Origin of the sequence: Micromonospora sp. SL4-19 (assembly GCF_047921475.1) — a bacterium.
In the GTDB taxonomy this organism is placed as follows: Bacteria; Actinomycetota; Actinomycetes; order Mycobacteriales; family Micromonosporaceae; genus Micromonospora.
The window spans coordinates 221,660-275,486 of record NZ_JBLROB010000003.1 but is presented as its reverse complement, the minus strand read 5'-3'; the positions used below and the strand labels follow the sequence as shown (position 1 = coordinate 275,486).

General features: G+C 72.8%; 63 protein-coding genes and 1 riboswitch (2 of these 64 cut by a window edge). Of the genes, 30 read left to right on the top strand and 33 right to left on the bottom strand.

Annotated features, from left to right (window positions below; genetic code table 11):
- On the bottom strand, window positions 1-165 hold the 5' end (the start) of the coding sequence (locus tag ACNAVT_RS07360) for a SigB/SigF/SigG family RNA polymerase sigma factor (RefSeq protein WP_416294046.1). 645 nt of this gene lie to the left of the window's left edge; the window shows 165 of its 810 coding nt (coding positions 1-165); it begins with the start codon at window positions 163-165; its stop codon lies off the left edge, out of view.
- A 124-nt stretch (window positions 166-289) separates the two neighbouring features.
- Window positions 290-925 (bottom strand): DedA family protein, encoded by a 636-nt coding sequence (locus ACNAVT_RS07355; RefSeq protein ID WP_416294044.1) that lies wholly within the window; start codon window positions 923-925, stop codon window positions 290-292.
- A gap of 209 nt (window positions 926-1,134) precedes the next feature.
- Between ACNAVT_RS07355 and ACNAVT_RS07350 the strand changes: the two genes are divergently transcribed.
- The gene (locus ACNAVT_RS07350; RefSeq protein WP_416294043.1) at window positions 1,135-1,611 is read left to right on the top strand and encodes an ATP-binding protein; all 477 of its coding nucleotides are present in this window, start codon (window positions 1,135-1,137) and stop codon (window positions 1,609-1,611) included.
- Between the two features lie 7 nt (window positions 1,612-1,618).
- Window positions 1,619-2,392, top strand: a complete 774-nt coding sequence (locus ACNAVT_RS07345) for an HD domain-containing protein (protein ID WP_416294041.1) — start codon at window positions 1,619-1,621, stop codon at window positions 2,390-2,392.
- Between the two features lie 35 nt (window positions 2,393-2,427).
- Here ACNAVT_RS07345 and ACNAVT_RS07340 read toward each other — a convergent pair whose 3' ends face one another.
- Window positions 2,428-3,141 (bottom strand): restriction endonuclease, encoded by a 714-nt coding sequence (locus ACNAVT_RS07340; protein ID WP_416294039.1) that lies wholly within the window; start codon window positions 3,139-3,141, stop codon window positions 2,428-2,430.
- A 270-nt stretch (window positions 3,142-3,411) separates the two neighbouring features.
- On the opposite strand from ACNAVT_RS07340, the gene ACNAVT_RS07335 reads away from it, so the two are divergent.
- Genes ACNAVT_RS07335 through ACNAVT_RS07315 form a run of 5 tightly spaced genes read left to right on the top strand, consistent with a single transcriptional unit; the run spans window position 3,412 to window position 5,497 of the window.
- Window positions 3,412-3,711, top strand: a complete 300-nt coding sequence (locus ACNAVT_RS07335) for a hypothetical protein (protein ID WP_416294037.1) — start codon at window positions 3,412-3,414, stop codon at window positions 3,709-3,711.
- Window positions 3,712-3,736: 25 nt separating this feature from the next.
- The gene (locus tag ACNAVT_RS07330; RefSeq protein WP_416294035.1) at window positions 3,737-4,465 is read left to right on the top strand and encodes a hypothetical protein; all 729 of its coding nucleotides are present in this window, start codon (window positions 3,737-3,739) and stop codon (window positions 4,463-4,465) included.
- Window positions 4,466-4,470: 5 nt separating this feature from the next.
- Window positions 4,471-4,899: a YbaB/EbfC family nucleoid-associated protein gene (locus ACNAVT_RS07325; RefSeq protein ID WP_416294034.1), complete on the top strand. Its 429-nt coding sequence runs from the start codon at window positions 4,471-4,473 to the stop codon at window positions 4,897-4,899.
- Window positions 4,896-5,255, top strand: a complete 360-nt coding sequence (locus ACNAVT_RS07320; protein ID WP_416294032.1) for a YbaB/EbfC family nucleoid-associated protein — start codon at window positions 4,896-4,898, stop codon at window positions 5,253-5,255. Before ACNAVT_RS07325 ends, ACNAVT_RS07320 begins: the two co-directional genes overlap by 4 nt.
- The gene (locus tag ACNAVT_RS07315; RefSeq protein WP_416294030.1) at window positions 5,252-5,497 is read left to right on the top strand and encodes a hypothetical protein; all 246 of its coding nucleotides are present in this window, start codon (window positions 5,252-5,254) and stop codon (window positions 5,495-5,497) included. The genes ACNAVT_RS07320 and ACNAVT_RS07315 overlap by 4 nt, the downstream gene beginning before the upstream one ends.
- A gap of 24 nt (window positions 5,498-5,521) precedes the next feature.
- On the opposite strand, the gene ACNAVT_RS07310 is transcribed toward ACNAVT_RS07315, so the two are convergent.
- A complete protein-coding gene (locus tag ACNAVT_RS07310) occupies window positions 5,522-6,142 on the bottom strand; it encodes a PadR family transcriptional regulator (RefSeq protein ID WP_416294029.1) in 621 nt (206 codons plus the stop codon).
- An 88-nt stretch (window positions 6,143-6,230) separates the two neighbouring features.
- On the opposite strand from ACNAVT_RS07310, the gene ACNAVT_RS07305 reads away from it, so the two are divergent.
- Entirely contained in the window at window positions 6,231-7,022 is a 792-nt protein-coding gene (locus tag ACNAVT_RS07305) for an alpha/beta fold hydrolase (protein ID WP_416294027.1), read from the top strand.
- Window positions 7,007-7,819, top strand: coding sequence for a PIG-L deacetylase family protein (locus tag ACNAVT_RS07300; protein ID WP_416294026.1), 813 nt, complete (start codon window positions 7,007-7,009; stop codon window positions 7,817-7,819). The genes ACNAVT_RS07305 and ACNAVT_RS07300 overlap by 16 nt, the downstream gene beginning before the upstream one ends.
- 40 nt (window positions 7,820-7,859) lie before the next feature.
- Here ACNAVT_RS07300 and ACNAVT_RS07295 read toward each other — a convergent pair whose 3' ends face one another.
- Window positions 7,860-8,792, bottom strand: coding sequence for an HNH endonuclease (locus ACNAVT_RS07295; RefSeq protein ID WP_416294024.1), 933 nt, complete (start codon window positions 8,790-8,792; stop codon window positions 7,860-7,862).
- 72 nt (window positions 8,793-8,864) lie between these two features.
- Window positions 8,865-9,104, bottom strand: a complete 240-nt coding sequence (locus ACNAVT_RS07290; protein WP_416294022.1) for a winged helix-turn-helix domain-containing protein — start codon at window positions 9,102-9,104, stop codon at window positions 8,865-8,867.
- Between the two features lie 313 nt (window positions 9,105-9,417).
- On the opposite strand from ACNAVT_RS07290, the gene ACNAVT_RS07285 reads away from it, so the two are divergent.
- Genes ACNAVT_RS07285 through ACNAVT_RS07270 form a run of 4 tightly spaced genes read left to right on the top strand, consistent with a single transcriptional unit; the run spans window position 9,418 to window position 10,700 of the window.
- Window positions 9,418-9,693 carry a DivIVA domain-containing protein gene (locus ACNAVT_RS07285; protein ID WP_416294020.1) on the top strand — a complete coding sequence of 92 codons (276 nt, stop codon included), beginning with the start codon at window positions 9,418-9,420 and terminating at the stop codon, window positions 9,691-9,693.
- 50 nt (window positions 9,694-9,743) lie between these two features.
- Window positions 9,744-10,100, top strand: a complete 357-nt coding sequence (locus ACNAVT_RS07280) for a hypothetical protein (RefSeq protein WP_416294019.1) — start codon at window positions 9,744-9,746, stop codon at window positions 10,098-10,100.
- Window positions 10,075-10,284, top strand: a complete 210-nt coding sequence (locus ACNAVT_RS07275) for a type II toxin-antitoxin system VapB family antitoxin (RefSeq protein ID WP_416294017.1) — start codon at window positions 10,075-10,077, stop codon at window positions 10,282-10,284. The genes ACNAVT_RS07280 and ACNAVT_RS07275 overlap by 26 nt, the downstream gene beginning before the upstream one ends.
- A complete protein-coding gene (locus tag ACNAVT_RS07270) occupies window positions 10,281-10,700 on the top strand; it encodes a PIN domain nuclease (RefSeq protein ID WP_416294015.1) in 420 nt (139 codons plus the stop codon). Before ACNAVT_RS07275 ends, ACNAVT_RS07270 begins: the two co-directional genes overlap by 4 nt.
- 59 nt (window positions 10,701-10,759) lie before the next feature.
- Here ACNAVT_RS07270 and ACNAVT_RS07265 read toward each other — a convergent pair whose 3' ends face one another.
- Window positions 10,760-12,103 carry a plasmid pRiA4b ORF-3 family protein gene (locus tag ACNAVT_RS07265; RefSeq protein WP_416294013.1) on the bottom strand — a complete coding sequence of 448 codons (1,344 nt, stop codon included), beginning with the start codon at window positions 12,101-12,103 and terminating at the stop codon, window positions 10,760-10,762.
- Window positions 12,104-12,418: 315 nt separating this feature from the next.
- Window positions 12,419-13,384, bottom strand: a complete 966-nt coding sequence (locus tag ACNAVT_RS07260) for an endonuclease domain-containing protein (protein WP_416294011.1) — start codon at window positions 13,382-13,384, stop codon at window positions 12,419-12,421.
- A gap of 436 nt (window positions 13,385-13,820) precedes the next feature.
- On the opposite strand from ACNAVT_RS07260, the gene ACNAVT_RS07255 reads away from it, so the two are divergent.
- Window positions 13,821-14,759 carry a hypothetical protein gene (locus ACNAVT_RS07255; RefSeq protein WP_416294009.1) on the top strand — a complete coding sequence of 313 codons (939 nt, stop codon included), beginning with the start codon at window positions 13,821-13,823 and terminating at the stop codon, window positions 14,757-14,759.
- A 6-nt stretch (window positions 14,760-14,765) separates the two neighbouring features.
- Here ACNAVT_RS07255 and ACNAVT_RS07250 read toward each other — a convergent pair whose 3' ends face one another.
- From ACNAVT_RS07250 to ACNAVT_RS07235, 4 genes are all read right to left on the bottom strand, one after another.
- On the bottom strand, window positions 14,766-15,452 hold the full coding sequence (locus ACNAVT_RS07250) for a VOC family protein (RefSeq protein ID WP_416294008.1): 687 nt from the start codon (window positions 15,450-15,452) through the stop codon (window positions 14,766-14,768).
- Window positions 15,453-15,483: 31 nt separating this feature from the next.
- Complete coding sequence (locus tag ACNAVT_RS07245) at window positions 15,484-16,161, bottom strand: GNAT family N-acetyltransferase (RefSeq protein ID WP_416294006.1); 678 nt, start codon at window positions 16,159-16,161, stop codon at window positions 15,484-15,486.
- A gap of 104 nt (window positions 16,162-16,265) precedes the next feature.
- On the bottom strand, window positions 16,266-16,547 hold the full coding sequence (locus ACNAVT_RS07240) for a hypothetical protein (protein WP_416294004.1): 282 nt from the start codon (window positions 16,545-16,547) through the stop codon (window positions 16,266-16,268).
- 26 nt (window positions 16,548-16,573) lie between these two features.
- On the bottom strand, window positions 16,574-17,512 hold the full coding sequence (locus tag ACNAVT_RS07235; RefSeq protein WP_416294003.1) for a TauD/TfdA family dioxygenase: 939 nt from the start codon (window positions 17,510-17,512) through the stop codon (window positions 16,574-16,576).
- 391 nt (window positions 17,513-17,903) lie between these two features.
- On the opposite strand from ACNAVT_RS07235, the gene ACNAVT_RS07230 reads away from it, so the two are divergent.
- From ACNAVT_RS07230 to ACNAVT_RS07215, 4 genes are all read left to right on the top strand, one after another.
- Complete coding sequence (locus tag ACNAVT_RS07230) at window positions 17,904-18,650, top strand: lysozyme (protein ID WP_416294001.1); 747 nt, start codon at window positions 17,904-17,906, stop codon at window positions 18,648-18,650.
- Window positions 18,651-18,766: 116 nt separating this feature from the next.
- On the top strand, window positions 18,767-19,441 hold the full coding sequence (locus tag ACNAVT_RS07225) for a peptidoglycan recognition family protein (protein WP_416294000.1): 675 nt from the start codon (window positions 18,767-18,769) through the stop codon (window positions 19,439-19,441).
- Window positions 19,442-19,568: 127 nt separating this feature from the next.
- Window positions 19,569-20,168, top strand: a complete 600-nt coding sequence (locus ACNAVT_RS07220) for an NADAR family protein (protein WP_416293999.1) — start codon at window positions 19,569-19,571, stop codon at window positions 20,166-20,168.
- Window positions 20,169-20,179: 11 nt separating this feature from the next.
- The gene (locus ACNAVT_RS07215; RefSeq protein WP_416293998.1) at window positions 20,180-20,695 is read left to right on the top strand and encodes an NUDIX domain-containing protein; all 516 of its coding nucleotides are present in this window, start codon (window positions 20,180-20,182) and stop codon (window positions 20,693-20,695) included.
- Between the two features lie 61 nt (window positions 20,696-20,756).
- Here the strand turns inward: ACNAVT_RS07215 and ACNAVT_RS07210 are convergent, their stop codons facing one another.
- The gene (locus ACNAVT_RS07210; protein ID WP_416293996.1) at window positions 20,757-21,296 is read right to left on the bottom strand and encodes an RNA 2'-phosphotransferase; all 540 of its coding nucleotides are present in this window, start codon (window positions 21,294-21,296) and stop codon (window positions 20,757-20,759) included.
- Window positions 21,297-21,334: 38 nt separating this feature from the next.
- Entirely contained in the window at window positions 21,335-21,994 is a 660-nt protein-coding gene (locus ACNAVT_RS07205) for a DUF305 domain-containing protein (protein ID WP_416293994.1), read from the bottom strand.
- 333 nt (window positions 21,995-22,327) lie between these two features.
- Between ACNAVT_RS07205 and ACNAVT_RS07200 the strand changes: the two genes are divergently transcribed.
- Window positions 22,328-24,097: an LVIVD repeat-containing protein gene (locus tag ACNAVT_RS07200; protein ID WP_416293992.1), complete on the top strand. Its 1,770-nt coding sequence runs from the start codon at window positions 22,328-22,330 to the stop codon at window positions 24,095-24,097.
- 105 nt (window positions 24,098-24,202) lie between these two features.
- Here the strand turns inward: ACNAVT_RS07200 and ACNAVT_RS07195 are convergent, their stop codons facing one another.
- Window positions 24,203-25,252 (bottom strand): aldo/keto reductase, encoded by a 1,050-nt coding sequence (locus tag ACNAVT_RS07195; protein WP_416293990.1) that lies wholly within the window; start codon window positions 25,250-25,252, stop codon window positions 24,203-24,205.
- A gap of 100 nt (window positions 25,253-25,352) precedes the next feature.
- Window positions 25,353-27,299, bottom strand: a complete 1,947-nt coding sequence (locus tag ACNAVT_RS07190; RefSeq protein WP_416293989.1) for an ABC transporter ATP-binding protein — start codon at window positions 27,297-27,299, stop codon at window positions 25,353-25,355.
- Window positions 27,300-27,553: 254 nt separating this feature from the next.
- Between ACNAVT_RS07190 and pgi the strand changes: the two genes are divergently transcribed.
- On the top strand, window positions 27,554-29,188 hold the full coding sequence (pgi, locus tag ACNAVT_RS07185) for a glucose-6-phosphate isomerase (RefSeq protein WP_416294195.1): 1,635 nt from the start codon (window positions 27,554-27,556) through the stop codon (window positions 29,186-29,188).
- 42 nt (window positions 29,189-29,230) lie between these two features.
- On the opposite strand, the gene ACNAVT_RS07180 is transcribed toward pgi, so the two are convergent.
- Window positions 29,231-29,641, bottom strand: coding sequence for a type II toxin-antitoxin system Phd/YefM family antitoxin (locus ACNAVT_RS07180; RefSeq protein WP_416293987.1), 411 nt, complete (start codon window positions 29,639-29,641; stop codon window positions 29,231-29,233).
- A 48-nt stretch (window positions 29,642-29,689) separates the two neighbouring features.
- Entirely contained in the window at window positions 29,690-30,232 is a 543-nt protein-coding gene (locus ACNAVT_RS07175) for a GNAT family N-acetyltransferase (RefSeq protein WP_416293985.1), read from the bottom strand.
- A 70-nt stretch (window positions 30,233-30,302) separates the two neighbouring features.
- On the opposite strand from ACNAVT_RS07175, the gene ACNAVT_RS07170 reads away from it, so the two are divergent.
- From ACNAVT_RS07170 to ACNAVT_RS07145, 6 genes are all read left to right on the top strand, one after another.
- Window positions 30,303-31,637 carry an SWIM zinc finger family protein gene (locus tag ACNAVT_RS07170; protein ID WP_416293983.1) on the top strand — a complete coding sequence of 445 codons (1,335 nt, stop codon included), beginning with the start codon at window positions 30,303-30,305 and terminating at the stop codon, window positions 31,635-31,637.
- Window positions 31,634-34,183 carry a DUF6493 family protein gene (locus tag ACNAVT_RS07165; RefSeq protein WP_416293982.1) on the top strand — a complete coding sequence of 850 codons (2,550 nt, stop codon included), beginning with the start codon at window positions 31,634-31,636 and terminating at the stop codon, window positions 34,181-34,183. The genes ACNAVT_RS07170 and ACNAVT_RS07165 overlap by 4 nt, the downstream gene beginning before the upstream one ends.
- Window positions 34,184-34,461: 278 nt before the next feature.
- Window positions 34,462-34,573, top strand: a riboswitch (SAM riboswitch).
- A 32-nt stretch (window positions 34,574-34,605) separates the two neighbouring features.
- Entirely contained in the window at window positions 34,606-34,737 is a 132-nt protein-coding gene (locus tag ACNAVT_RS07160) for a hypothetical protein (RefSeq protein WP_416293980.1), read from the top strand.
- 103 nt (window positions 34,738-34,840) lie between these two features.
- Complete coding sequence (locus tag ACNAVT_RS07155; protein ID WP_416293979.1) at window positions 34,841-35,698, top strand: ABC transporter substrate-binding protein; 858 nt, start codon at window positions 34,841-34,843, stop codon at window positions 35,696-35,698.
- Between the two features lie 42 nt (window positions 35,699-35,740).
- Window positions 35,741-36,532 carry an amino acid ABC transporter permease gene (locus ACNAVT_RS07150; protein ID WP_416293977.1) on the top strand — a complete coding sequence of 264 codons (792 nt, stop codon included), beginning with the start codon at window positions 35,741-35,743 and terminating at the stop codon, window positions 36,530-36,532.
- Complete coding sequence (locus ACNAVT_RS07145) at window positions 36,529-37,281, top strand: amino acid ABC transporter ATP-binding protein (protein WP_416293975.1); 753 nt, start codon at window positions 36,529-36,531, stop codon at window positions 37,279-37,281. Before ACNAVT_RS07150 ends, ACNAVT_RS07145 begins: the two co-directional genes overlap by 4 nt.
- A gap of 64 nt (window positions 37,282-37,345) precedes the next feature.
- Here ACNAVT_RS07145 and ACNAVT_RS07140 read toward each other — a convergent pair whose 3' ends face one another.
- From ACNAVT_RS07140 to ACNAVT_RS07115, 6 genes are all read right to left on the bottom strand, one after another.
- The gene (locus ACNAVT_RS07140; RefSeq protein WP_416293974.1) at window positions 37,346-38,038 is read right to left on the bottom strand and encodes a RibD family protein; all 693 of its coding nucleotides are present in this window, start codon (window positions 38,036-38,038) and stop codon (window positions 37,346-37,348) included.
- Window positions 38,035-38,688, bottom strand: a complete 654-nt coding sequence (locus tag ACNAVT_RS07135; RefSeq protein ID WP_416293973.1) for a GTP cyclohydrolase II — start codon at window positions 38,686-38,688, stop codon at window positions 38,035-38,037. Before ACNAVT_RS07135 ends, ACNAVT_RS07140 begins: the two co-directional genes overlap by 4 nt.
- Before the next feature lie 208 nt (window positions 38,689-38,896).
- On the bottom strand, window positions 38,897-39,703 hold the full coding sequence (locus ACNAVT_RS07130) for an SAM-dependent methyltransferase (protein WP_416293971.1): 807 nt from the start codon (window positions 39,701-39,703) through the stop codon (window positions 38,897-38,899).
- On the bottom strand, window positions 39,700-40,737 hold the full coding sequence (locus ACNAVT_RS07125) for a glycosyltransferase family 4 protein (RefSeq protein ID WP_416293969.1): 1,038 nt from the start codon (window positions 40,735-40,737) through the stop codon (window positions 39,700-39,702). Before ACNAVT_RS07125 ends, ACNAVT_RS07130 begins: the two co-directional genes overlap by 4 nt.
- A gap of 4 nt (window positions 40,738-40,741) precedes the next feature.
- The gene (locus tag ACNAVT_RS07120) at window positions 40,742-41,140 is read right to left on the bottom strand and encodes a 6-pyruvoyl trahydropterin synthase family protein (protein ID WP_416293967.1); all 399 of its coding nucleotides are present in this window, start codon (window positions 41,138-41,140) and stop codon (window positions 40,742-40,744) included.
- Between the two features lie 7 nt (window positions 41,141-41,147).
- Window positions 41,148-42,125 (bottom strand): dehydrogenase, encoded by a 978-nt coding sequence (locus tag ACNAVT_RS07115; protein WP_416293966.1) that lies wholly within the window; start codon window positions 42,123-42,125, stop codon window positions 41,148-41,150.
- 92 nt (window positions 42,126-42,217) lie between these two features.
- Here ACNAVT_RS07115 and ACNAVT_RS07110 point away from each other — a divergent pair, with 92 nt between their 5' ends.
- On the top strand, window positions 42,218-44,644 hold the full coding sequence (locus ACNAVT_RS07110; protein WP_416293964.1) for a CDP-alcohol phosphatidyltransferase family protein: 2,427 nt from the start codon (window positions 42,218-42,220) through the stop codon (window positions 44,642-44,644).
- Between the two features lie 28 nt (window positions 44,645-44,672).
- Here ACNAVT_RS07110 and ACNAVT_RS07105 read toward each other — a convergent pair whose 3' ends face one another.
- The 6 genes from ACNAVT_RS07105 to ACNAVT_RS07080 form a co-directional block, all read right to left on the bottom strand.
- Window positions 44,673-44,936, bottom strand: coding sequence for a hypothetical protein (locus tag ACNAVT_RS07105; RefSeq protein ID WP_416293963.1), 264 nt, complete (start codon window positions 44,934-44,936; stop codon window positions 44,673-44,675).
- Between the two features lie 142 nt (window positions 44,937-45,078).
- A complete protein-coding gene (locus ACNAVT_RS07100) occupies window positions 45,079-46,155 on the bottom strand; it encodes an ABC transporter ATP-binding protein (protein ID WP_416294193.1) in 1,077 nt (358 codons plus the stop codon).
- The gene (locus ACNAVT_RS07095; RefSeq protein ID WP_416293961.1) at window positions 46,137-46,937 is read right to left on the bottom strand and encodes an ABC transporter permease; all 801 of its coding nucleotides are present in this window, start codon (window positions 46,935-46,937) and stop codon (window positions 46,137-46,139) included. The genes ACNAVT_RS07100 and ACNAVT_RS07095 overlap by 19 nt, the downstream gene beginning before the upstream one ends.
- A complete protein-coding gene (gene modA / locus ACNAVT_RS07090) occupies window positions 46,934-47,719 on the bottom strand; it encodes a molybdate ABC transporter substrate-binding protein (RefSeq protein ID WP_416293960.1) in 786 nt (261 codons plus the stop codon). Before modA ends, ACNAVT_RS07095 begins: the two co-directional genes overlap by 4 nt.
- Window positions 47,716-48,117 (bottom strand): TOBE domain-containing protein, encoded by a 402-nt coding sequence (locus ACNAVT_RS07085; RefSeq protein ID WP_416293958.1) that lies wholly within the window; start codon window positions 48,115-48,117, stop codon window positions 47,716-47,718. Before ACNAVT_RS07085 ends, modA begins: the two co-directional genes overlap by 4 nt.
- Window positions 48,118-48,232: 115 nt before the next feature.
- Entirely contained in the window at window positions 48,233-50,281 is a 2,049-nt protein-coding gene (locus ACNAVT_RS07080) for a heavy metal translocating P-type ATPase (RefSeq protein WP_416293956.1), read from the bottom strand.
- A 215-nt stretch (window positions 50,282-50,496) separates the two neighbouring features.
- On the opposite strand from ACNAVT_RS07080, the gene ygiD reads away from it, so the two are divergent.
- The gene (gene ygiD, locus ACNAVT_RS07075) at window positions 50,497-51,366 is read left to right on the top strand and encodes a 4,5-DOPA dioxygenase extradiol (protein ID WP_416293954.1); all 870 of its coding nucleotides are present in this window, start codon (window positions 50,497-50,499) and stop codon (window positions 51,364-51,366) included.
- Window positions 51,367-51,426: 60 nt separating this feature from the next.
- Here the strand turns inward: ygiD and ACNAVT_RS07070 are convergent, their stop codons facing one another.
- Window positions 51,427-51,801 (bottom strand): DUF1622 domain-containing protein, encoded by a 375-nt coding sequence (locus tag ACNAVT_RS07070; protein ID WP_416293952.1) that lies wholly within the window; start codon window positions 51,799-51,801, stop codon window positions 51,427-51,429.
- Window positions 51,802-52,079: 278 nt separating this feature from the next.
- Here ACNAVT_RS07070 and ACNAVT_RS07065 point away from each other — a divergent pair, with 278 nt between their 5' ends.
- Window positions 52,080-52,247 (top strand): hypothetical protein, encoded by a 168-nt coding sequence (locus ACNAVT_RS07065; protein ID WP_416293951.1) that lies wholly within the window; start codon window positions 52,080-52,082, stop codon window positions 52,245-52,247.
- Between the two features lie 52 nt (window positions 52,248-52,299).
- Here the strand turns inward: ACNAVT_RS07065 and ACNAVT_RS07060 are convergent, their stop codons facing one another.
- Entirely contained in the window at window positions 52,300-53,181 is an 882-nt protein-coding gene (locus tag ACNAVT_RS07060; RefSeq protein ID WP_416293949.1) for an NAD(P)-dependent oxidoreductase, read from the bottom strand.
- Window positions 53,182-53,422: 241 nt separating this feature from the next.
- On the opposite strand from ACNAVT_RS07060, the gene ACNAVT_RS07055 reads away from it, so the two are divergent.
- On the top strand, window positions 53,423-53,794 hold the full coding sequence (locus ACNAVT_RS07055; protein WP_416293947.1) for a DUF2267 domain-containing protein: 372 nt from the start codon (window positions 53,423-53,425) through the stop codon (window positions 53,792-53,794).
- A gap of 31 nt (window positions 53,795-53,825) precedes the next feature.
- On the opposite strand, the gene ACNAVT_RS07050 is transcribed toward ACNAVT_RS07055, so the two are convergent.
- Window positions 53,826-53,827, bottom strand: partial view of a PPC domain-containing DNA-binding protein gene (locus ACNAVT_RS07050; protein WP_416293945.1) — a 2-nt sliver only. 442 nt of this gene lie beyond the right edge of the window; a 2-nt sliver of its 444-nt coding sequence is all that appears in the window; the start codon falls outside the window, past its right edge; its stop codon straddles the right edge of the window (only 2 of its three bases are visible, at window positions 53,826-53,827).

Here is a 53,827-nt window from a genome sequence, read left to right as displayed (position 1 = left end):
CGGCAGCCACGCCTCGATGACCTGGTGACGCAGGCCCGGCCGATCCGGGTGCCCCTCGGGCAGCGCGGACAGGGCGGCGATCAGCTCGCTGGCCCGGGTCTCCTCGCCGGTCACCGCCGAGCGGTGCACGTCGGTCGTCGTCGGCGCGATGGTCGTCGTTGTCATGCGGCCCTTCCTGTCCTGGGGAGAACGGGTGCCTCCCAGCACCGGTCGTGCCAGACACCATAGACCAAACGTCACCACCGAATCAACCGAACGGACGATGCTCATGAGTCCCATCAATTGCTAGTCAGGGACGTCCGGTCGGCGCCTCCCGCTCGCGGCGAGCGGCCCGGCGCGCCCGCAGGATCCGGACCAGCACCAACAGCACCACCAGCGCCAGCACCACCTCGCTGCCCCAGCCGAGCCGCCGCTCGATCAGCCGGTACGACGCGCCGGCCAGGTATCCGAGCACGGCCACCGTGACCGCCCAGAACGCCCCGCCCGCGATGTTCGCCACGGTGAAGGTCCCGCGCGGCATGCCGCTCATCCCCGCCAGCCCGGGCACGAGCGCGCGCAATGCCGCCACCCAGCGGCCGAACACCACCGCGACGGCGCCCCGGCGGCGGATCAGGTCCAGCGCTCGACGCACGTCTCGCGAGCGGACGAACCGGCGGGGCGCGCGGTCGAGCAGCCGTCGGCCGTACCGGCGGCCGACCAGGTAGCCGATCTGGTCGCCGAGCGCGGCCCCGACGATCGCCACCGCCGCCACGGCCCAGAGCGGCAGCCGCCCGTCGTGGGCGAACACGCCACCGATCAGCACCGCCACCTCCCCCGGTACGAACAGCCCGAGGAAGGTCGACGCCTCCAGCGCCGGGAGCAGGAACACCAGGACCAGGACCAGGGCCGGCGGCAGCGCCACCAGCAGGTTCGGCATCGGGTCCATCCGCCGATTGTCACCCGCGAGCCGGCGGGTCCGCCCGCGCTCACGCAGCTTGCGGCGGACCTGTCGCGTCCGGTGACCGGCAGCGGCTGGGACGAACCGCCGGGTCGGAGCGGGAAGCACGGGCTCACCGTGGAGAATGCGGTGACGACGGGCGGTGACAGCGACGGCGAGCGCCCCGGCCGGGAGGTGTGCGGGAGATGGAGGCAGGCGTGGAGGACGGGACAGCCACCGCCGAAGCCAGGACCCTCTTCACCGCCGCCGTGTCGGCCGACCCGGGGCAGCTCGCGCCCACCCGGGAGCGGCTGCGCGGCTGGCTGCACGGCCTCGGCGTGCCCGAGCCGGACGTCGAGACGGTGCTCATCGCCACCGGGGAGGCGTGCGCGAACGCCATCGAGCACGGCTACCGGTTCGCCGCCGGCGGGATCACCACGGTCCGGGCCGAGCTGCGCGACGACCGGCTGGAGATCGAGGTACGCGACCACGGCGGCTGGCGGGAGACCGCCGGAGCGGACGGCACCGACCGGGGCCGGGGGCTGTTGATCATGGCGCGGGTGATGGACGAGGCGACCGTCGTCGGCACCCCGGAGGGGACGACGGCACGGCTGGTCAAGCACCTCTCCGGCGGCGGCAGGCTGCCGTCGGGTGGCCGACGCCTGACCCCCGCCGCCGACGAAGATCAGCTATAAGGGACGCATGGAGTTCCCCGCGTACCTGGCGACCATGCCGATGCACGCGATCACCGAGATGCACGGCGAACCGGGCCTGTTGGCCCGGTTCCGGCTGGAGATCCAGGCGTTCGACGCCGCCGCGCGGCAACGGCTCACCGCGGCCCTCGACCTCGCCGCCGAACTGCATCGCGAGGACCGGCGGGTCCGCGAGCCGTACCTCAACCACCTGCTGCGGGTGGCGATCCGGATGATGCACCACTATCAGGTGCGGGACGTGGACGTGATCGTGGCGGGCCTGCTGCACGACGCGGTGGAGGACCACCCGGTGGAGCTGGCCGGCCCGTACGGCCTGCGACAACTCCAGCTCGGCGCGTCTGGCGCCGCGCAGCGACCCGGAGCCGTTGACGACGACCCGACGGCGGCGGCGCTGGCCGCGCTCGCCGACCGGTTCGGCCCGCGGGTCGCCCGGCTCGTCGGCGCGGTCACCAACCCGGCCTACGACCCGGGGCGCGACCGGCACGTCCAGTACCGGGAGCACGTCGCGGCGAGCCTGGACCGGGAGCCGTGGGCCCGGGTGATCAAGGTTTCGGACTTCACCGACAACGGGGTGGGCGTGATCCACACGGTCGGGCCGAAGGTGGCCCGCTCGGCCGCCAAATACCGGCCGCTGGTGCCGGTCTTCCGGGACCTCATCGCCCGGCCGGACACGCCGCTGTCCGCACCGGTGAAGCGGCACATCTTCGCCCAGCTCGACCTGGCCGAGGAGCGGTTCAGCGCGATCCTCGACCAGCCCAACTGAGCCGCGCCCGCCGCGGGCCGCGCGCCTGGTCGGAGTCAGGCCGTGGCGACCGGCGGACGGCCCGTCCAGGCCCACATCTCCAGCAACCGCCGGTCGACCAGGATGATCCCGAGCCGGCGGGCCAGGTGGACGCCGCCGCCGTTGGTGAAGAAGCCGTTGGTCACGATCATGCACAGCTCACCGCCGTGGATCTCCCGGCAGGTGCCCGCGAAGCGCTGGATCGCCGCGCTGCCCACCCGGTTGCGGCTGCTCTGCCGCTTGCACTGCACCACCACCCGGCGCCCGTCGGGCGCAACGGCCGTCACATCCGCGCCCCGGTCACCCGCACCGCCGACGACACGTACCTGCCGGAAGCCCGAGGTGACGAGAAGGCGGGCGAACCATCGCTCGAACTCCGCGCCGCTCATCGCGTCGGTCACCGCGATCAGCCGGTCCCGCTCGGCCTGCGCGGCCCGCTGGCGGCTCCGCTGCCGGGAAACGAGCGCCAGCACCGCCGCGATCGCCCCCACGACCAGGACCGCGAGGAACGCCGACCAGTACGGGTGCCGGCCGACGAAGTCGACGACCAGGACCACCAGCACCACCACCGCCAGGACCGCGAACAGGATCGTGAGGTCCAGACCCGACCTGCGGGATCCGGTACGCCGCCGAGCCGCCGACGCCCGCGCGGAGCCGGCGCGGCGGCGGGTGCGGTGGTGCGCCCGGGCCCGGGCACCGTTCTTCCTGGGGTGCGACCTGACGTACGGCATGGACACCTCCGGCGGCGGGAGGCCAGTCTCGCGCCCGGGTCCGACACTCAGCGGCACCGGCGTCGATACTGTCGGCTACCCGTCACACCGCCGCGGAGCCGTCAGGGCTCGCGCGTCCCGCTGCGTGTCGGCGATGCCGCAAGGGGGACTGTCCAATGTGGGGGTCCGCGCCCGCCTGCCGCGCCGGTGGTGCCCCACACAGGGCCGGCATCGCGGCTAAGGTTGGGCGACCGATGACGACCGGCCACGACCGCCCCCGGGAGTTGAGGCATGACATCGATCGAGACCGAAACGCTGAAGCGCGCGGGTCAGACGTTCAAGGACGATGCCGCGATGGCGTCCGAAAAGCTCGTCGCCCAGCTCGAGACCATGACCATGCCCCAGGAGGCGTTCCCCGTCTTCGCCTGGAACCTGACCGGCGACTACGAGACCCTGCGGCAGGGAGCGCTCGACGTCAGCCGCGCGCTGTTCCAGTCCCTCGACGCCATCGGCCAGGCGCTGTCGAACATCGCCACCCACTACGAGCAGCAGGAACAGGTGCGGACCGAGAACTTCACCTACCGGAACTGAGACGGAAAGGGCAAGGGGAACCAGCGTGGGCGACTCCTCCCTCTACAACGCGGGCAAATACGGCGACGGGCAGACCACCCAGGATCTGTGGGTGCTCGTGGGTGTGCTCGGCACGGCGTTGGCTGCCTGCGTGCTGCCCACCGTCGGTGGGCCGGCGGTGGTCGCCGGGATCACCGTGGTGACCGAGCTGAACGTCCGCTCGCCCGATCCCTGGGATCGGGGCGCGGACTCCTGGAACGATGTCAGCGATCTCTTCACGCAGATCAAGAACCGGGCGGTCCAACTCAGCTCGGACGTCGACGGCCTGTGGGCGGATCGAGGCGCCGAAGCCTTCAAGGGGTTCATGGAGGGGCACATCGAGCCCGCGCTGCAAGCCCTGAGCACTGCTGCCACCGCCATGAAGAGCATGTGCAACAGCATGTGGTGGTCGCTGGTCACCGTGCTCACCGGCTACATCACTCTCACCGCCGGCGCTCTCGTCGCCTGCGGGGTCGCCTACGCGTCCGGCCCCTTCACCCCCGCCGTGCAGTGGGCGATCATCGGCGCGTGGGCAGCCGCCGCTGTCGCCGCCATCGGCGTCTTCATCACCTTCGCCCAGGGCCTCTGGGCCTCCGGCGAGAGCATCAACGACGCGCTCAGTGAACTCACCAACATGTTCGAGGAGAAGGCCGGCCGGCTCAACACCGAGACGCTCACACTTCCCCAGCAGATCCAGGTGCGCATCTCCGAGCCGACCAACTGGGCCAAGGAGTGACACCGATGAGCAGCCTCGACGACTTTCAGGCCGCGGTCCGCGACGCGGAACGCTTCGCCTTCAACCAGCAGGCACTGCAGCAGGTGGCGGATCAGATCCAGGTGATGACGGCGCGCATCCAGGAGGTCACCAGCGCCGAGGTCGAGGGCACTGACGACAGTGGCCTGGTCACCGCCACCGTCAGCGGCGGCGCACTGCGGGCGGTCGCCATCAGCGCGCACGCGATCCGCAACCTGTCCGGACAGGAACTCGGACAGGCCTGCCTGCAGGCGGTTCAGGACGCACGCCGGCGCGGCGGTGAACTGGTCGCCGAAGAGATGTCAGCCATGTTCCCTGACCTGCCCGCGCCGAGAGACACCGACCGCGAAGACTCCTCGTACGATGTCACGCAGGCCGCCGACGTGCTCGGCCGCGCGGCGCGGGAGGTGCGATGAACCTGGCCGACCAGATCCGGCGTGAGCTGTCCCAGGCGCTGGAGGCCACCGCAGCGCACTCCCTGCGTGCTCCGCACGAGCGCTACGAGGCGACCTCTGCCGACGGCGCCGTCACCGCGGTGGTGTCCGGCACCCGCGAGCTCCAATCCATCGTCTTCAGTCCGCGGGCCACCCGCGACATCGACAATCACACGCTCGGCGAGGACGTGGTCGAGGCGGTCCTTGCCGCCGAACGCCTCGCCACCGACGCACAGCAGTCGGCGCTCGGCCACCTGACGGTCAACGGGCGGCGGATCAGCGACTTCGCGAGCGACCCGCAGGCGTTCGTGCCACGGATCGAGGACTTCCGGCGGTGACCATGCGACGAGAGCGGCCCAGAATCCTCTTCATCCTCGGGATCCAACTGATCGCGACGGTCGCGGTGGGCCTGATCGGCGTGCTGATCTGGCGGCTCAGCTCGACCGATCGACCCTCCGGCGCATTCTTCGTCGGCTTCGCACTCGCGCTCATCCTGTTGCTGGCGCTGCTCGCACCGATCGCGATCTACCGGGGACGCAGCCGCAGGGCGCGCACCGCCCCTGACGACGAACACCGCTGAGGCCACCACGGCCGGCCCGGGTCATCACTCGCGGCGTTGCCTGCCCGCCAGTTCGTCGAGCAGCCGAATGGAGTCCCAGGTGCCGGGGTCCGTCGTGCTGTTCCACTGCGTGACCTGCTTCCTGGCCCAGCGCGCCCAGCGCAGCACCGCGTTCTCCTGCTCGTATTGCAGCCGCAGCCCGATGGCGCTCAGGTGTGCCCGCTGCGGGAAGGGCACCGGTCGCGTCGCGGCCATCGCTGCCAGCGCAGCGAGTCGGCCGGTCGCCTCGTCCTCGATCCGGTCCAGCGTGGCGAGCAGCTGGTCCGGTGACCCCGCGTCGGCGAAGAAGACCTTCACCATGCCCTCGAACTCGATGCTGCGCGGCGCCGGCGGCTCGCTCAGCCACTCCGCGAGGGCCACGCGCCCCTGTGGGGTGATGCGGTAGACGGTCCTTCCCCGTTGGCCCGTCTGCTCTCTGGTCGCTGTCGCCAGGCCCTGCTCGACCAGCCGCTTCGGCTCGTCGTACAGCTTGCGCTCCGCGCGTGGCCAGAACCAGTTGAGGCTGCGCTTGACCTGCTTGGCGAGCTCGTACGTCGTCCAGTCGCGGACCGCGAGCAGGCCCAGCAGCGCGTACGAGGTGGTCGTCCTGGCTCCAGTCGTGGTCATGACAGCAACGTTGACATACTGCCCTGGGCAGTGTCGACTCATCCCGTCGATTACTGCAAAGGGCAGTATCGGGAGGAGAGGGATCACGATGACCGTCGCAGACCCGGCCCGGGTCGCGTACGACGACCTCGGCAACGGCGGACCGGCGCTGTTGTTCCTGCCCGGCTGGTGCGGCGACCGCACCGTGTTCGACCCGCTGCTGCCGCGGGTGGCCCGGCACCGCCGGGCGATCTCCATGGACCTGCGCGACCACGGCGAGTCCGAGCGCACCGCGGCGGACTTCGGCGCCGACGAGGTGGTGGCGGACGCGATCGCCCTGCTGGAGCGAACCGGCGTCGAACAGGTGGTGCCGGTCGGGCTTTCCCACGCCGGCTGGGCGGCGATCGAGCTGCGCTGGCGTCTCGGTGCCGACCGGGTTCCGGCGATCGTGCTGCTCGACTGGATGGTGCTGGGTCCGCCGCCCGGATTCCTCGACGCGCTCGCGGGCCTGCAACAACCGCAGGCGTGGGAGCAGGTGCGGTCCGCGTTGTTCGGCATGTGGACGACCGGAATCGACGTGGCGTCGCTGCACGACTACATCGCCGGCATGGCCGCGTACGGCTTCCGCCACTGGCGGCGCGCGGGCCGCGAGATCTCCGCCGCGTTCGCCGCAGAGGGCGCCCCGCTCGCCGCGCTGGAGCGGCTCGACGCGCCCTGCCCGACGCTGCACCTCTACGCGCAGCCCGCCGACGACGGCGTGCTCGCGGCGCAACGCGCGTACGGCGCCGAGCACCCGTGGTTCCGCGCGCACCGACTCGCGGCCCGCAGCCACTTCCCCATGTTCGAGGTGCCCGACGAGGTCGCCACAGCCATCGAGGACTTCCTGTGCACGGTCCGGTGATCGGCGCCGGTGAGCCACCACGGCTGATGGTCGTGGTGGCGCACCCGGACGACGAGACGTTCGCCTGCGGATCGTTGCTGCTGCACGCGGCGGCCTCGGGGGCCACGACCGCGGTGTGCTGCGCGACGCGGGGCGAGGCCGGCGAGCGGGCGCCCGGCAGCGGCGTCACCAAGCAGGAGCTCCCGGCCGTACGCGAGCGGGAGCTGCGCGCCGCGGCCAGGCTGCTGCAGGTGTCGCGGGTGGACATGCTCGACTTCGCCGACTCCGGCATGTCCGGGCCGGCCGGGCCGGACACCCTGGCCGGCGCCGCGTTCGCCGACGTACGCGACCGGGTCCGGGAATGCCTCGAGGACTTCCAGCCGCACGTGCTCGTCACCCTCGACGCCGGCGACGGACACCGGGACCACGTCCGGATCCGGGACGCGACCCTGGCCGCCGCCCAGCAGGCCCGATGGCGGGTGGCGCGGGTCTACCTGCACTGCCTCCCACAAGCCCTCATGCGCCGCTGGCTCGAACACCTCGCCCGGGAACACCCGGCCTCGCAGCACCTCGAGGCGGACGTGCCCGGCACCCCGGAAGAGCTCATCACCACGGTCGTGGACACCCGGCGGTACCTGGCCGAGCGGGAACAGGCGATCGCGGCGCACGCGTCGCAGATCTCGCCGTACGACGGGCTGCCCGCCGACCTCCGGCTCGCCTTCCTCACCACGGAGCACCTCCGGCGGGTCGTACCCGCCTGGAACGGCGGGGACCGCGAACGGGACGTGTTCTCCCAGGTGGCCGGCGCCGCTCGGTAAGGACTGCGCATCTAGCACCCCGCGAGCACACAGCACAGGATCAGGCGGCCTTGAAGACCGTGCCCAGGTGCCACTCGAGGAACTCGGCGTTGGGCCTGTCGACCCGCCGCTCCGGCAACGCGATGACTTCACCGGCCTTGGCGTAGAACTGGTCGCCGTTGCCGAATTCGCTGCGCAGTCGAGGGCTGACCATCAACCGGTACTTCGGGTCCACGCCCAGGTATCCCCGATCGAAGAGGATGTGGACGTCCGACTTGAGCAGCAGACCATTGTCGATGCGGTGCTCCCCGCCCTGCGGAAGCGGCCGGATGTGAGCCGCCTGCAGCACCGGCTGGACCTTGTTGCCGGTAATGGCGCACCGCCGCCCGTAGGCGCCCAGCACCACGGCCTTGAACGACTGCTGCCCGAGGCGCTGCGGCACGAGCCGCGGGTCACCGTACGCCGGCCCGGGCCGATGCCAGGGCTCGCGGAGGTCCAAGTCGACGGTCACGCCAAGGAGGCGGTGCAGCAGAAGGTCGAAGTACCCGGCCACCGGCCGGTCGGCGAGGTCATACGTCTTGCCCTGTACCACATTGGACGCGAAGCCCGGAGGCGGATCGACCGTCGAATCATCAGGGAAGAAGACGCTGTCCCGGACGAAGATGCAGCCGATGACCGGATCTTCGTCCAAGCCGATCGGTTGCTTGCGATACCGGCCGACGCTGCGGCGCATCTCATCGAGGTTTGCGACGCCATTTCCCTCACCGAACAGCTCCCACGCTTCGGAAATCCTCAACTGGGTGAAGCCGCTGAAGAAGCCACCTCCGACCACCCGGTTGAGGGGGTAGTGCGCCTTGAAGAAGAAGGGCTCACCGGGCGTGAGGGCACGGAAGCCACCGCCGGAAGGCCGCCAGAAGTTGACCTCCGTCAAGCCGGGACGCGCGGCCAGAAATCGGAACCACTTCTCGTCCGTCACGCCGACGAAGGTCTTCACACCGGCAAGCGTGCACCCGACTTGATCTCCTCGCCACCCCCAAACGGTCGACGCCTCGGCCAAGCATCCGCGTCAGGGCTCCCGCATCCAGGTCTTCGGGTCCGTGATGAAGATGCCCTTGCCCTGGTGCCGCCGGATGACGCGCAGCGCTTCCAACCGGACATAGACCATTTGGATGGTCGATGAGCTGACCCCGAAGCGGTCAGCCATCTCCGCGATCGACGGCAGCTTGTCCCCCGGCTGGATCTTGCCGCCGTGCAGGTCATTGATGATCTCGTCGGAGATCCGAATGTAGTCCGGTGTCTGTGGCATGGCACTCCTCGCGTGGCACGCCAATTTGATCACGACACGCAGTGACCAGACAACCGAGCGTTGCCTTTCGCAACTTAGGCATATATGGTTGCCGCGAGTCGGTCCTCGCGTGGCAACGGGTTCGGCTCATCCCCCTGGTCGGGGCGGGTGCGCGCGCCCGTCCCGACCCACCGGACTGCTCCGCTGTCGTACCGCTGAACGAGCTGCGGCGGCGGAGCGGGCGGGTCGCCCGCGGCCGGCGTGTGGACGGCCCGCCCATCCAGACCCACCGCACGAACCCTCAGCGCTCCCGCCTGCCCCGGAAAGGATTGTCGTGGCCCAGGTGTATCGAGGTGGCCAGCTCTACGGGACCGGCCAGCCGGCCCGGTTGACCCCGCACGAGGTGCGGACGCGCACGTTCGACGCGCGGCGTCGCGGCGCCGATCCCGACCAGGTACGCGAGTTCCAGGCCCAGGTCGCCGACGAACTGACCGACCTGCACCGGCAGGTACGCCTGCTCAGCGAGGAGAACGATCGGCTCAAGCGGGCGCTGCGCGACTGGCAGACCATGCACGCCCGGGAGTGCCAGCCCAACGAGGGCCACTGGTAGCGGCGCGGCCCGAGCCCGGTGACCTGCTGCGGATCGACGGTCGCGCCTCGATGCGGTTCGCCGGCGACCGCGCCCTGACCATCCGCGTCGTCTCGGTCTGCGACCGCCCGACCTACGCCGGCTGGGTCTGGCTGACCGGATACGTCATCAAGCGCCGCGGCAACGCGACCGCCAGGCGCGAGATCTACGTCCAGCTCGCCGGCCTCCACCGCGCCACCATCACCCGGCTCCGAGCGGCTCCCGCCCTTGTGATTACCGGCATGACCAGGGCGACCGCCGAGCATCTCGCGAAACCCCGCCGCCGGCGAGCAGTGATATCAACTATGAGGATTCTTGATATCCTCGGCGCTGACTCGCTGCCAGCAGAAAGGGGTCCGTACCATGTCGCGAACGATCCTGGACGTTGACGACGACCTCCTCGCGGAAGCATCGAAGATCCTGGGCACCACAACCAAGAAGGCAACGGTCAACGCGGCACTTGAGGCGGTGGTCAACCGGGAGAAGCGGCGCCAGTTCGCCGACTGGCTCAAGACCGGTGGGCTTCCCGACCTGACTGGCGGAACGGGCACGGCCAAGTCGGACGCGGCGTGAGCCGAGAGCTCTACCTCCTCGACAAGTCCGCGCTCGCCCGCTGGCCCAAGCCGACGGTCGCCTCCGTGCTCGACGAGTTGTCCGACAGGGGGCTGCTCGCGGTGTGCGGAGCGGTGGAGATCGAGGTGATCCATAGCGCCCGCACTGCCAAGGATGCGCAGCGCGCGCGTTGGCTGCTCGGCGGGTTCGAGTGGCTCGCCATGCCCGACGAGATCTGGGACCGGGCGATCGACCTCCAGGTCCAAGCGCTGCACAAGGGCAACCACCGGGCGCTGTCGATGGCGGACCTGCTGATCGCCGCCACCGCCGAACGCCACAGCGCCACCGTGCTGCACTACGACGGCGACTTCGACATGATCACGGCGATCACCGGCCAACCAACCGCCTGGGTGGTGCCTGCCGGCTCGGCTGACTGATCGGCACCGTCAGCCCAGAAATGCCCGAGGAGACGCGCCCGAAGGTCGGTCGCCCCGCACTACCGCCTCTGCTGCAGGGCTTCGGTCACCGCCTTCGCGTTGAAGCGGGCGGGGTCGAAGTCGGCCGGGTCGTCCAGGCCCAGCCACTCCAGCCGCTCCTCGTGCTCGGGGTTGGTGGGATCCCCGAGGATCTCCACCAACTCCGCGTAACCCCAGACGCCGCCGCAGTCGTCCGGCGGCGCGGCCCGGCGCCCGCCGACACAGCGCGGGTACGCCACCGACGCCTCCCGATCGAGGACCTTCTCCACGACGATGTCGTGCTCCCAGTTGTCGCCGAAGTCGTACGTGTAGCGCAGCTTGTCCCCGGCAGCGAGGGCGACCTGCTCCAGGGTGACCCGCGATGCAGCGCGGTGGCCGAGTTCCGCGTCGGGGCGGCCGAAGCTGCCGTACGCGGTCTCGAAGACGTGCAGGTGACTGTCGGTCCAGGCGAAGGCTGACTGGATCAGCTCGTGCAGCCGGGCGAGGCTGACATCGGCGGGCACCTCGAGACGCCGCCAGATCGGCGGGCGGGCACCCCGCAGGCCCACCTTGATCTGGTAGATCGGTGCCGGGCCGTCGGACTTCTTCCGCTTCGCGGGCAGGCTCGCCGGGCGGCGCTGGGCCGGCACGCCACCGTTTCGCCCGGGCGGATGCATCAGGTTGAGCAGCGCGGAGATCTGCGCCACGGCTAGTTCGCCGTCGTGCAGCTTGCCTCGCCTGGGCGCGGGAAGCGCCCGGAGCCGGCTACGAAGCAGCAGGGCCAGCGCAGGGTAGCTGGGGCCCTCTTCATCGACGACTTCGTCCAGCGGCTCAGGGTCGAAGCGGTCGTGGTCGTCGCGGGCGTCCAGGGCGTCCTCTACTGCTCGGCGGAAGTCCGCCCGCCGCAGCTTCTTCTCAGTTACGTCGACCCCACCGGCGCGCAGATCGGACAGGAGCGCCTCGCGCGCCTCCGGCCACTGGTCCGCGTCGATCAACAGGATCTCTGCGGCGCCACCACAGTCGCAGTCGTCCAAGGCAACGCCGACGGCGTGCGACCGGCCGGCCCGCTGGAACCTGCCGGCCAGCAGGAACGTGAACCCCTCCGGATCGGCGAAGCGGATGCACTCGTCGGCTGTGACCGGGGCGTCCAGCTCGGCGAGCCAGGATGGCGCGCCGACGCCGGCATCGGCGAGCCGGCGGGCCGCCTCCGTCGCGGCGCGGCTGACCTCGCCGTCGGAGACTGAGGCGAGCCCGGCCAGCATCGCCCGCGCCCCCGGGCTGGCCTGCGCCTCGAACGCCGGCACGAACAGTTCCCGCAACGCCGAGTCGCGGTCGTCGCCGAGGGTGGCCCCAAGTGCCAGCAACGTCGAGGCGACTATCTCCATCTCTATCGGATCCCGCATGGCGTCGACATCGACCTCTGCCGGAATCAGATCGCCGAGGTCCGGCGCGGGCCGCTCCCCTGCGCAGTACGGGCAGTCACACACCTCCGGCTCGCCCACTACGACGAGCGGCGTGCCGCTCCGAACCGATCGCTTCTTCCCGTTGCGGCGCCGGTTACGGCTCACTGGACTCACGCGGCACAGTCTGCCGCATCCCACCGTTCCGGTAGCAATCCAGCACACCGGCGCCGAGGACGAGCCACGCCGGCAACCGGCGGGCGGCGCCGAATGCTACCGGGGAGTCGCACGTCCGGCCGGTCATCGATGATCGGCGGTGGTGGTGGTCCGGCGGCTGGCCAGGATAGCGAGTGTCTCGCGGCGTACCTGGTCAACCTCGTGCACCAGCCGACGATGGGCGAAGCGGACGACCAGGATGCCGATGGCGGCCAGCTGCGCATCACGGCGCAGATCGACCTCGCGTTGGCGTGTGTCGCCATGGGTCGTGGCGCCGTCGAGTTCGATGTTGACGCGTTCCAGCTCGGCGTAGAGGTCGAGGTAGACGTTGCGCAGGCCGAGCCGGATGGGCACCTGCCGTTGAAACACCGGCATCCCAGGGCCGGCGAAGACGTGCTCGTGCCCCCAGATCTCCAGCGGGCTGCGGCAGCCCTCGGCGAGCCGGGTCAGCAGCGTACGCAATGCCGCCGCGTCGGTCAGCTTCGGCACGCTGCCCAGCGTCACCTCCAGCCGCTCGGGGGTGGTCAGCCGGTCGTTGACCGCCCGGATCACCGGCGCCCTCCGCTCGGCGGGCGGCAGCACAGGCCAGGAGTCGACAAGGGTCTGCTCGAGGCGGGTCACCGCAAGGCCCTGCCGCACCAACCCCTGCGGCGGCTCGAGAGTGAAGTCCCGACGTCGGTGCACCCGCACTCCGGGCCGGCTGCGCAGGCCGCCAGCGACCGGCGCGCTCAGGTGCAGCACGTCCCCGGCCGCCTGTCGGCGCAGTCCCCACACGTCGAGCGCGGTGAGGTGGCTGAGCGCGCCCCGCCCCCGTGCCCAGGCGCAAGCCGCGCGGCGGCCCACGGCCGGGTCGAGTCGGCTGAGGGCAGGAGTGTCCGGGCGCCCACCGTTCAGCATGTGCGCTGCCACGAACACCTCGGGCAGCACCCGCACCAGCGCGCCGCTGCCGCACGCCCCCTGCAGGATCCACTCGGGCACCACCTGCTCGACCGCCGTACGGGTCACCAGCCCGCCGCCTCGCTCCACCAACTCCCGAAGCACCGCGTTCACACCGCCAACCGTTCCGCCCCACCCGACGTGCCGCAACCACCCCCCACCCCACCGGTGGACGCCCACCCCCCTGTGGAAACCCCCCAACCCGCCCCCCAAATCTGCTACGTGAAGCCCGATCGGTGACACCACAGCTGGTCCTTCGTCGGCGTGTCGGCCAGGTCAGCTGTCACCGAACGAAACCGCGGGCGTTCGCCGCCGACAGTCCGACCCGTTCACAGGAACGAGGAGCCAGCCGCGCCGCTGATCACGGGCTGGCTGCGCCCGGTGTGTCCGCGCGGCTACGGGGGTCGGCGTGCCCGGCTTGTTAGCGTGGGTCGACGTTCGTCACCGTCGACACGTCCCGGCTGGTCCGCGCCGTCTGTGCGCGGCACCCCTCGACCAGTCACCCGCCGCCGGACGGTGGCACCGGCTGGCGGTGCTGAGGAGGGGTGAGATGACCGACGAGTCGGGCGCGAAGGCGACCGCGCCGGACCAGCGGCCACGGTGGACCGACCGGGGGCGGGAGCGGGTCCGGCAGGCGGCTCCTCACCTGCTGGCGATCCTGCGTACCGGGTGGGCGCGGCTGCTCCCGCTGCTGCAGCGGTTGTGGGCGGCGGCGGACGGGGACGTGCCGGCTCCCCCACCGCCGGACGACGTCGTCGAATTCCGGGAGGTGGCGCGCCCGATCAGCGTCGCCGCGAAGGGGCACATCTTCACGTTCACCGTCCGGGCCGGCCTCACCTGGTCGGCGACCGGCCTCCGCCCGGAGGCGCTGACCTGGTACGCACGCTACTTCATGCCCGCCGTGATCCAGCGGCTGCGGCGGGTCGCGGCGGACCGGGCCCGCGAGTTGGCCCCACACCAGGCGGGCGATCTCGAGGTCGCCCTGCAGACGGCGCTCGGCGACGAGGGGCCGTGGCGGTACGCGCACGACGGCGTGGCCGTCGAGTGCCGACCGGAGGTGTGGGTAAGCCACGACGAGCGGGTCCGGCGGGCGCTGCGGCCGTACTGGGACCGCCTGATCGAGCTGGACTGCCAGTACGAGCTGTACCTGAAGCGGGCCCGGTACGCCGAGCAGCTGAACCGGCGTTGGGTGGCGATCATGGAGGAGTTCGTCGACGACCCGGCCGGCGGGGAGCAGGCGAGGGCGGTCACCGAGGAACTGGCGCGGGCGCGACGGCACATGGCCGCGGAGCAGCGGGCCGCCGCGCAGTGGAGCGCCGAACTGATGCGGGACCGGCAACGCCAGGCCCGGATCTTCGAGCCCTTCACCGCCATCGACATCGTCCCGAAACAGGCGCCCGGGCCGGCGAAGGACGCGCCCGGGCGACCCACCGAGACCACGTCGGCGGAGGGCGCCCCGCCGGCGTCCGGCCCGGAGGACCGCCGGTGACGCGCCTCAGACCTGCGCCGCGGCGCCCGGCTGGGCCTGCCGGTTACGCAGGAACGCGGCCAGTCCCAGCCTGTCCTCGGTGGCCAGGAACGCGCCCCTCGCGTTGATCAGGGTCTCGTCGGCGTGGGTCATGCAGCCCCACACGGTGTCACCCCAGGAGTCGGCGAGCTTCACCTCGGCCGGCTCCGGGCACGCCGCGCCGCGCGGGCCGCCGACCTGGCAGTGGGTGGGCGCGCCGTCACGCCGGCTGACCGCCTCGGCGGCCTCCCGGATCAGGGAGAACCGGGCCTCGGCCCCGTCCTGCCCGGCGCGGGCCTGCTCGGGCACGGCCCGGCGCTGCCCGAAGAGAACCACGTTGCCGTCGGGGTCGGTGGTGCGGCACTCGCCGCCGGGGGCGTGCTCGGGGTGTCCGGCCCGCTCGACGGGGCAGCCGGCGACGGTCAGGCGGTCGATGGTGGCGGCGAGGTCGTCGACGTAGAGGTAGATGAGCAGGGGCAGCTCGACGGTGACGAGGCGCGGCGTGATCGCGGCGAGCAGCAGGGTCAGCTGCCCGCACTGCAGGTACGACCAGTGGGACTCGCCGTCGCCACCGGCGCGCAGTTCGGAGTAGCCGAAGAGCTCGTAGAACCGTCGCGCGGCCTCGGCGTCCGCGACGTACAGCACCGGCACCTGGGCCTGCACTCCGTCATGCACGGCGCCACTGTACCTATTATGGATCTGCAAATCACGTCTTGGAGATCGGGTTTTCTCCGGAGGCTGTCCGATCGGTCAGGTGCAGGGCCGCCCCGGGCCCATGCGGGCTGTTGCACCTCCGCTGCGGCTCCGGAGCGGAGTGCAGCCACCACAGCGTCTCGACCTCGCGGCCGTCCGGCAGGACGTGCGTCGGGTCGCCGGTGATCCGGACGAACCCGGCGGACATCAGCCAGCGCCAGCTCGCCACGTTGTCGGCTTCGCAGCGCGCACCGACGTAGCGCAGCCCGAGGTGGCGGTGCGCGATGGCGCAGACCAGGTCCAAGGCCTCGCGCCCGTAGCCCTGCCCCCGGGCCTCGGCGACGACCGAGCCGCCGACGTGCACCTGGTGGCCGAACTGGACGTAGAGGTTGAGGTCCGCCACCAGCCGACCGGTGCCGCGCTCCCGGGCCACGAACTTGGCGAGGTCGGGGCTCCAGACCGGCAGGTCGGGATCCAACCCGATCAGGCCCTCGGCGTACGCCGCCTGCGAGTACCCGTGCCGGTACCGCATCACCTCGTCGGCCGCGGCGCTGAACTGGATCACGTCGCGTACCCGCGCGACGGCCAGTTCCAGTCGGGCGGACCGGACGGTATGGGTCGCGCCCCGGCAGCTCAGGCCCGGCACTCCCGTACGGTTCAGCACAGCCCGCAGCGGTGAGGCGATCGTCATGCCCGCCACGGTACGGAGCCCGGAACCTCGGCAACATCACCTGATGGGGGCCGATCCGCCCGGCCTGTCGCCCGAGGCGTGGGGAAGGGTGGCCGCCGGCCAACTCAGGGCCGGTCCGTCGAGCGGGACAGGGGCACCAACGCGTGACGCGCGAGCCGGTCGCGGGAGCGGCGCAGGTGCTCGCGCTCGACATCGTTGGCGGTGCGGGCGATCGCCGCGTCGTAGGCCACGACGGCCTCGACAGGGCGGCCGAGGCGGCGCAGCAGGTCGGCGCGGACTACGTGGAAGACGTGGTAGTCGCCCAGGTCCAGCCCGTCGACCTCGGCCAGCGCGGCGGCCGGCCCGGCCACCTCGGCCAGCGCGACCGCCCGGTTGAGCGCCACCACCGGCCCGCATGCTGCTGCATGATCGCCTATCCCTCCAGACCAAGGTCGAGCCAGAGCCGGAGGAGGTGCCGGCGGCGAGTCGGGTCGGGGTGGTCCGCATAGGCGGTTCGGCTGTGCAGGATGACGTGGTTGTTGAGGAACTGCAGGTCGCCGGGGCGCAGGTCCATCGTGAGCAGGAACCGGGGGTCGTGGTTGAGCCGGTCGACCGCCTCCAACGCTTCCCACTGCTGTGAGGTGAGCGGAGGCACGTGCGGGGATCGCTGGGCGCTGCGCATGTAGTCCGGGCCGTACCGGACGGTCAGCCGCCCGTCGGGGCTGACCGCGTACACGGGTTGCTGGTGGAAGCTGTCCGGGCCATCGCCGGTGCGCCGATCGAACCACCATGGTTGGTAGAGCAGGCATGCCAGGTCGGGGCGGGCGTCGACGAGTGCGTTGTGTACCGCGACGGAGCTCACGATCGCGCTCTGCCCTCCGGATCGGGCCGGCCACAGGCACAGCAGGGCAACGGCGTCGGTGGGGTCAGCGTGGAAGCCGAGTTGCTGGCTGTGCTGGTGGCTGCGGGTCGTCGACCGAGCGGGGTCGGCGCCCTCGTCCCGTACGTGGATGACCGGCATCCGCTCAGGCCCCTGCGGCACGATCCCGCCGACGTGGCCGGCGACACCGAGGGCGACCAGCGCGGCGTCGTGCTCGGCCAGGGCACCTACCGGAAGGCCCTGCACAAGCGCGAACCCCCGACCGTGCGTGACGTCGACGGCCAGACGCCGCAGGTGTGGACCGAGCGTCGGCAACGGGAACAGCTCGGGCGAGACATCGTCGAGGCCGACTCCGGCGGCCCGCACCGCGGCCAACGCGTCGAGTACCTCGTCCTGGTGGACCTCGCTCAGCCGCAGCCGCCAACGTGGATCGTCGCCGACGTGGTCACTTCGCCACGCCGCCGCAGTCTTCACCGGCGCTATCACCGTCATGGCTTCACCGTCCCTCCGGTTGTAGGTCGGTCCGCTTGCGTGGACGTTGTCGGCATCCTCGCCGCCGGTCGCTGTGAGCGCCGTCCGGTTCACCGTCGGCGGAACACCGGGACCCTCCAGCGCCCGGCGCGCCGCCGTCCCGCAGGTCCGTCACGCCCTCAGAACTCGCCCTGGAACGGGCGCACCTCGATCGGCAGGGTGGTGGCCAGGGCGTACCGGCCCCGAGATCACCGACCGCGCCCGCGAGCAGGCCCGGGAGCGCGGGCGGGAAAAGTTCAGAGAGGATCTTCCATCGATCTATTGAAATTTGTCTCCGCCTCGTGACCTAATACTGACAGATCCTTTCGTCATCTCCCGCCGCAGCGAGCGGCAGACCCCCAGGGAGGAAAAGATGAACCGTCCGCTCCGATCGGCGCTGCGTACCGCCGGCGCCGCTCTGCTCGCCACGGCCGCATTGGCCGCCTCGACCCTCCTCGGCGCGACACCCGCCAGTGCCGCACCGGCCGGCCTGCCCGGCATGGACGTCTCCAGCTGGCAGGGCAACGTCAACTGGCAGGGCGCCTGGAACAACGGCGCCCGGTTCGCGTACGTGAAGGCCACCGAGGGCACCGGCTACACCAACCCGTACTTCGCCCAGCAGTACAACGGCTCCTACAACGTCGGCATGATCCGCGGGTCGTACCACTTCGCCCGGCCGGACGTCTCCAGCGGTGCCGTCCAGGCCGACTACTTCGTCAACCACGGTGGCGGCTGGTCCAAGGACGGCAAGACCCTGCCGGGCGCGCTGGACATCGAGTACAACCCGTACGGCGCGACCTGCTACGGGCTGAGCCAGGCCTCGATGCGCAGCTGGATCGCCTCGTTCGTCAACCAGTACAAGGCCCGTACCGGCCGGTGGGCGACCATCTACACCACGACCGACTGGTGGAGCACCTGCACCGGCAACACGTCGCAGTTCGCCGCCAACAACCCGCTCTGGATCGCCCGCTACGCCAGCAGCGTCGGCACCCTGCCGGCCGGCTGGCCGACGTACTCGTTCTGGCAGTGGGCCTCCTCCGGCACCTTCCCGGGTGACCAGAACGTCTGGAACGGCACCCTGGACCGGCTCAAGGTGCTGGCCTGCAACGGGCCCTGCTGATCCGCACCGGTGGCGGGCCGCCCTCCGGCCACTCCGGCTCGGTGTTTCTGACGCCACGCCGCGACCCGGAGCAGCCGCCCGCCACCGGCGGCGTCCGTGCCCCTGAGGAGGCCATGATGTCCGTCCCCGTCCCCCGGCGGGCCGTGCTGCGCGGCGCGGTCCTGCTCGGCGCCGCCGCCGGCGCGACCGCGTTCACCCAGTTCGGCGACGACCTCGGCGCGCGGGCCGTCGCCACCCGGGTCGACCAGCCGGATATCGCCAACTGTGCGACCTGGAGCGCCCGCCCGCCGTCGTCCGCGGTGAGCGTGGTGCAGAGCCGCCCCAACAAGATCATCATCCATCACACGGCGTTCCCGAACACCACCGACTACAGCCTGGCGCAGGCCTACCGGAACTCGCGCGACATCCAGAACCTGCACATGGACACCAACGGCTGGCTCGACTCCGGCCAGCACTTCACCAACAGCCGCGGCGGCTACCTCACCGAAGGCCGGCACGGCAGCCTTTACGCGCTGCTGCACGGGCAGACCATGGTGCAGGGCGCGCACTGCGTCGGGCAGAACAGCCAGGCCATCGGGATCGAGAACGACGGCATCTATCTCGACGTGCAGCCGCCGAAGGCCCTCTGGGACAGCCTGGTGTGGTTCTGCGCGTTCACCTGCCAGCAGTACGGCATCCCGTCCAGCGAGATCTACGGGCACAAGGACTTCAACAGCACCCAGTGCCCGGGGCTGCTGCACGACCGACTGCCTGAGCTGCGTAGCGCGGTGGCCGCCCGCCTCGGCGGCTGACCACCCGACCCGCCGTCGCGGGGCGCCCACCGGGGTGCCCCGCGACCGCCACGCGACCTGGCCAACCGTTTCCTGCGGCACGAAACGCGGAGGCGATTTGTCGGTGCCCTCGGGCAGACTGTCGATCATGTCGCCCCGATCTGCCGCCGAGCTCGTCGCCGCCGTCCGGTCCGGACGGCGGACGAAGTACCTGCACTTCTGGGGCCACCGCCCGCAGCGCGACGGCAGCGTCGGCGTCGGGTGCCTGAGCCAGTGGTGGCCGGCACCGTTCACCGTGGACGGCCGGACGTACGCCACCGCCGAGCAGTGGATGATGTGGCGCAAGGCGAACCTGTTTGGCGACACGGAGACGGCCGAGCGGGTCCTCGCCGCCGGGCACCCGCAGCGGGCCAAGGCGCTCGGCCGGCAGGTCCGCGGCTTCGACGAGGCAACCTGGGTGTCCTGCCGCTACGAGATCGTGGTGGCCGGGAGCGTGGCCAAGTTCGGCCAGCACGAGGAGCTGAAGCGTTTCCTGCTCGGCACCGGGGAGCGGGTGCTGGTGGAGGCGAGCCCGGTGGACCGGATCTGGGGCATCGGCCTGGCCGCCGACGACCCGCGCGCCGCGGACCCGGCCCGGTGGCGGGGCGAGAACCTGCTCGGCTTCGCGCTGATGGACGCCCGTGCCGCCCTCGGAAACATACCAGGCGCCGGCCGGATGACGAGGACCCTCCGCGCGCCAGGCGGGTAACGTGCTCCGGCGTGACCGCGACACCGTACTCGCACTGCTCGTACTGCGGCGTGGCCTACCCGGCGGAGGCCGGCTGGCCGCGCGTCTGCGCCGACTGCGGCGCGACGGTGTGGCGGAACCCGCTGCCCGTCGCGGTGGCGGTGCTGCCGGTCCGGACCCCGGCCGGTCTCGGCGTGGTGGTGGTCCGCCGGGACATCGAACCGGCCCGCGGCCAGCTCGCGCTCCCCGGCGGGTTCATCGAGTACGGCGAAGAGTGGAACGAGGCGCTGGTCCGGGAGCTGCGTGAGGAGACCGGCCTGCTCGCCGAGGCCGGACAGGCGCGGCTGTTCGCGGTGCACGGGGCGCCTGCGGGCGGCACCATGATGGTCTTCGGCGTGCTGCCGGAGCGGGCCATCGGGGACCTGCCGCCGTCGGCGCCGACCGAGGAGGCCACCGAGTGGCTGGTCGTCACCGAGCCGGTCGAACTGGCCTTCTCCACCCACACCCGGGTGCTGGCCGACTTCCTCGCCGAGCAGCGTCACGAGTGACCCCAGGGTGTGGTGCTGCGGACCGGTGGTGGATCACCGTCCCGCCGCCGCCGGCCGACGATCAGGCGGTCAGGTACGCGGGCGGCACTGCGTCAGTGAGCCACACCCCGTTCGCGCTGCGATAGAACAGGTAGCCGTTCTCGGCCATCGCGGCGGAGTCGACAGTGAACACCACCACCGCGCCGCCCCGCCGGGACCCCACCCGCCGGGCGGTCTCCACGTCCGGCGACAGGTGCACGTGGTGCCGGCGCCCCCGGCGCAGCCCTTGAAGGCGGATCGCGGGCGCGACGCTGTCGCTCGTACCGTGGAAGAGCCGCTCGGGCGGCGTGGCCGGCGTCAGGCCGAGGTCGACCGCGACGGAGTGGCCCTGGTTGGCCCGGATCCGGTCGGCGCCGTCGGGCCCGCGCTCGACCGCGAAGCGCTGCTTGTCGTTGCCGGCGACCACGGCGTCGAGCTCGACGCGGCTGATCCGCAGCGCGGCGAGCAGGTCGGCGACCGGCACCCAGCCGGCCCGGTCGAGCGCCAGGCCGAACCGGTCCGGGCGGTGCCGCAGCGCGAGGGACATCTTCTTGCTCACCCGCACGAGGTCACGATGATCCACTCCACCAGTGTGGCATCGTGCCGCGGCGGGTGGCGGGGCTATTTCGCGGTGCCCAACGCCTCACGCATTCGGTTGATCTCGGCGCTCTGCTCCGCGATGACGCCGCTGGCCATCTCGTTGATGATGCCGTCGACCCCGAGCGCCAGCACCTCGCCCGCCATGTCGATCGCACCCTGATGATGCTCGATCATCATGGTGACGAACATCCGGTCGAAGTCGGCGCCCCGGGCCGCGGCGAGAAGCTCCAATGCCTCCGCTGACTGCATGCCGGTCATGCTGTGCTGGTGGGGGCCGCCAGAGTTCCGGTCCAGGCCCCGGTCCGTCAGCCAGGTGTCCAGCGTCTTGATCTCCGGTTCCTGGGCCGCCAGGATCCGGTCGGCGATGATCTTGAGTTTCGGGTTCTGTCCCCGCTCCGCCACCAGTCTGGCCATCACGAGCGCCTGCTCGTGATGCGGAATCATCATCGTCACGAACCGAATGTCGGCCTTGTTGTGCGACCGGCGCGGCAGGGGCGACACCTCGTTGGCCGGGAGGGTTTTCGCCGGCTCACCGGGAGCCCCGGGCATCAGCACCGGCGCGGTCGCGTCGGGCGCACTGGGCAGGGCGAGCGGTTCCGGCGGGCTCGCCGTCGCCGCCTTCGCCGCCGGCTTCGGCTGGTCGTCCGGCCACCAGACGACCGCCGCCGCCCCGGCGGCCACCACCGCGAGCACGACCAGCTCGACCAGCACAATCGCTCGCGACCGTCCAAAGAGAGCTCGGATCCGTCCACCTAGCACAACTTGACTCCCGCCGTCCGTCCGAGGATGGCCGGGATCGTAACGCGGGGTGACCTGCCACCGGGAGGATCGCGGGCAGCGAAAAGATTCTGTTTTGGTCTCACCTGCGGTTATTCGTGCCGCCGCACCACCGCCACTTTCACCTAACCGTGACCATGAGTCCGCGCCGACTGTGACCTGGGTCACAAATTGAGGTCGGACTCTGGGTTATCGTCCGGCTACCCTGCTCGACCCCATGACGAAGGGTGTCCGTACATGTTCGAACGAATCCCACAAGGAAGCCGAAGGCTGGCCATCACCCTGGCCGCCACAGGCGCCCTTCTCCTCACCGCCGCCGTGGCTGCGGCGCCGGCGAGCGGCGCCACCGATTCCACCGAGAACACAGACGTCTGCGAATCGTTCCAGGCCGCCGGAGACAACTTCGCCGAGTACTGCATCGCCGAGGAGTCGGTCAACGACGCGGTCGCCGCGAACGCCATTCCGGGCGTCGACGAGATCGCGAGCAGCCCCAACATCCGGCAGATCGCCAACTACCCGAAGTTCGGTGGGTTCGCCGCTGAGGGGGCGTACAACTCGGACCTGGCGTTCCAGGGCAACTATGTCTTCGCCGGCAACTACGAGGGCTTCAACGTCTTCGACGTCAGCAACCCCAGCTCGCCCCAGGTGGTCAGCCAGGTGGTCTGCTCCGGTTCGCAGGGCGACCCGTCGGTCATGGGCAACCTGCTGTTCCTCGCGGTCGACCAGCCGCGGACCAACGACTCGTGCACCAGCGCGGTCGGTTCCGTGACCAACCCGGCCCACTGGGAGGGCGTCCGGATCTTCGACATCAGCGACAAGGCGAACCCGCGGTACATCAAGTCGGTCCGCACCGACTGCGGTTCCCACACCCAGACGCTGGTGCCGAGCAAGGACGGCAAGAGCGTCTACGTCTACGTGCAGTCGTACAGCCCGTCGGCCAGCGCCGCGTACTGCAAGACGCCGCACGACAAGATCTCGATCATCAAGGTGCCGCTGGACAACCCGACTGCCGCCTCCGTGGTGGCCACCCCGGTTCTCTTCCCGGGAACCACCGGCGCGAACTCCACCAGCGGTTGCCACGACATCACCGCCTACCCGGAGCTTGACCTGGCCGCCGGTGCCTGCATGGGCGACGGCGTCCTGATGGACATCTCCGACCGGGAGGCGCCGCGGATCATCAGCCAGGTCCGGGACACGAACTTCGCGTTCTGGCACTCGGCCACGTTCAACAACGCCGGCAACAAGGTCATCTTCACCGACGAGCTCGGCGGCGGCAGCAGCGCGATCTGCACCAGCAACTACCGGACCAACCAGGGCGCGGACGCGATCTACGACATCGTCGGGTCCGGTGACAGCCGCAAGCTGGTCTTCAAGAGCTACTTCAAGATCCCGCGGCTGAACACCACCCGGGAGAACTGCGTTGCGCACAACGGCTCGCTGATCCCGGCGATGGGCCGCGACGTGATGGTGCAGGCGTGGTACCAGGGCGGCATCTCGGTGATCGACTTCACCGACTCGGCCAACCCGGTCGAGATCGCTTTCTGGGAGCGGGGCCCGCTCTCGGAGACCCGCAACATCCTCGGCGGGGCCTGGTCGACGTACTACCACAACGGATACATCTACTCGAACGACATCCAGAAGGGCCTCGACGTCATCAAGCTGGACGACCCGCGGACGAACAACGCCCGGGCGATCGCGTTCGATGAGCTGAACGTGCAGACGCAGCCCAGCTACCCGGCCTGCACCACGGTCCTGACCAACCGACAGAACGGTGGGCTCGACATCAAGTCCGGCATCACCTGCCTGGACGGCGTGACGGTCAACGGTGCGACCAAGGTCGCGCCGGGCGCGGGTCTGATCACCTTCAACTCGACCCTCAACGGCTCGGTCAGCGCGACCGGTGCCTCCGTGGTGTCGATCGTGGAGAGCAACGTCAACGGCTCGGTGGACGCTGTCGGCGCCACCGTGCGGGACAGCAAGGTCACCGGATCGGTGAAGACGAGCTGATCCACGGCCCGTCAACGGCACAAGAGCTCCGGCCCGGCGGATTCCGCCGGGCCGGAGCCCGCTGTGCTCCTGCCGTCGGGCGCGCCGGCGACGGGGGCCGGGCGGTCAGGCGGCGGCCCGGTCGGCGAGGGGGCGGCGCCGGCGGGCCGGGTCGGTGAGCACCGGCGGCGACCAGGCGCCGTCCGGCTGGTAGAGGTTGGTGCCGGGCGGGACGATCTCGTCGATCCGGTCCAGCACGGCGTCGTCGAGGGTGAGCGCGGCACCCTTGAGCAGCCCCTCCAACTGCTCCATCGTGCGCGGTCCGATGATCGCCGAGGTGACCGCCGGGTGCGCGACGGTGAACGCGACGGCCAGCTCCGACAGGGTGCAGCCGATCTCGTCGGCGAGCGCGACCAGTTCCTCGACGGCGGCGTACTTCGCGGCGTTGCCGGGCAACGCCGGGTCGAACCGGGCCGGGGTGAGGGCCGGCCGGCCGGCGGTGAGGTCGACGGCACGGCCGGACCGGTACCGGCCGGAGAGAAAGCCGGAGGCCAGCGGGCTCCAGACCAGGACGCCCATCCCGTACCGCTGGCAGACCGGAAGCACCGCGGTCTCGATCCCCCGGGCCAGGACGGAGTACGGCGGCTGCTCGGTACGGAAGCGACCGAGCGCGCGCCGCTCGGCGACGTGGTGCGCCTCCACGATCTCCTCGGCCGGGAAGGTCGAGCAGCCGAAGGCACGGATCTTGCCGGCCCGGACGAGGTCGGTGAGCACGCCGAGCGTCTCCTCGACGTCGGTGGTGTGGTCGGGCCGGTGCACCTGGTAGAGGTCGATCCAGTCGGTGCCCAGGCGGCGCAGGCTCTCCTCCACCTCCCGGACGATCCAGCGCCGCGAGTTGCCGCCCCGGTTGGGTCCCTCCCACATCGGGAAGTGCACCTTGGTCGCGAGGACCACGTCGTCCCGCCGGCCCCGTAGCGCCTTGCCGACGATGACCTCCGACTCGCCGGCGGAGTACATATCGGCGGTGTCCATGAAGTTGACGCCCTGGTCGAGGGCGGCGTGCACGATGCGGACACAGTCGTCGTGGTCGGGGTTGCCGACCGCGCCGAACATCATCGTGCCGAGACAGTGGACGCTCACCTGAATGCCGGTGCCGCCGAGTACGCGGTAGCGCACGGGATGCTCCTTTTCCAGCGGGGTACGCCGCGCTGACCGGGCGGCGGTCGGTCCGGCCACCGTAGGATTTCGAGTGCACTCAAGGTCAACCGGTGACCGGTCAGCCCGTGGCCTCCCCCGCCTGCGCCAGGTAGCCGGCGGCCTGGAGCGCGAACAGCTCCCGGTAGGGGCCGTCCTGCGCCATCAACTCGTCGTGGTTGCCGTGCTGGATGAGCCGGCCGTGGTCCAGCACGAAGATCCGGTCGGCGTGCCGGACGTTGGCCAGCCGGTGGGTGATCAGGACGACCGCCCGGTCGGGGTGGCGCCGCAGGTGCTGGAAGAGGGCGTGCTCGGCCCGGGCGTCCAGGGCCGCCGAGGGCTCGTCGCAGATCAGCAGCCGGGCGTCCCGATAGAGGCCGCGGGCGGCGACGAGGCGCTGCCACTGCCCGCCGGAGAGGTCCTGGCCGTTCTTGAACTGCCGGTCCAGGAGGGTGTCGTACCCGAACGGCAGCCCGCTGATCATGTCGTGTGCGGCGGCGCCCCGGGCGGCGTCCTCGACGCTGGGGCCGGCGCGGTCGGCGACGCGGTCGTGCCGGCCGATGCGGATGTTCTGCCGGGCGGTGAACGGGAACCTGCACCAGTCCTGGCTCATCACCGCCACCTGGGCGCCGGTCTGCCGTGGATCCAGCTCGGCGGTGTCCACACCGTTCCAGCGGATCACCCCACCCGTCGGCCGGTAGAGGCCGGCGATGAGTTTGGCGAGGGTGGTCTTGCCGGAGCCGTTCTCCCCCACCAGGGCCACCACCTCACCCCGCCGGATGGTGAGGCTGACCTGGTCCACGGCCGGGATGTCGGTGTCCGGATAAACCAGCGTGACCTGGTCGAGCTCGATCCGATCGACGGCGTCGACCGGTCGACCGCCGCCGGTGGACACCCGCTCCCGGGCCCGGTCGACGAAATCCCGGTAGTCCTGGTAGTAGAGGGCGTCCTCGTAGAGCGAGTTGGTGGCGAAGACGGCGGTCCGCAGGCCGGCCCGGGCGGACTGCAACGCCAGCAGGGCGGTGGCGGCGGCGGCCAGCGCCACCACGCCGCCGAGCAACAGGCCGCCGAGAACCGTGTAGAGGACGAACGCGGCGATTCCCGTGACCGACAGGCCGACCGCCCGGGTGGCGGTCTGCGCCCGGGCCAGCCGCAGCTCGGCGCGGGTCTCCAGGCGCATCATCCGGCGGAACTCGGCGAGCAGGAACTCGCGCATCTGGTACGTGCGGATCTCGGCGGCGGTGTGCCGATCGGCCATCAGGTGGGCGAGCATCCACATCCGGCGACGGCGGTTGATCCGGGCCAACCAGTCGAGGTGCCGACGGCGGGCCATCTTCACCGCGGTCACCGCCTCAGGTGCCGCGGCGAGCAGCAGGCAGGGCAGCAGCACCGGCTGGATCACGGTGACCGCCGCGGCGGTGGCCAGCACGCCGACCACCCCGCTGACCAGGTTGACCGTGTCGTTGACGATCGACGCGGCCTCGACCATGCCCTTGTCCCGGGCCCGGTCCATCTCCTCGGCGAAGCCGGCGTCGTCGAAGGCAGCCAGTTCGACCGCCGTGGTGGTCTCGAACAGCCGTAGCTCCACCGCGTAGTTGATCTGCGGGATGAGCCGGGCCTGCGCCCAGCCGGCGGCAACGGTCAGCGCGCCGCGTACGGCCACCGCCGCTGCCGCGAGCAGCAGGGCCGGCAGCGCCGCACGGATCCGGTCGGGCGTCGGGCCGGCGGCGAAGAGCTGCTGGAGCACCCCGGTGGTGGCGAGCAGGCCGAGCGTGGTGAGCACGCCTGCGGCGACGTTCAGCCCGATCGAGGCGACGGTGTCCCGACGGCTGGTCGCCCAGGCCAGGGCGACGGCCTCGCGGACCAGGGCGGGCAGTCGGCGGGCCACCGACCCGAAGCTGGTGTGGGCGAACTCGGTGGCCCGGTGCATCCAGTGGCCGTCCTCCAGCTCCGGCAGCGGCGACTCGTCGACGCCGTCGGACGGCTCGTCCTCGTCGGACGGAGGTCGGGGGCCGATCACCGTCGCCATGCGGACCTCCTCACCGTCACGGTCAGCCATCGGAGCCTACGTTCGGCCACCGAACGCTGTCCTGGCGTCGTCGGCGTGTCGAACAGGTGTCCAACATCGTGTCGTCGAGGCCGCGGCGCGGCGCGCCCAAGGGGTGGGCGATGTCGGGTCGCGTCGCACCAACCTCCTTCGGGTGGCAGGCTGATGGGGTCGCCGGCAGCGGGGCGACGACGGCCCGCTGGCAGACCCCCGTCGTGAAGGAGAAGATCGACCCGATGGCTGTGGACGTCACCACCACCGACGAATGGCAGGCGCTACGCAAGCACGCCGAGGCGCTGCGCGGCACCCACCTGCGGGAGCTGTTCGCCACCGACGGACAGCGGGGTGACCGGCTCACCGGCGACGTCGCCGACCTGCACGTGGACTACAGCAAGAACCTGGTCACCGACGAGACGCTGCGCCTACTCACCGCGCTCGCCGAGCGGGTCCGGCTGACCGACCGGATCGCCGCCATGTTCGCCGGGGAGCACATCAACTCCACCGAGGACCGGGCCGTACTGCACACCGCGCTACGCCAGCCGCGCGGGGCGTCGCTCGTGGTCGACGGGCAGGACGTGGTCGCCGACGTGCACGCCGTGCTGGATCGGATGTCGGCCTTCGCCGACCGGGTCCGGTCGGGCGCGTGGCGCGGCCACACCGGCGAGCGGATCACCACCGTGGTCAACATCGGCATCGGCGGCTCCGACCTCGGGCCGGTGATGGCGTACGAGGCGTTGAAGGCATACCGGGACGCCGGGATCAGCTGCCGGTTCGTCTCCAACATCGACCCGACCGACATCCACGACAAGACCACCGACCTGGACCCGGCCAGCACGCTGTTCATCGTGGTCTCCAAGACGTTCTCCACACAGGAGACGCTGGCCAACGCCGACCAGGCGCGGCGCTGGCTGCTCGCTGGGCTGGACGCGGACGACTCCGCGATCGCCCGGCACTTCGTCGCGGTCAGCACCAACGAGCAGCGGGTCCGCGACTTCGGCATCGACCCGGAGAACATGTTCGGCTTCTGGGACTGGGTGGGCGGCCGCTACTCGCTGCCCTCGGCCGTCGGGTTGTCGGTGATGCTGGCGATCGGGCCGGAGCGGTTCCGGGAGATGCTGGCCGGCTACCACGCCGTCGACGAGCACTTCCGCACCACGCCGGTCGAGCAGAATGTGCCGGCGCTGCTGGGCCTGCTGAACATCTGGTACACCGACTTCCTCGGCGCGCAGACCCACGCGGTGCTGCCTTACGCGCAGTACCTGCACCGGTTCCCGGCATATCTGCAGCAGCTCACCATGGAGAGCAACGGCAAGTCGATCACCGTCGACGGCAACCAGGTGACGTACCCGACCGGGGAGATCTTCTGGGGCGAGCCCGGTACCAACGGGCAGCACGCCTTCTACCAGCTCATCCACCAGGGGACGCGGCTGATCCCGGCCGACTTCATCGCGTTCAGCCAGCCCAACCACGACCTCGGCGACATGCACGACCTGTTCATGTCGAACTTCTTCGCGCAGACCGCCGCGCTGGCCTTCGGGCGGACGAGGGAGCAGGTCGAGGCGGAGGGCGGCCCGGCCGAGGTGGTGCTGCACCGGGTGATGCAAGGCAACCGCCCGACCACGTCGATCATCGCGCCGAAGCTGACCCCGTCGACGCTGGGCCAGCTGATCGCCCTCTACGAGCACATCGTCTTCACCGAGGGAACGGTCTGGGACATCAACCCGTTCGACCAGTGGGGCGTGGAACTCGGCAAGGTGATGGCCAACCAGCTCGCGCCGAAGCTCACCGGGGCCGGGCCGGACCTCGGCGACGTGGACTCGTCGACCGCGGCGCTGATCCGCCGATACCGGCAGCAGCGCGGCCGGGACTGACGCGTACGCCGATGGCGGCTCCGTCCTAGGAACGGGCCGCCATCAGTCGCGCAGCAGGTCGGCGTGCGCGGCGCGGAGCCGGGTGAGTGCCGGGTCGCCGGCCGGGGCACGGCGGTCCAGCTCCGCCCAGACCGCGGCGAGGGCGTCGGTGAGCGCACGCCGCTCGGCCGCGTGCCGTCGGCTGCTCTGCCGGTGCAGCTCCTCGAGGCGGCGGGACCAGCCGGCGCTGATCGCGGCGATCCGCTCGGCGTCGGCCCGGGCCTGCGCCGCCGTCCTCGCGGCGGACGCGGGCACGATCGCGGCGATCGGGCGGGGGTCACCGTCGCGAGTGACGACGGTGATCGTGTCAGTCAGCTCGGCGAGGGCGACGAGCTGGGTGAGCCGGGTGCGGACCTCGCGCAGCGGCAGGGCGCGCGGATCGGGAGACCGGTCGGCCCGTGCGGGGGCAGCCATGGACAGATGTTGACGTCCGGGTACGACAAAACCCCGCGCGGCGTGTGATCAGGCGGTCCACTCCGGAGCCAGCACCGACCAGACCTCCATGTCGGCCCGGCCGGCCGGTCCCGGGGCGGCCTCGCGGAGGACGCCGTCGCGGCGCATGCCCAACCGCCGCGCGACGGCGATGCTGCGGTCGTTGCCGGCCTTGGTCACCCACTCCACCCGGTGGATGCCACGCTCCCGGATCGCCCAGTCGATGATCACGCGGGCGGCCCGGGTGACCAGGCCCTGCCCCTCGGCGGCGGCTTCCAGCCAGCAGCCGGCCTCGCAGACGCCGGTGGTGGTGCTGAACGACACGAACATCACCCCGCCGACCAGGGTGCCGCGCTGCCAGATGCCCCAGATCCCGCCGTCGTCGCGCGTCACCCGGTCGGCGTAGTTCTGCAGGACCCGACGGGCGGAGTCGGCGTCGGTGGCGACGAAGGACGCGCCCACCCACGGGGCGATGTGCTCGCGGCACCGGTCGAGGTTGGCGAGGAACTCGTCGGAGCGCCAGGGCTCGAGCGGCCGCAGCTCGGCGTCGTCAGTCAGGGGCAGGGCAAACACGCAGAGGAACGTAGCAGCCCGGGGCGTGAGTCGGCGAAGGATGTCGGTCGCCCGCCCTACGGTGTGCGCCGTGAACGCCGTCCAGACGTACCGATACCTCCAGCCGTCCGCGTTGCGCCCCGCCGGTCTCGACCTTCAGACCTGCGGCGGCCCGGCGGCCAACCCGCGCTTCTTCACCGGCTTCCTCACCACACCCGCAGCGGCGGCCGCCGGGCTGCTGGCCGTCGCCGAGGTGGCCCGCACCCGCTATCACCAACCGGTCAGCCCGGCGAGCCTGGACCCGGTGGTGACCGGCAGCCGGGACCGGCTGCGGTTCGAGTCCTTCTCCGGCTGCTGCGGGGTGTACGCGCGGATGGACGTGGTCCCGGCCGGCTTCGACGGTGAGATCGTGGGGCACGGCACCACCAACGTCGACGTCAACACGCCGCTTCGGGAGGCGCTCGCCCGGGTCGCCGGGATCGAGCCGCTGCACGTGGCCGTCGGCCCGGACGATCTCACGGTCTCCACCATGGACGGCGCGGTGGTCGAGAAGAAGGTCCCACTGCCGGGACGCTGGCTGCGCGGCTTCGCCGAGGTGCACGTGCTCACCGCGGCGTTCGAGCCGCGCGCCGAGATCCCCGCCGCCGAGGCGGCCGCGTTCCTGCGCCGGCTCCCCGGCGGCACCGACCGCACCGTGCTCTGGGCGGTGCCCGCCGGGCGTACCCTCCGGCTGACCTCGCGACCGGTGCCGGGCGCCGTCTGCCTGGCCGGCGCGGGCCGGCTCGCAGCCCTGCGCGGCCTGCTCCGGCACGCCCGCACCCTGCGGGTGTACGGGCCACCGGTGCGGGCCGGTTCGCCCGCGGTGCCGAGCACCTGGGAGCTCGGCACCGGGGCGCTGCGGCTGTCGCTGACCCTCTCCCCCGAGCCCTACCGGGGTTTCTCCGGCGAGGGGGCCGCCCTGCTCGCGCTCGCCGGTGACGAGGTGGTCGACGATGCCGAGCTGGTCACCGCCCTGCTCTCCTGGGACCCGACGATCGACGTGGCCGCGCTCGCCGACGCGGCCGGCCTGTCCGACGATCGGGTGCGCGCCGCGCTGGCCCAGCTCGGCACCGCCGGTCGGGTCGGCTACGACGTGGCGGAGGGCGGGTACTTCCACCGAGTCATGCCGTACGACGCCGGCCGGGCCGAGCGGGACAATCCGCGCCTGGTCGGGGCGCGGGCGCTGGTCGAGCGGGGCGCGGTCGACTGGGCGGACGGGCACGCGACGGTACGCAGCGGCACGGAGGCCTACCGGGTGCGGCGGCTGCCGGACGGGGCGTACACCTGCACCTGCCGCTGGTGGGGGCGGCACCAGGGGCAGCGCGGGCCTTGCAAGCATGCGCTGGCCGCTTCGATGGCTACCGCGCCGGTGGAGGTCGGGGCGTGACCGACTTCTTCGAGTCCCTGGTCCGGGGCGACGTCGACGCCGCCCAGGCGGTGCTGGTCGGGCTGGACGAGCCCGCCCGCCGTACGCTCGGCGAGGAGTTGGTCGCCCATGTCCGGCGGCGACGGGACAACTGGTGGTGGGGCAACGAGGCGACCGCGCTAGCGGTGGCGGCCGTGGGCACGCTCAGCACCCCGACGAAGGCCGCCGCGCTGCTCGGCCGCCGCTCGGTCATGCTGCGGGACGCCGACCCGGAGCCGGTGGTCGCCATGGCCCGGCGGCGGCGCGTGACCTGGCTGGCCGACCTGGCGTACAAGCTGGCCGACCGGCTGTCCCGCAGGCGGCCGTGGGAGGGCTGGCAGTTCGTCGCAGGGCTGCTGCTGGCGGAGAATGCTGCGCCGCCGACCGGGGACGCGTTCGTCGCGGGCTGGGCCTACGCTATGTGGTGGCGGCCCGACCACCGGCAGCTGGCTCCCCTCGTCGACCGCCTGCGCGCCGACCCGTTCCTGGACGTGCTGCTGCCCCGGCTGTTCGAGGTGGACGGTGTCGGCGACGACCTGACGCCGCCCTACGCGGCCGACAAGCAGATGGTGCCCCAGGCCCTCTCCGCGCTGGCGGCGGAGGGGCGGATCGACCGGTCGACGCTGCTGGACGCGGTCCTCGGTCGGCTGCTACGCGGGGACCGGGCGGCCGCGCTACGGCCGTTCCTCGCCCTGCACGACCTGCTCGCTCCGGCCCCGGCCGAGGTGGCGGCGCGAGCCACCACCTACCTACGGCTGCTCGCCGACGCGCCCGGGCCGGTCGCCGCGATGGCGCAGCGGGCGCTGCGGAGCCTGGCCGGCGACGTGGAGCTGGAGTCGCTGCTGGAGGTTTCGCGGGCGGTGCTGATCCGCCCGGAGAAGGCGCTGGTACGGGGCCAACTGTCCTGGCTGGACCGGCTCGCCCGGCAGCGGCCGGACCGGGCGGCGGAGATCGCGTCGGTCGTCGCGGTGGCCGCCGAGCACCCGGCGGCGGACCTGCGGGACCGGGCGGTCACGGTCGCGCAGCGGCATGGTCACCGTTCGGTCGCCGCAGTCACCGTGGCGGTGGCCGGTGACGAGTTGCGGCCTCCGGCACCGGTGGCAGCCGCCCCGCCGCCGATCGCGGACGTGGACGAGCTGGTCGAGGAGGTGGCGGCGCTGCTCGGCACGGGCTGGCCCGCGCTGGCGGTCGAGCGGGTCCTCGACGGGCTGGTCCGGCTGGCGACCACCGACCGGGTCCGGCTGGAGGCGGCACTGCTGCCGGTGCTGCGCCGCCATCGGGTGGGGGCCGACGACCACCCGTGGGCGGCGTTCTCCCTGCCGGCCCAGCTGCACGGGGTCCTGCTGGCTGCCGCCGCCCCGGCTGAGGCGGCCGTGCGCCGCGACCAGTGGACCGGCATCCTCACCAGATCCCGGCCACGGGCGCTACGCCCGTTCCGGAGCGGTCCAGCCGCCGAGCCGGCCCGTCGGCCCGCGCTCACACAGGTGTACTGCGCCCGGCTCGCCGAGATCGGGCAGCGGTTGGACGCGCGGGATGACCCAGGCCTGCTCGCCGCACCCACCTCGACCACCGGCGCCGTCGATCCGACCGCGCTGTACGAACGGTTGGCCGTCCTCGGCGACCGCCCGGTCTGGCGATGGGATCTCACCCAGGCCCTGCTGCGGCTACCGGCCGTCGTGGACGAGGCGCTGGTGGCCCGCGCGGCGGCACTCGACACGCCGGCCGGCGACGAGTTGGCCGCTTGGCTTCGCGGGGACGCTCTCCCGTCGCCGGCCCACCAGGTGGTGACCGTCGGTCGACGGGAGTCGATGGGCCGCCACGACTTCGGCTACGACCGGTTGCCCGAGCGGCGGACGCTGGTCGCCACCACTGCGCCAGAGGGCGTGGCAGACCGACTCGGACTGCTCACCGTGACGCCGCAGCTGACAGGACGGGGGCACGGCCGCTGGGGCGACCTCTGGCCAGCCTTGCTGCCTGGGCACCGGGGCCTGGTCGCCGCACACGTGCTCCCCGAGATCGCCAAGGCGGCGCAGGAGGATCTCCGAGAGGGCGCCACGATCCTGCCGGTGCTGGCCGAGTGCACCGGTACGGGCGGCCCGGCCTTGGACCTGGCCCTGGCGTACGGCCTGTGCGCCCGGCACGAGGTGGACCGGGTCGCCGCGCTCGACGCCCTGCTCATCCTGGCCGCGGCCGGGGACCTGGACGCGCCGGCCGTCGGCGGGCACCTCGGCGCGTTGGCGGCGGACGGCCAGGTGACGCTGACCCGGGCGGCGGCCCCGCTGCGCGACGCGGTCACGGCCGGCGCCCGGCTGAGCACCTGGCGGCTGCTCGCGGCGGCGCTACCGCCGCTGCTGGCCGCCCCCGCGCCACCCCGGGGCACCCCGGATCTGCTCACCCTGGCGGCCGAGACAGCCGCCGCGACGGGCGTACGGATCGAGGTGCCGGGGCTGGCCGACGTGGTGGCGCGGGACGGTGGGGGCCGGCTGGCGACCGAGGCCCGGCGGCTCGCCAGGGCACTCGCTTCCTGACTGGGCCGGCGGGCCCGCGCCGCCGGGCCTGGCCGCGCGGCTCGGACCGGCCCGGGCGGCCGGCTCGGCCCGGGCCCGGTTTCCCGTCTGCGGCTACGAACCTGATGACGTGAACGATTCAGCGATCCGGCGATCCGTTTACGTCATCAGGTTCGTAGCGTGCGAAGGACAATCGACCGCCCTGCGGAGCGCCCGACCGAGCCGGCGTAAGGCGCGGCACGTGAGGGTGGTCATAACGGCTGGACGTCCCGGGTGGCGCAGCTGATAACCTCTCGGCAGGTCATGAGCGCCAGCGCCAAGCCCCGGCTCGCTGGCCGGCAACCCTCCTCCGCGGTGGGGTGCCCCGGGTGAAGACCAGGCACCGGCAGCACGTCGGTGCAAGCGTGGCCTGGTACCCAGGTCATCACCGACCCGAGGGAACCATGTCTGCTTTCTTGCGCACCCCGCCCGTCGACGCCGCCGCGTACTCGGCCGGCTTCACGCTGGTCAAGCGCCGGCACGTCGATCTGATGCGGGTGTGCAGCGACTCCTGTCGCCGCGCCGGCGCGCGCTGAGGCGCCACCCCCTCCTTCCCGAACCATCCCTCGCGGCTCGCCCGAACCCGGACGTGCCGTCGGCGACGTGCGTCCACGTCGCCATCGGACCCTGGAGACATCTGTGCGATTCCTTCCCGTCCTGACCCGCGTCGCCGCGCTCGGCGCCGCCGCCGTGCTCGCCGCCACCGGCCTCACCGCCTGCGGCGACGGCGGCGCCACCGACGAGGCCGCCAACCCGTACGGCCTGCTCCAGCCCGGCGTGCTCCGGGCCGGCACGCTCACCGACGCCCCGCCGAACGTGTACCTGAAGGACGGCAAGTTCACCGGCTTCGACAACGACCTGCTCACCGCGGTCGCGGGCAAGGTGGGCCTGAAGGTCGAGTTCGTCGGCACCGACTTCTCGGCCCTGCTCTCCCAGGTCAACAACCACAAGTTCGATGTGGGCAGCTCGTCCATCACCATCACCGAGGCTCGCAAGAAGACCGTCGACTTCGGCAACGGCTACGACTTCGGCTACTTCGGACTCGACGTGCCGGCGGGCTCGTCCATCACCGGCTTCGACCAGCTCGCCGGCAAGCGGGTGGTGGTCGTGCAGGGCACGGTGCAGGACGACTACGCCACCCGCGAAAACCTCAACCCGGTGCGGGTGCCCGACTACAACGGCGCGATCAACCAACTCAAGGCCGGCACGGCCGACGCCTGGATCGCCCCGGCCGAGATCGGCGACAAGTCCGCCGCCGACAGCAGCGGCAAGATCACGGTGGCCGCCAAGCAGCTCAGCCCGGCCCCGACCGCGTACGCGGTCGCCAAGGGCAACGACAAGCTGCGCGAGGCGCTGAACAAGGGCCTCGACGAGGTGATCGCCGACGGCACCTGGAGCAAGCTCCAGGCGCAGTACTACCCGGGCCGACCGATTCCGGCCGACTTCAAGCCGGGCAGCGGCACGGTCGCGGCGCCGTCGGCGTCGGCCGCTTCCTGAGGTAGTTCGGACGAGCGAGCGGGGCGATAGGAGAGACGTCTGATGGATCCGTTGAGCACCCTGTGGGAGACCTTCTTCGACTGGGACTCCATGCGCGAGGCGCTGCCCGAGATGCTGACCGTCGGGCTGCCGAACACGCTGATCCTGGCGGTCTCCGCCGCCCTGCTCGGCTCTGTGCTGGGCATGCTGCTGGCGATCGCGGGCATCTCTCGTACCCGATGGCTGAGGTGGCCGGCCCGGGTCTACACCGACGTGTTCCGCGGCCTGCCGGCGGCGGCGACCATCCTGCTCATCGGCGTCGGCCTGGCACCGCTCGGGATGCAGGTGTGGGGACCGAACCCCTACCCACTCGGAGTGCTGGCGCTGTCGCTGATCGCCGCCGCCTATATCGGGGAGATCTTCCGCTCTGGCATCCAGAGCGTGGAGGCCGCCCAGTTGGAGGGGGCCCGCGCGCTCGGCTTCTCCTGGGGTGAGGCGATGCGGCTGGTGATCGTCCCCCAGGGCGTACGCCGGGTGCTGCCCGCCTGGGTGAACCAGCTCATCGCGCTGATCAAGGATTCCAGCCTGGTCTACTTCCTCGGCCTGGTGGCCAGCGAGCGCGAGCTGTTCCGGATCGGCCAGGACTACGCGGCCACCACCGGCAACGAGTCCGCGCTGCTGCTGGCCGGCCTGTTCTATCTGGCGCTGACCGTGCCGCTGACCCACGCGGTCAACTGGATCGACCGGCGGCTGCGCCAGGGCCGCACCGTCGCCGTGGCACCGGACGACGTCGACGACGCCGGCCTGGCCCTGGCCGGGGAGACCGCCCTGCCCGCACGGAGGGACCCGCGATGAGCACCACCACCACCAGCACCACCACCTCGGTCAGCCTCGCGGTCCGCGACGTGCACCTCGCCTTCGGCGCGCACCAGGTGCTGCGCGGCGCCGACCTGGAGGTGGCCCGCGGTGCCACCGCCTGCGTGATCGGCCCGTCCGGCTCCGGCAAGTCGACCCTGCTGCGCACCATCAACCGGCTCATCGAGCCCGACCGCGGGGACGTGCTGCTGGACGGCCGCAGCGTGCTGCGCGACGACCCGGACGCGCTGCGCCAACGCGTCGGCATGCTTTTCCAGCAGTTCAACCTGTTCCCGCACATGACCGTGCTGCGCAACATCACCCTGGCGCTGCGCAAGTTGAAGAAGCTCCCCGAGGACGAGGCGGTGCAGGTGGCCCGCGACCAGCTGGAGCTGGTCGGGCTGGCCGCCAAGGCCAACGCCCGGCCCGCGCAGCTGTCCGGCGGGCAGCAGCAGCGGGTGGCGATCGCCCGCGCGCTGGCCCTGCGTCCGCAGGTGATGCTCTTCGACGAGGCCACCTCAGCGCTCGACCCGGAGCTGGTCAAGGGCGTGCTCGGGGTGATGGCCGACCTCTCCGCCGCCGGCATGACCATGGTGGTGGTCACCCACGAGATGGGCTTCGCCCGCGAGGTCGCCGACACGGTGGCCTTCATGGACCGGGGCGTCGTGCTGGAGGCCGGCGAGCCCGACGCCGTCTTCGAGGCGCCGGAGCACCCGAGGCTGCGCCGGTTCCTGTCGCAGGTGCTCTGACCGTCGGCGCCGCCCGGCCCCGCTCCCTCGTCCTCCGGTAGCGCGGCCGGGCGGCGCGCCCGCTTCAGGTGCCGTCGCAGCGGTCGGAGAGGGCGTACCGGGTGAGCACGACGTCGTCGATCTGGCGTACCTCGACGACCCGGGCGCGGCGGCCCGCGTGCCAGGGGAAGCGCCCGTCCCCGACGAACCGGGGAGCCCGACAGTCCCCGACGAAGAACGGCGCGACCACCAGGTGCAGTTCGTCGGCGAGCCCGGCGGCGAGGAACTGGCCGTGCACGCTCCCGCCGCCCTCCACCATCAGCCGGCGTACGCCCCGGGCGGCGAGATCGGTGAGCACCGCCTGCGGGGTGAGCGGCTCGCCCGCGTCGACCACGGTCGCCACCCCGCCCACCTGCTCCCGGGTCTTCTCCGCCGCGCCGCTCGGGCAGTAGACCAGCTTCGCCCCGTCGCCGAGGGTGAAGAACCGAGCGGTCCGGTCGAGGTCGCCGCTGCCGGTGACGGTGACCTTCACCGGCGACGGGGGCAGGCCACGCGCCACCCGGTCGGCCCGGCGGCGGTCGGAACGCACCAGCAGCCGGGGGTCGTCCCGCCGGACCGTGGCCGCGCCGACCAGGATCGCGTCGCAGGCGGCCCGGACCTCGTCGATCCGGTCGAAGTCCTCGTCGTTGGAGAGCAGCAGCCGCTCGGTGGCGGCGTCGTCGATGTAGCCGTCGATCGACATGGCGCAGCTGAGCAGCACGTACGGCCGGGCGGTCACGGCACGAACGGCAGCTCGAGGGCATGATCGGCGCGGCTCATCTTCGCCGCCAGGTAGCCGGCGTTCGCCGGGGTCAGGTGCACGCCGGTGGCCACCCGGTCGACCACCGTCACGCCGAGCCGGTCGAGCTGGGCCGCCTTGTCCGGGTTGTTGCTGAGCAGGGCCACCCGGGTCACGCCCAGCGCGGCGAGCATCTGCGCGGCCACCGTGTAGTCGCGTTCGTCGGCGCCCCGGCCCAGCGCCACGTTCGCCTCGTACGTGTCCAGGCCGCCGTCCTGGAGGGCGTACGCGTCGAGCTTGGCGTACAGGCCGATGCCCCGGCCCTCCTGGCGCAGGTAGAGCAGGTAGCCGCCGGCCTCGGCGATCCGCTCGACCGCTTCCCGCAGCTGCGGCCCGCAGTCGCAGCGCTGGCTGCCGAACACGTCGCCGGTGAGGCATTCGCTGTGCGGGCGTACGAGCGGCGCGGGCGCGTCCCGCACCGGCCGACCCCCGGCCGCCACCCGGTCACCGAGCCCGAACGCCAAGTGCTCCCGGCCGTCCACGAGGCCGTGGAAGGAGTGGACGAGGGCGGTCGTGACATACCCGTCGGGGAACCGCAGCGGCACCGCGACCTGGGTCCGGACCGTCGCCATGGGCAGCGTTTCGTCCATCCTTCTCCTCCGTCCGGGGCTGCCGGACGCGCCGGCATCGCGCACCTCGCACCCTCACCGTAGGCGGGATCACCGGCCGTCGCCGGGCACCCGGCAAGGGAGCCGGCGCACCAGCAGCACGCGGCGCCGGGCAGGCCGGCGGCCCGGACCAGCGCCGGTAGCCGATGGTGGCGGCGAACGCCCAGGCGGCACCGCGACGCCGCGCGGTTCACCCCGCCAGCAGATCGGTGTGGTGCAGCACGACGCGCAGCCGGCCGGCCGCCGCCTCCGCCAACCGCCGGTCCCGGTACGCCCCGACCGCGCCGGTCAGTTCCGGCCGCTCCTCGACGGCCGCGTCGAGCCAGCCGACCAGCCACTCCGCGATCAGCGCCGCCTGCGCGGGGCCGAGCCGCCACGGGCTGGACCGGACCTGGACGCCGATCCCCCGGCGGCGGAAGGCCGCCACCGTTACGTCCACGGCGTCCGGTCCGAGCAGGTCCCGGCCGTCGACGCTCCGGCGCTGGTGGGCGTTGAACGCGGCGGTGAACTCCGCGTCGAGCGGGTCGGCCGGCGTGAACTCCACCCGGCCGACCACGGTGATCGCGAAGAAGGTGGGGTGGCCGGCGCAGGCGGCCACCGTCCGCTCGATCTCCTCGACGGTGAGCATGTCCAGCAGCGCCGACGCGGTGATCAGGTGGGCGTCGGCGAGGTCGGCAACCCGCAAGCGGGTGATGTCGCAGCCACGGGTCGCCATGGTGACCGGACTGCCGTCGGCCGCCCGCAGCTCGGCGGCGGCGAGGGCCAGCAGGTCGACGTCCCGCTCGTGCAGCACCCAGTGCTGGGGGCCGGGCAGCCGGGGCGCGAGCCAGCGGGCCATCGAACCGGTGCCGCTGCCCAGGTCGTGCACGACCGTGGGCCGGGCGGCGGGCAGCCGGCGGCGAACCGCGGCCACGAGGTCGGCCGACCGGGCCGCCGCGTCGGCGGGCTCGCGCAGCCGCAGCCAGTCGGCGAAGTCGGGTGGGAGTTGGGTGGTCATGCCGCCGTCGCCTCCTTCAGCGCCGCCGCCACCTGGGTTGCGGTGACCGTCCAGCCGGTGAGGGTCTCCCGCCGCTGCCGGGCCGCCCGGCGCAGCCGATCCCGCAGGTCCGGCCGGGTGAGCCAGGAGCGCAGCGCCCCGGCCAGCGCCCCCGGGTCGTCGGAGGGCACGAGCAGGCCGGGCCGGCTGCCGTCCGGGGCGTGCCCGAGCGCCTCGGGCAGCCCGCCGGTCTCGCTGCCCAGCACCGGTACGCCCCGCGCGAGGGCCTCGGTCACCACCATCCCGTACGTCTCCCGCCGGGACGGCAGAACCAGCAGATCGGCGGCGGCGTACGCGGCGCCGAGCGTGGCGGCGGCCCGCGGTCCGGGCAGCCGGACCCGGTCTGTCAGGCCGGCGGCGGCAAGCTGCCGGCGGAGCCGGTCGACGAAGGCCGGGTCCCGGGTGAGCGCGCCGACGCAGTCGCAGGTCCATGGCAGGTCGGCGAGGGTAGCCAGGGCGTCCGCGAGCACGTCGTGACCCTTGAGCGGGGTGACCGCCGCGACGCACAGCAACCGGGTGCCGGCCGGTGAGCCGGAGGCGGCCGGTGCGAGGTCCACGCCCGGCGTGGCGACCCGCACCCGGTCGGCGCGGAGCGGATACCGGTCGAGCAGCCGGCGGCGGGTCCATTCGCTGGTGGTGAGCACGCCGGCCGCCGCCGCCAGGGCGCGAGCCTCGACGTCGTCCTCCAGCGGCAGGTGGACGAGCACCACCAGGCGCAACCGCCGGGCGTGCGGGGCCAGTGCCTCCGGCACCACGGACGCGACCAGGCCGTCGAGCAGGACGAGCGCGGCGTCGGGCAGCGCGGCGAGCAGCCCGGCGAGGGCGGCCCGCTCCGCCGCCTCGGGGCGTGGCCAGCCGCCGGGCACGGGATGCTCCCGGACGGTCCAGCCGAGCGCGGCGAGCCCCTGGCAGACCCGCCGGTCGTAGGCGTTGCCGCCGCTGGGGGTGGCCGGGTCGTCGATGTCGCCGGGCAGCACCACGTGGACGACGGTCATCCGGCTACAGGGAGCGCTCGTAGCCGGCCCAGGCGACGTGCGACTCGTGCAGGGTGACGGTGATCCCGGCGAGGCCTCGGGCGCCCTCGCCGAGAGCCCCGGCGTGCACGGCCTCGGCGAGCCGGTCGGCGACGGTGCGGGCCAGCACCTCGGTGGTGGTGTTCACCCCGGCGAAGGCCGGCTCGTCGTCGAGGTTGCGGTAGGTCAGCGCGCCGAGGACGGCTTTGAGCTGCTCGGTGGCCAGGCCGATGTCGACCACGATCCCGTCGCCGTCGAGTTCCGGCCGGCGGAAGGTGGCGTCGACGACGAAGGTGGCGCCGTGCAGCCGCTGGGCGGGGCCGAACACCTCGCCGCGGAAGCTGTGGGCGACCATCATGTGGTCCCGGACGGTCACGCTGAACACGGATCGATCACTCCTCGGCGTAGGTGATGAGGTGGCAGAGCGCGGGCAGCCGGCCCGAGGCGAGCCGGTCGAGCACGTCGGGCAGCTCGGCGAAGCGGGACGGGCCGGTGAGCAGCGCGTCGAACACCGGGTCGGCGAGCAGTTCCAGGGCCAACGCCAGCCGGTCGGCGTAGCTGCGGTCGGCCCGCCGGGGCGACACGGTGCCGACCTGGCTGCTGCGGATGCCAAGCCGCTTCGAATGGAACGCGCCGCCCAGGGCGAGGGTGACCGGGCGGTCGCCGTACCAGCTCAGCTCCAGCACGGTGCCCTCGGGGCGGAGCAGGTCGAGGGCGCGTTGCAGGCCCTCGGCGGTGGCACTGGCGTGCACCACCAGGTCCCGCTCGCCGGCCGCGTCGGCGGGGAGGGCGAAGTCGACCCCGAGTGCGGCAGCCACCGCGGCCCGGGCCGGGTCGACGTCGACGAGCTGCACGCGTACGCCGGGGAAGCGGGCGAGCAGGGCGGCGACACAGCAGCCGACCATGCCGCCGCCGACCACGCTCACCCGGTCGCCCACCAGCGGCGCGGCGTCCCAGAGCGCGTTCACCGCCGTCTCCACGGTGCCGGCGAGCACCGCACGGGCGGCGGGCACCCGATCGGGTACGACCACCACGGCGTCGGCCGGCACCACGTACGCGCTCTGGTGCGGGTGCAGGCAGAAGACGGTGCGCCCGCGCAGCCCGTCCGGCCCCTGCTCGACGGTGCCGACGCTGAGGTAGCCGTACTTGACCGGGGCCGGGAAGTCGCCCTCCTGGAACGGGGCCCGCATGGGGGCGTACTGGTCGGCGGGGACCTGCCCGGTGAAGAACAGCGTCTCGGTGCCCCGGCTCACGCCGGAGAAGCGGGTCCGGACCAGCACCTCGCCGGGGCCGGGCGGGGGCAGCTCGACCGGGCGGATCTCACCCTCGCCGGGGGCACGGAGCCAGAAGGCGTAGGCGTCGCCGGGCACTGGTTCTCCTCACTTCCGGCTACGGACCGAACCGGACGGCCGTGTTTTCCGTGTTGAGGGGCAGGGTTGCCGATCATAGACACGGAGGCAGGGTGTCCACGGTTCGAACTGGCCCTTTGGCCGGGCTGATCGTCGGGTTCGTCCTGCTGGCCGGGCTCGCCGGCACGGTGGGGATCGGCGTGTCGGGCTGGCTCGCCGGCCTGGCGTACGGCGTGGTGCTCCACGGGCTGCTCCGGCGCGGCCGGCGGGCCGCCGGCGCGGACCGGCTCGGCCCGGCCGACCGGGTGACCCTGGTCCGGGCGCTGCTGGTCGGCGGGGTACTGGCGCTGGTCGTGTCCGCCTGGGGCGGGCCGGCACCGGTGGCGGTGCTGGTGCCGCTCACCGCCGTGGCGCTGGCGCTGGACGCGGTCGACGGTTGGGTGGCCCGGCGCACCGGCACCGCGAGCCCCCTGGGGGCGCGCTTCGACATGGAGGTCGACGCGTTCCTGATCCTGGTGCTCAGTGTCCACCTCGCGCCGTCGGTCGGCGGTTGGGTGCTGGCCATCGGCGGCACGCGGTACGCCTTCGTCGCGGCGGGTTGGCCGCTGCCCTGGCTGCGGGGACCGCTGCCGCCGCGGTACTGGCGCAAGGTCGTCGCGGCGGCGCAGGGCGTGGTGCTGGCGGTCGCGGCGAGCGAGGCGCTGCCCCCGGCGGCGACCACCGCGCTGGTCGTGGGCGCGCTCGCGCTGCTGGTCGAGTCGTTCGGCCGCGACGTGGTGTGGCTGTGGCGGCACCGCCTCGCCACGACCACCCCGACGATCCGGCCTGCCCGCGCAGCCGCCGGACCGGCGGACCCGAAGACACCGCCGGAAACGATCACAGCGCCGGGCAGGGCGACGCCGTCGGACGAGACGACGCTGCCGTCGCCGGGGCGCCGGATCCGGGCCGGAGCGTTCACCGGGGTCGCCGCGCTGCTGGTGGTGGCGGCGCTCGTCGTGCCGAACCAGCTGGCCCGGATCGGTCCGGGTGTGTTCCTGCGGCTCCCGGTGGAGGGACTGGTCGCGGTGGCGCTGCTGCTCGTCGTCCCGGCCCGGGCGCGCCGGCCGCTCGCGGTGCTGCTCGGCCTGGCGCTCGGGCTGCTCACCCTCCTCACGCTGCTGGACATGGGCTTCTTCGTGGCCCGGGACCGGCCGTTCGACGTGCTGCTCGACTGGGGGCTGCTCGACGACGGCTTCGCCTTCCTCGCCGACTCGATCGGCCGGGCCGGCGCGGTCGCCGCGGCCGTCGGGGCGCTGCTCCTCGCTGCCGGTCTGCCGGTCCTGGCGACCGCTGCGGTGCTACGGCTGACCCGGCTCGTCGCCCGCCACCACACCGCCACCGTGCGGGTGGTCGCGGCGCTGTCCGTGCTCTGGCTGGGCTGCGCCGTGGCCGGGTTGAGGCTCGCCGCCGGCGTACCGGTCGCCGGCCGGGAGGCGAGCAGCCTGGTCGCGTCGCACGTCGGTCAGGTGCGCGCCGGCCTGCGGGACCGCTCGGCGTTCGCCGCGGAGGTGGCCGCCGACGCGTACCGGGACGTGCCGGGCGACCGGCTGCTGACCGGGCTACGCGGCAGGGACGTGCTGGTCGCGTTCGTGGAGAGCTACGGCCGGGACGCCGTCGAGGATCCCGGGCTGGCGCCCGGCGTGGGCGCGGTGCTGGACGACGGCTACCGCCGGCTGCGCGCGGCCGGGTACGACGCCCGCAGCGGCTTCCTCACCTCGCCCACCTTCGGCGGCGGCAGTTGGCTGGCCCACGCCACCCTGCTCTCCGGAGTGTGGATCGACAACGACCGGCGCCACCGCGACCTGCTGACCGGGAACCGGCTCACCCTGGGCGGCGCGTTCCAGCGGGCCGGTTGGCAGACCGTCGGGGTGCTGCCCGCCGCCACCAAGCCCTGGCCGGAGGGGAGGTTCTACGGCTACGACCGGTACTACGACGCCGAGAAGCTCGCCTACCGCGGCCCGGCGTTCGGCTACGCGCCGATGCCCGACCAGTACACCCTGGCGACCTTCCAGCGGCTGGAGCGGGCGCGGCCGCACGCCCCGCTGATGGCGGAGATCCCGCTGGTCTCCAGCCACTCCCCCTGGTCGGCGATCCCGAAGCCGGTGCCCTGGGACGCGATCGGCGACGGCTCGATCTACCACCGGCCCGCCAACCGGTTCGAGGATGGTGTGCCGCGCGGCAGCGCCCGGGTCCGGGCCGACTATCGGCACTCGATCGAGTACACGCTGGGCACCCTGGTGTCGTACGTGCTGACGTACGGCGGGGACGACCTGGTGCTGGTCTTCCTCGGCGACCACCAGCCGGCGGCCCCGGTGACCGGTGTGGGGGCCGGCCGGGACGTCCCGATCACCATCGTGGCGAAGGACCCGGCGGTGCTGCGCCGGGTGGCCGGCTGGGGCTGGCAGGACGGGCTTCGCCCCGGCCCACGGGCCCCGGTGTGGCGGATGGACGCCCTCCGGGACCGCTTCCTCACCGCCTTCGGCCCGGAGGCCGGTCACTGACCCGCCCGCTCCCGGCTCGCGGGTGCGGTCAGGCCGCCTCGGGCCGCCAGGCCCATCCCGCCGGTGCCGGCGTGGACTGCGGCATCCGCGCCAGGCGCATCGCCCGCCGGGCGTGGACCAGCGGCGGGCACGGCGCGCTCTGGTAGCCGCAGAGCGGGCTGGGACAGCGGCCCGCCGCGTCGGGCCGGTGCGCTTCGGCGACGTCGTACGCCACCCGCCACAGCAGCGTGTCGGTGACGTCGTCCGGCAGGACGGCGTCGTGGCTGGGCCAGTGGCGGGTCGTCTCGGGCACCCCGCACCCCTCTCGTCGACAGCTCCCCGGCGCGGTGACCAGGCAGGACTCAACTGTCCCCGACCGAACCAGCCCGGCCATGTGTCGTTGGTCACGCCGGTCGCGGCGGTACGGGGTCGCACCGTCACCAGGCCGGGTCTCCTCAGGCCGGGTACGCCCGCGTCTCCGCCGCCTTCACCGCCGCCCAGACGGTCTGGCCGGGGTGCAGCCGCAGGTGGGCCGCCGCGGCGGGGGTGACGTCGGCGGCGACGGCGACCGGCCCGTCGAGCTGGACGCGCAGGTTGTCGCCGTGCCGCTGCACCCCGGCCACGGTAGCCGGCCAGACGTTGCGCGGGCTGCCGTCGGGGCGGCTCGGGTGCAGCGCGACGGCGGCGGGCGGGAAGGCGACGAACGCGTCTCCGTGCACCGAATCGGCCGCGGTGAGGGTGAACCCGCCGACCGTGATGCGGTGTCCGTCGGCGCGACCCCGGTGCAGGTTGAGCCCGACCAGCCGGGCCACGTAGTCGGTACGGGGCCGGGCGGTGACGGTGGCCGCGTCGCCCTCCTGGACCACCCACCCGTCCTCGATGATGACCAGCCGGTCGGCGAGCACCAGGGCGTCCAGCGGATCGTGGGTGACCAGCAGGGTGGCGCCGGGGTGGTCACCGAGGTGCCGCTGGAGTTCGGCGCGGGTGTCCAGCCGGGTTCGTGCGTCCAGCGCCGCGAGGGGCTCGTCGAGCAGCAGCAGGGTCGGCTCGACGGCCAGCGCCCGGGCCAGGGCGACCCGCTGGGCCTGCCCACCGGAGAGCTGGCGCGGCTTGTGTCGGGCCTGGCCGCCGAGACCCACCCGATCCAGCCAGGCCTGCGCCCGGGCCCGCCCGGTACGTCGGTCGGCGCCGTGCCGGCGCGGCCCGAACGCGACGTTGTCGAGCGCGCTGAGGTGCGGGAAGAGCAGGTAGTCCTGGAACACCACGCCCACCGGCCGCCGCTCGGGCGGGGTCCACCTCCGCCGGTCCGGCCGGTCGAGGTCCACGCCGTCGAGGGTGAGGTGCCCGGCGGTGAGCGGGTGCAGCCCGGCCAGGGCACGCAGGGCGGTGGTCTTGCCGGCGCCGTTCGGACCGAGCAGCGCGACCACCTCCCCGGCGGCGATCCGCAACCGGACGTCGAGATGGAACGCGCCCCGGTCGGCGACCAGGTGCGCGTCGAGCAGGGGCGGCGGGGTCACGGGGCGCTCACCCAGCGATCACGCAGCCCGGCGAGGATGGCCACGGAGACGGTGAGCAGGATGAGGCTGAGCACGATCGCCGCCTGCAGGTCGGTCTCCAGGGCCAGGTAGACGGCGAGCGGCATGGTCTGGGTCCGGCCGGGATAGTTGCCGGCGAAGGTGATCGTGGCGCCGAATTCGCCGAGCGCGCGGGCCCAGCAGAGCACCGCGCCGGCAGCCACGCCGGGGGCGACCAGCGGCAGGGTGACGTGGGTGAAGGTGGTCCAGCGCCCGGCGCCGAGGGTGGCCGCCGCCTCCTCGTACCGGGGGTCGGCGCCGCGCAGCGCGCCCTCGACCGCGATGACCAGGAACGGCATGGCGACGAACGCCTCGGCGAGCACCACCCCGGCGGTGGTGAACGGCAGGGTCACCCCGAAGGTGGTGTCCAGCCAGGACCCGAGCAGGCCACGCCGGCCGAAGACCAGCAGCAGCGCCACCCCGCCGACCACCGGGGGCAGCACCAGCGGGACGATGACCAGGGCCCGGACCAGCCGCCGCCCCGGGAACTCGACCCGGGCGAGCAGCCAGGCCAGGGGTACGCCAAGGACGACGCAGAGCAGGGTGGCGAGGGTGGCGGTCTCCAGCGACAACCGCAGCGCGGTGAGTACGCCCGGCTGGGCCAGCCGCCGGGGCAGGCTGGTCCACGGCGCCCCGGCCAGCAGCCCGACCAGCGGCAGGACGAGGAAGAGCAGCCCGAGGCCGGCGGGGAGCAGCAGCGCCAGCGGCACCCGTTGCCGGGGGCTCGCGGGGCGGGTCACTCGGTCGACGGGGCCTGGAAGCCGGCGGCGGTGAGCACCGCCCGGCCGGCGTCGGAGCGGACGTAGTCGACGAAGGCCCGCGCGCCGTCGGGGTTGCCGGCGTGCTTGAGCACGACGATCGGGTAGTCGTTGACCGCCCGGGCGGACTCGGGGAACTCGACCGCGTCCAGCTCGGCGGTGGCCGCCCGGACGTCGGTGCGGTAGACCAGCGCGGCGTCGACCTCGCCGAGCTTGACCTTGGCCAGCGCGCCCTTGACGTCCTGCTCCAGGGTGACCGGGGTGAGCTGGACACCGGCCGCGTCGAGGGCCGTGGTCGCCGCCGCGCCGCACGGCACCTGCTTGGCGCAGAGCGCGACCTTCACTCCGGGCCGGGCCAGGCCGGCCAGGCCGGTGACCCGGTGCGGGTTGCCCTTGGCCACGGCGATGACGAGCTGGTTGCGGACCAGGGTGACCGGGGTGTCCGCCGCGTCACCCGCGTCGGTGACGGTCTTCATGGTGGCCGGCGACGCGGCGGCGAAGACGTCGGCCGGGGCGCCCTGGGTGATCTGGGTGGCGAGCGCGGAGCTGCCGGCGAAGTTGAAGGTGACGGTGGTCCCGGGATGGGCGTCCTCGAAGTCCTGGCCGAGCTTCGTGAAGGACTCGGTGAGCGAGGCGGCGGCGAAGACGGTCACCTGGCCGCCGCCGTTCGAGGCGGCCGGCTTGTCGTCGCCGCCGCAGCCGGTCAGGGCGAGGGCCGACGCGGCCACCCCGGCGAGGGCGGCGCGGATCCACCGTACGGTCACGGGCTGGTCCTTCCCTTTGACGCGGATGCGCGTTCCACCACGACGGTGGTCGACTTGATCACGGCGACGGCCACCGATCCGACCTGGAGGTCGAGGTCGTCGACGGCCTCGCGGCTCATCAGCGACACGATCCGGAACGGCCCGGCCTGGATGTCGACCTGGGCCATCACGGTGTCCTTGACGACGGCGGTGACGATGCCGCGCAGCCGGTTGCGGGCGGACGACAGCTCCGGGTGACCCGGAGCGCGGACGAACGCGGCCAGATCGACCCCGTCGACCACCCGGTGGCCCTGCTCGTCGCGGGTCGCCGGCAGCCGGCCCGCGTCGATCCAGCGACGGACCGTGTCCGCGCTGACCCCGAGCAGTTCGGCGGCCTCGCCGATCCGGAACATCGTCACCGGGCCACCCTAGCGACCCGCAGATGCGAATGGAAATCCTACTTTGGCCTCGTATCGGCGGCGGTTGGCGGTAAAAGCTGCCGCATCTGCGAGCCGACCAGGGCCTGACGCACGGTCAGCCCTGGCCCGGGGTGAGGCGTACCCGGCGGAGCAGTTGCGCGTTGAGCGCCACCACGATGGTGGAGGCGGACATCAGCACCGCGCCGAGCGCCGGGCTGAGCGCGATGCCCGCCCAGGCCAGCACCCCCGCGGCGAGCGGGATCGCCACCACGTTGTAGCCGGCCGCCCAGGCCAGGTTCTGCCGCATCTTCCGGTACGACGCCCGGGACAGCCGCAGGACTGCGGCCACGCCGCGCGGGTCGGAGCTGGCCAGCACCACCCCGGCGGACTCGATCGCCACGTCGGTGCCGGCGCCGATGGCCACCCCGACGTCGGCCCGCGCGAGGGCCGGGGCGTCGTTGACCCCGTCGCCGACCATCGCGACGGTCAGCCCCCGGGCCTGGAGTTCGGTCACCGCCTTGTCCTTGTCGGCGGGGAGCACCTCGGCGAAGACCTCGTCCACCCCGGCACGGAAGCCCAGATCGGCGGCGACCGCCTCGGCGACCGTCCGGGCGTCGCCGGTGATCATGACAATCTTCCGCACCCCCTGCTCGCGCAGCTCCTCGATCGCCTGGCGGGCCTCCGGCCGCACCTCGTCCTCCAAGGCGAACGCGCCGACCACCGCCGGCCGACCCGACTCGGGCAGCCGGACCAGGTGCAGCACGGCGGCACCTCGCCTGGACCAGCCCTCCGCCGCCCGGGTCAGCTCGTCGGGGACCTCCACGTCGACTTCCCGCAGCAGGGCCGGGCCGCCGACCGCCCAGGCCGTGCCGTCGACGACCGCACGTACGCCGCGCCCGGTCAGGGACCGGAAGTCCCGCGCCTGAACCCGCAGGCCCCGGTCCTGTGCGGCCGTCACCAGGGCCCGGGCGAGCGGGTGCTCGCTGTCCGCCTCGACCGCGCCGGCGACCCGCAGCGCACCGTCCTCGTCCAGGTCACCGGCCGCCGCCACGCCGGTCAGGGTGTGGCTGCCCCGGGTCAGGGTGCCGGTCTTGTCGAAGAGGACGGTGTCGACCGTCCGCATCCGCTCCAGGGCGAGCCGGTCCTTCACCAGGATGCCGGAGCGGGCCGACAGCGCCGTGGAGAGCGCGACCACCAGCGGGATGGCCAGCCCGAGGGCGTGCGGGCAGGCGATCACCAGGACCGTCACGGTACGGACCACTGCCTGGTCGGCGTTGCCGAGGACGATCCAGGTGGCGAAGGTGGCCAGCCCGGCACCGGACGCGACGTAGAAGAGCAGGGCGGCGAACCGGTCGGCGAGCGCCTGGGCGCGCCCGCCGGAGGCCTGGGCCTGGGCGACGAGGCGGCCGATGCCGGCGAGGGCGGTGTCCTCGCCGACGGCCTCGACCCGTACCCGGAGGGCGGAGTCGGTGGCCACGGTGCCGGCGACCACCCGGTCCCCGACGGCGCGCGGCACCGGACGGGACTCCCCCGTGATCATCGACTCGTCGAGTTCGGCGGCCCCGTCCACGATCCGGCCGTCGGCGGGGACCCGGCCACCGGAGCGGACCAGCACCAGGTCGCCGACGCGCAGGCCGGCCACCGGCACCCGCTGCACGCCGCCGGAGTCGTCGAGGCGTTCGGCGTCGTCGGGCAGCAGGGCGGCGAGGGCGGTGAGCGCGCCCTGGGCCTGCCCGACCGCCTTCATCTCCTGCCAGTGGCCGAGCAGCATGATGGTCACCAGCGCCGCCAGTTCCCACCAGAAGTCCAGGTCGAACAGCCGGAGGCTGGTCGCCACCGAGGCGACGTACGCGACGGTGATCGCCGTCGAGATCAGCAGCATCATGCCCGGCGCCCGGTCCCGGACCTCGCGGACACCGCCGACGAGGAACGGCCAACCGCCGTAGAAGAAGACGACCGAACCGAGCACCGGACCGACCCACTCGACGCCGGGGAAGTCGAGCGAGTAACCGAACCACTTCATCACCATGTGGCTGGTGGCAACGATCGGCAGGGTCAGCGCCAGGCTGAGCCAGAACTTGCGGCGGAACTGCTCCGGGTCGTGCCCGGCGTGCTTGTCGTGCCCGCCGTGGCCGGCGTGCGACCCCTGGTGTCCGTGTTCCATCGAACTCCACCTCCGCCGCCACCATATACCCCTCAGGGGTATACGCCAAAGATCGGTGCCCCCGGCTCGTGACGGGGTCGTCGGTCCCTGCTCCGAGGTCATCCTCGCGGCTGCGACGGGCCCGAACCGGGGCATCACCGGGGTCCGGCACCGTCGCCCGGACAGGGGAACGTCTCCTGGGTTAGCCTCGGGACAGGGCCGGCCCCGGGAGCGACATGAGCGAGCAGACGACGGACACCGTGATGCCGGCGGCGTTCATCGGGCACGGCAACCCGATGAACGCGCTGGAGGTCAACCGCTACACGGCCGCCTGGCGGGAGTTCGGCCGGGCGGTGCCCCGGCCGCGGGCGATCCTGGTGGTCTCCGCGCACTGGTACATCGGCGCCACCGCCGTCACCGCCATGCCCCGGCCGCCGACCATTCACGACTTCTACGGCTTTCCGCAACAGCTGTTCGACGTGCGCTACCCCGCGCCCGGGCTGCCCGAGCTGGCCGACGAGATCAGCGACGTGGTGCACCCCACCTGGGTCGGCGCCGACGTGGACTCGTGGGGCATCGACCACGGCACCTGGTCGGTGCTGACCCACGCCTTCCCCGAGGCGGACATCCCCGTGGTCCAACTCAGCATCAACGCGTTCAAGCCGCTGGACTACCACCTCGACCTCGGCGCCCGACTCGCGCCGCTACGCGAACGCGGCGTCCTGGTGGTGGCCAGCGGCAACGTGGTGCACAACCTGAGCGGGGTGGACCCTCGCCTCACCGACGAGGGCTTCGACTGGGCGCAGCGCTTCGACGACGCGGCCCGGGAGATGATGCGGGACACCCCGACCGAGGCGGCCCGACTCGACGGGCACCGCGACTACCAGCTGGCCGTACCGACCCCGGACCATTTCATCCCGCTGCTCTACCTGGCCGGGCTGGCCGGCTCCGCCGGGACCCGCCCCGAGGTGCTGGTCGACGGGTACGCGTACGGGTCGCTGTCGATGACCGCGTACACCCTCGGGCTCACCTGTGGACGGGAGGAGCCGGCGCCCGGCGCGCCCGCGCTGCCGAGCGAGGTGCCGGCCGACTCGGCCAACATCTGACGGCACCACGGCACCACGGCACGACCACGACCCGCGGTCGGTCGTGGTCGTAGACCACCGTCACCGGCCGGGTGCTCCTCCGCCGCTCATCGGCCCCATCCCCTGCCACGGCCAGCGGCCGTCGAGCTCCACCTGCAGCGAGAAGCTCAGGAAGGTCCGGATCAGCACGATCAGCGCCAGCACACCGACGCTCGCGAACGTCGGCGAGACGGCCACCGAGCGGATGATGTCGCCGCCGACCAGGAACTCCAGCCCCAGCAGGATGGCCCGACCGACACCCTGCCGGTACGGCCGGTAGGCGTCGAGGAACTGGCGGGTGCGCCACCAACGGTGCAGGAACACGACCGTGGCGAAGGCGACGCCGACGGCGATGACGACCCCGCCGGCGAGATCCAGGAACTCCCCGACCCACTGGATGATCTCCTTGGTCGGCACCCGACACCCTCCACAAACCGGCTCCGCTCCCGTGCCCGGCCGGCTCCCCGAGGCCCGGGCCGCGCCCCGGCCGGCTCCGCTGAACCGGCCGCCGCCGGGTGGGGCCGACGGAACCCACCATCGCGCATGCCCCGCGGTAGAGGGGTCCGTTCCGGCAGTTTGGGGTGGGGACGACGGGCGGTGAACGCCTGCGGCGGCACCGGGCGTCGGCCTAGGGTGGGGTACGACGGGCCGCCCCGGCGGCGGTCATCACCGGCGACGGCGACGAGGAGCCCGACGTGACGGAGCCCGAAGAGGAGCAGGAGAAGAGCCCCAAGACCGACGACGTGCTCTTCTCCACCGACGGGGATCCCCATCACAAGATGGCGCAGGCCCCGCAGCCCGACGAGCACCTGGCCGCCCAGTTCCAGCACGACGGCGAGACGGAGACCGTCGGCGACGAGTGACGCCGGATACGGCGGACGGTGCGAGCCGGCCGGCTCGCACCGTCGATGCTCGTTACGGGGTAGCGGTCGGCGAGAGGGCGCGGGTGACCACGGCGAGGTCCTCGGCGCCGAGTCCCTGCGCCACCGCCCGCTGCCATTCGGCGGCCAGGCACTCGGCCGCGGGGAAGCGGCCGGCGTCGACCTCGCGCAGCGCCAGGTCGACGTCCTTGACCGCCAGCGCCAGGGAGTACTGGGCGGCGTAGTCGTCCCGGCCGATCCGCTCCAGCTTCTCGGCCGCCCAGGGCGACACCAGCGGGCTGCCTCGCAGTGCCCCCAGCACCGCCGCGCGATCCAGCCCGACGGCGTCACCGAACGCGACCGCCGCGGCGACCCCCTCGGCCACGAAGGCGAGCAGCAGGTTGTTCACCAGCTTCAGGCGGGAGCCGGCTCCGGTCGGACCGACCCAGACCGTACGCTGACCGACCGCGTCGAAGACCGGCGCGACGCGGTCCCGGGCCTGCTCCGGCCCGGAGGCGAGAACGACGAGCCGGCCCTGCTCGGCCGGATCCCGGCTGCCGGCGACCGGCGCGTCCACCAGGAGGATCCCGGGGCGCTCCGTCGCGACCTGCCGGGCGAGGCGTTCCGTTTCGGTGACGCCGATGGTGCTCATCTGGGCCCAGATCGCACCGTCCACCATCGAGGCCAGCATTCCCTGCTCGAGGGCGATGGACCGGACCGCGTCCGCGTCGGTCACCATCGTGACCACCACGTCGGCCCCGCGCACCGCGTCGGCGGGGCTGGCGGCCACCTCCGCGCCCTGGGCGGCCAGCCGGTGGGCGGGCTCCGGGTGGCGGTTCCAGACGACCGCCGGCAGGCCGGCCCGGAGGATGTTCCGGGCCATGGGCGCGCCCATCCCGCCGAGGCCGAGCACCGCCACCCGCCGTGTCCGCGTCATCTCTCCCCCGCTTCTTCCCACCGGCAGCGTAGGTCAGCGCGGTCGGTGGTGGCCCCGAATGGCGCAGGCGGATGCCGCCGAAGCGGGCGCGCGGGCCCGGCGAGGCATGTCAGGATCACACTCGCGGGGGCGGCGTCGTGCGCCTCAGGTCGCCCTCCGCCGGCAGGTGGCCGCGTTATCCGTGCCAGCTTTCGGTGAGCCGGCTGGCTGTTGGGGGGCATCCATGAAATATCAGGAGTTCGTGACACAAGTCCGCGAACGGGGCGAGTACGACAGTGCCGCTGAGGCGCAGCAGGTGATCAGCGTGGTCGTGACCTGCCTGGCGGAACGGTTGACGTCGGACGAGGCGAGCCAGCTCGGCTCGCAGTTGCCGGCGGAGATGGGTGACTTCCTCAAGTCAGCCACCGGCGGCGGCCAACGGATCGGAGTGACGGAGTTCCTCCGGAAGGTCGGCGACGGGACCGGCGCGACCGAGCGCACCGCGGAATGGGATGCGAGTGCTGTCCTGTCGACCATCGCCGACGCGGTTTCCGGCGGAGAGCTCAACGACGTGGTGACCCAGCTGCCGTCCGGTTACGCGACCCTGTTCGGGCGCCCTGGCGTGTCGGGTTGAGGCGCCCGCCTCCGGTCGGGCTTCCGCGTGGTC

What these genes read in the sequence shown, in the direction of transcription:
- ACNAVT_RS07355 (WP_416294044.1), bottom strand. Translation starts at nt 925, where the DNA reads ATGGACCCGATGCCGAACCTGCTGGTGGCGCTGCCGCCGGCCCTGGTC.
- ACNAVT_RS07345 (WP_416294041.1), top strand. Translation starts at nt 1,619, where the DNA reads ATGGAGTTCCCCGCGTACCTGGCGACCATGCCGATGCACGCGATCACC.
- ACNAVT_RS07340 (WP_416294039.1), bottom strand. Translation starts at nt 3,141, where the DNA reads ATGCCGTACGTCAGGTCGCACCCCAGGAAGAACGGTGCCCGGGCCCGG.
- ACNAVT_RS07335 (WP_416294037.1), top strand. Translation starts at nt 3,412, where the DNA reads ATGACATCGATCGAGACCGAAACGCTGAAGCGCGCGGGTCAGACGTTC.
- ACNAVT_RS07325 (WP_416294034.1), top strand. Translation starts at nt 4,471, where the DNA reads ATGAGCAGCCTCGACGACTTTCAGGCCGCGGTCCGCGACGCGGAACGC.
- ACNAVT_RS07320 (WP_416294032.1), top strand. Translation starts at nt 4,896, where the DNA reads ATGAACCTGGCCGACCAGATCCGGCGTGAGCTGTCCCAGGCGCTGGAG.
- ACNAVT_RS07310 (WP_416294029.1), bottom strand. Translation starts at nt 6,142, where the DNA reads ATGACCACGACTGGAGCCAGGACGACCACCTCGTACGCGCTGCTGGGC.
- ACNAVT_RS07305 (WP_416294027.1), top strand. Translation starts at nt 6,231, where the DNA reads ATGACCGTCGCAGACCCGGCCCGGGTCGCGTACGACGACCTCGGCAAC.
- ACNAVT_RS07290 (WP_416294022.1), bottom strand. Translation starts at nt 9,104, where the DNA reads ATGCCACAGACACCGGACTACATTCGGATCTCCGACGAGATCATCAAT.
- ACNAVT_RS07280 (WP_416294019.1), top strand. Translation starts at nt 9,744, where the DNA reads ATGCGGTTCGCCGGCGACCGCGCCCTGACCATCCGCGTCGTCTCGGTC.
- ACNAVT_RS07275 (WP_416294017.1), top strand. Translation starts at nt 10,075, where the DNA reads ATGTCGCGAACGATCCTGGACGTTGACGACGACCTCCTCGCGGAAGCA.
- ACNAVT_RS07265 (WP_416294013.1), bottom strand. Translation starts at nt 12,103, where the DNA reads ATGGAGATAGTCGCCTCGACGTTGCTGGCACTTGGGGCCACCCTCGGC.
- ACNAVT_RS07255 (WP_416294009.1), top strand. Translation starts at nt 13,821, where the DNA reads ATGACCGACGAGTCGGGCGCGAAGGCGACCGCGCCGGACCAGCGGCCA.
- ACNAVT_RS07245 (WP_416294006.1), bottom strand. Translation starts at nt 16,161, where the DNA reads ATGACGATCGCCTCACCGCTGCGGGCTGTGCTGAACCGTACGGGAGTG.
- ACNAVT_RS07235 (WP_416294003.1), bottom strand. Translation starts at nt 17,512, where the DNA reads ATGACGGTGATAGCGCCGGTGAAGACTGCGGCGGCGTGGCGAAGTGAC.
- ACNAVT_RS07230 (WP_416294001.1), top strand. Translation starts at nt 17,904, where the DNA reads ATGAACCGTCCGCTCCGATCGGCGCTGCGTACCGCCGGCGCCGCTCTG.
- ACNAVT_RS07225 (WP_416294000.1), top strand. Translation starts at nt 18,767, where the DNA reads ATGTCCGTCCCCGTCCCCCGGCGGGCCGTGCTGCGCGGCGCGGTCCTG.
- ACNAVT_RS07220 (WP_416293999.1), top strand. Translation starts at nt 19,569, where the DNA reads ATGTCGCCCCGATCTGCCGCCGAGCTCGTCGCCGCCGTCCGGTCCGGA.
- ACNAVT_RS07200 (WP_416293992.1), top strand. Translation starts at nt 22,328, where the DNA reads ATGTTCGAACGAATCCCACAAGGAAGCCGAAGGCTGGCCATCACCCTG.
- ACNAVT_RS07190 (WP_416293989.1), bottom strand. Translation starts at nt 27,299, where the DNA reads ATGGCGACGGTGATCGGCCCCCGACCTCCGTCCGACGAGGACGAGCCG.
- pgi (WP_416294195.1), top strand. Translation starts at nt 27,554, where the DNA reads ATGGCTGTGGACGTCACCACCACCGACGAATGGCAGGCGCTACGCAAG.
- ACNAVT_RS07180 (WP_416293987.1), bottom strand. Translation starts at nt 29,641, where the DNA reads ATGGCTGCCCCCGCACGGGCCGACCGGTCTCCCGATCCGCGCGCCCTG.
- ACNAVT_RS07160 (WP_416293980.1), top strand. Translation starts at nt 34,606, where the DNA reads ATGTCTGCTTTCTTGCGCACCCCGCCCGTCGACGCCGCCGCGTACTCG.
- ACNAVT_RS07150 (WP_416293977.1), top strand. Translation starts at nt 35,741, where the DNA reads ATGGATCCGTTGAGCACCCTGTGGGAGACCTTCTTCGACTGGGACTCC.
- ACNAVT_RS07145 (WP_416293975.1), top strand. Translation starts at nt 36,529, where the DNA reads ATGAGCACCACCACCACCAGCACCACCACCTCGGTCAGCCTCGCGGTC.
- ACNAVT_RS07135 (WP_416293973.1), bottom strand. Translation starts at nt 38,688, where the DNA reads ATGGACGAAACGCTGCCCATGGCGACGGTCCGGACCCAGGTCGCGGTG.
- ACNAVT_RS07130 (WP_416293971.1), bottom strand. Translation starts at nt 39,703, where the DNA reads ATGACCACCCAACTCCCACCCGACTTCGCCGACTGGCTGCGGCTGCGC.
- ACNAVT_RS07125 (WP_416293969.1), bottom strand. Translation starts at nt 40,737, where the DNA reads ATGACCGTCGTCCACGTGGTGCTGCCCGGCGACATCGACGACCCGGCC.
- ACNAVT_RS07080 (WP_416293956.1), bottom strand. Translation starts at nt 50,281, where the DNA reads ATGGAACACGGACACCAGGGGTCGCACGCCGGCCACGGCGGGCACGAC.
- ygiD (WP_416293954.1), top strand. Translation starts at nt 50,497, where the DNA reads ATGAGCGAGCAGACGACGGACACCGTGATGCCGGCGGCGTTCATCGGG.
- ACNAVT_RS07060 (WP_416293949.1), bottom strand. Translation starts at nt 53,181, where the DNA reads ATGACGCGGACACGGCGGGTGGCGGTGCTCGGCCTCGGCGGGATGGGC.